The organism is Xylella taiwanensis (assembly GCF_013177435.1).
Lineage (GTDB): Bacteria > Pseudomonadota > Gammaproteobacteria > Xanthomonadales > Xanthomonadaceae > Xylella > Xylella taiwanensis.
The window spans coordinates 1-57,671 of sequence record NZ_CP053627.1 but is presented as its reverse complement, the minus strand read 5'-3'; the positions used below and the strand labels follow the sequence as shown (position 1 = coordinate 57,671).

Here is a 57,671-nt window from a genome sequence, read left to right as displayed (position 1 = left end):
TAGTGCCTGATATCTGCGTCTTAACCATCCGTACCGACACTCATGACAGTGATCGATCAAGCGTCAGTTGATTGGATGAACATCATCACACTTGCAGCGTACTGGATCGCCAACGGGCCCGCGTTCTGGATATTCCAGAAGCCGATGGAATATCACTGAATCCTGTACAAATGAGTGAATCGTCTTTTTAGGTGATGCCCGCCCTAGTGAGCTTTGGCATAGGGTATTTGAAGTCGGTGTTGATGTGTCTGGATTGTTTCCTAGCGATTGTATTGTGTTGCTGCTATTGATCAGTCTCTGACAGAGTGATCCCATGAACACTCTGTAGCGCTGGACACGCATCGCTGACCAGATCATCCAGCCATGCCGGGCTCGCCTCCACCAGCGATAGAACTTCTTGCATACTTAATTTCTACAATAAATGCCACGGCACATAGGTGCTACAGCATCTCGCACATGTAGCCATCACCCTTTCCGTTCACGGTGCCCATCACATGTTGTCAGGGAACGCTTCTGCATTAGCAGCACAATCCCACCCAGATACTCTCTCGCTTTTCCAAGGGTGGTTTCTTCAACAGGCAATGACTCTGTCTTCTGAAGTTTTAGCGGACTGAGGATTTTAATCTGGGCTTAAATGATATCAACGCTTGCAGGCATCTTTCACACCGTGAGTACAGGGAAGCCATGACCCAACAGCGGATCAAATCTGCCTCTGCACGCTGGGCTCGTCACAAAAAACAGTCAATCGCAATATCAATTGGCGTTCAATTAATCACCTTCATATTTAGCAAGTTTCAAATCATAGACGCATATCGTTCCAATGTCTGAGACATCCCCTGATGCAAACTTCAATATAGGTCGACTGCCGATAGCAAACACTTGCAGCGCCACTCAGGAACCTTAGAACACCTCATGATAAACAGCATTTCAAAATGCTTCCGGATCCCTCTTAATATCTCCATTAGGAATAACGGACTGATAGATATTTTGAAAATAGCGGTTGTGTTCGTGGGACGTATGGTAAGCACTGCCTTGCTCTCACAATCCGCATCGCTCACACCCTCTCTCAGCAACCTCTTGTACATCTCTGGTTTGCAGTGCTCGACTCGGCGGAACACTCAACACTAAGACTGCTTCTGTCTTTCAATCTTTCAACTGCTACAAGACACGGTTTTTAAAGGACATAGCACCTTACGACATATTGTGTCATCGATATTCCAGGTTCAATGTGGCCAACCAGCGTAACAGCATCTCAGAGATTCAAGTTCACTCATGGTATGGCCTATCAACATATCCAACGCAATACCTGCATCTGAGGTTTTTCGATCTCCACGGTAACAATGCGATCTCGGCGAACCAATGCAGCGATGTGGCTTCCTCATGACAGGACAAGCGATCTCTGAACGATCGTTACTCCAATGAAAATACACATTCACGGGGCTGCATCATGGCAGTCGCTCTTCCAAATTTCTTTGATATTCACTGATATTGGAAAAACCGATTGTGACGCGAATACATCAAAATGTGCCGCTAGATTGCTGAAGGCTGCCATATGACAGCTTCCTCGAAACCGTGCAATGGGCTGTTCGCGCCAGCCATCCACGACACTGTTTAATGAAGTTATTAGATTACTAATACCGCATGTATATGCGCGCTTCCAACATTGCGGTGCCATCGTGGAGAAACATCTCAATACGTTTCTCTGGATAGGGTCGCAACGGTCCCGAATCACGCCTCGCGCTTGGAATGACGGTCCAGAAACAAGTCCAACACATCATGATCGGCTAAACGATCATGAGTACTCCCAATAGGCGGTTACGATTGACCCTCATCATAAGATCGGATCAGGAGATTCCTGTGTACAAAGGAAAACATGGCGGAACGATGTGTTCAAGTAAATCGAATATTTTCGTCGAGTGACTGTCTGTCATGATACATGTGCAAGCAATGCTTCAGCGTCATGCAACATGCTTTTAAGCTCTTGTATGCAAAATATTTTGAACACATCGCATGTGTAACGCTTTATCTACTTATCACCAGAACTCAGCCTTCTTGTTGCGATCTAAATTCAAAAAATACGATGCAAGCTTAAGCATTCATATCGGATATCGCTGACAACAATGGCTATTCTCACTGTGCATTAATAGTAAAAATCAACGCTCTGAAGGACCGCATCGAATTGGCCTAGTACGATCACGTCCTTAGGCGGCCATCTCTTCATCGGTTGGACCAAATAATTCGTAATGTACCTGTGCCGCAGGCACACCAGCACCGATCAGGTCACGAACAAAAGCACGCAAGAACGGACGCGGGCCGCAAAGATAAAAGTCAGCTCTCTGGAACGGGGTATTGGCTCGCAACCAATCAATCGTGATAAATCCGGGGTTCGCAGCGTCTGCTTCACTACATTGTGCGTAGAAAGTGGCGGCTTGCATATGATCGTGGCGGCTCACTAAAGCGCGAATATGAGCATCCATCGCGTGTGTCGCTCGACTGTGCGTACCGTGGACGTACCATACATGCGCTTCAGGATGTGCTGCAGCGATCCATTCCATCATGCTCACCATTGGCGTCAATCCGACACCGCCGGATAAAAGAACGATGGGCCGTTCAATCACATCGGGGAGGAAAAAATCGCCCACAGGCGGGGTACATTCAATCACCGTCCCTACCTTGGCTTTATCGTGAAGGAAAGCGGATACTCCTACGCCGGCTTCACGTTTGACAGTAATCCGATAGTGATCTTTATTGGGGCCACAGGAGATAGAGTAATTACGCTTCATACCCGGGAATCCTGCTGTATCGAAGCGGACAGTGAGATATTGTCCGGCCTGATGGGGTACAACCGCCCCGCGATCCTCAGGATGCAGGATGAATGAAGTGATCGTTTCACTTTCACGAATACGTTGTGCGATGACGAAACGCCGCCAGTCGATCCACCCACCGCTTTGGGTCGTAATTCCCTCACGAATCACTGCTTCGCGATCTTTTAAAAGATTTGCAATACACCAATACGCTGCTCCCCAGGCATCCAATACTTCCGGCGTCGCAACGTCACCTAATACTTCCTTGATGGCACTTAGTAATGCCGTCGCGACATAGGGATAATGTTCGGGATGAATCGCATAACCCACATGCTTTTGTGCGATTCTCTCAACGGCTGATCCAAGTACCCCAAGGTTATCAATATTGCGAGCGTACGCCAGGATCGCCGCGGCAAGTGCATGGATCTGGGTGCCGTTGTTCTGGTTTTTCTGATTGAAAAGGGCCTCAATGTCCTGGTCTTCAAATAATCGACGATACATCGCTGCAACGATTTCTGTGCCATGTTCGGCCAGTGCCGGCACCGTGGCTTTTATAATGGCGATAGTATGCGGCGACAATGATGTGGACATTGATTGATTCCTGAAATTCAAATGCTTGAATTGCCACATTTTAATATAAATATAGGATCTTCATTCCAAATCCATTGTTGATGTTCTCAATGGGTGACATGCTTTTTTCCAAAGACACTTCAGTGATATACCTGAATGTTGCTTGTCGAGCATCGACTGCACATGATCGTTTTATCTGCAACACGCGCTCAGCGAATATCCCAGCAACTTCAGTGGAGGCAATACAGGCTGATATTTATGACATCATAAAAACTGTATTAAAGATCATGGAATACGAGCACGTGATCCATACACCCCGCAGACAAATAAAGACGTATCTCAAACTTCAAGCGTGGAATGTTTATTTCAACTGGATCAAACAATTAAAGATTCGACCCATTTTTACGATGCCTCTTGAAGAAGGCGATAGCGACTCACGCATGTCTTATTGATCGAAGAATCATCGCACTCCTACGGTTTATTTAATTTTGGAATAAAATTTCTCAGTCAATGGCATCGACCCACTTCACGATGACAGCAATACAGGGATGATCAGTAGCTCCGAGCATGGCATTGCTTTCGAATTGAGTGCATGCATGCCAAACGCTGAAACGTCACCCTCTTGACGGTTCCACCTCAATGTCCACCGATGACGCTCCAATCACCTTCCCCCCAAGGTCACTTGCTGAAAGTGTGGCGCGTTCTTCACTGATCTTGGATGAACTCTGGAGACGCCGAAGGCATTACCATTCCAATCTCTTTCTTCACACCCACACGGATATGCCTTGCTTATCAGTGCCGCCACTTCCAGCATGGCGCTGCTCACCGCGACTCCGGATGTTCGACACTGGGGTACGAAGACCATCCCACCGCCACGGTAGAATCCTTGAGTGAACGTCTCTCATGTGCTCGATCACCTGAACCAGGACCAGCGTGAAGCCGTTTCCGCGGCTCCCGGCCACTACCTTGTCCTCGCCGGTGCCGGGTCAGGGAAAACCCGCGTCCTGACGCATCGCATCGTTTGGCTCAACGAGGTGCATGGAATCCCGACCCACAGCATGATGGCCGTCACGTTCACTAATAAGGCGGCTGGCGAAATACAGCAGCGTGTCGATGTGCAACTGCGCCACGGGAAACGCGGTATGTGGATCGGGACGTTCCATAGCTTGGCGCATCGATTGCTGCGCCTGCATTGGAAAGACGCAAAGCTGCCCGAAGGCTTCCAGGTCATCGACAGCGATGATCAATTGCGCTTGGTCAAGCGGGTCATCCAGTCCTTGGAATTGAATGACACTCTGTTCCCACCTAAGCAGGCGATGTGGTGGATTAATACTCAGAAGGATGAAGGACGCCGTCCTGAACACATCCAACCCGAGTCACATGACAACTGGATTGAGACGCAGCGCCGGATCTATGCCACCTATCAGGAGCGTTGCAACCGTGCCGGTTTAGTTGATTTTGCCGAACTGCTGCTGCGAGCCCATGAGCTGCTGCGCGATACACCGGCACTGCTAGCACACTACCGTGCACGCTTCGGTGAAATTCTGATCGACGAATTCCAGGATACCAACACCATCCAGTACGCGTTTGTGCGGGTGCTGGCCGATGAGACTGGCCACGTGTTCGCCGTCGGCGATGACGACCAGGCCATTTACGGCTGGCGTGGCGCCAAAGTTGAGAATGTGCAGCACTTCCTGAAGGATTTTCCAAGCGTGCAGATCATCCGGCTGGAGCAAAATTACCGCTCCAGTGCCAATATCCTTGGTGCTGCCAACGCCATCATCGCGCATAACCCGGACCGGATTGGGAAGCGGCTGTGGACTGAATCCGGTGATGGTGAATCCATCGACCTGTACGCCGCCTACAACGAGATTGATGAAGCCCGCTACGTGATCGAGCGCGCGCGCCAATGGGTGCGCGACGGCGGCAGCTACGGCGAGATAGCGGTGCTTTACCGTAGTAACGCCCAGTCCCGCGCGTTCGAGGAAGCGCTGCAATCCGAACACATCCCTTACCGTGTGTACGGTGGCATGCGTTTCTTCGAGCGTGCCGAAATCAAGGATGCACTGGCCTACCTGCGCCTGCTTGCCAATCGCAGCGACGACGCGGCATTCGAGCGTGTTGTGAATACCCCCGCACGTGGTATCGGTGAGCGCACCTTGGATGAAGTGCGCCGCCTGGCACGTACTCAAAGTCTCGCGTTATGGGACGCGGCGATGGCATGTACTCAAGCATCCACGCTAAGTACACGGGCACGTAACGCTTTGGCGGGGTTTCTCAATTTAGTGCAGCAACTTGCGCTGGAAACCAGTCAAATGCGTTTAGCCGAACGGATCGACCATATGCTACTGCGTTCGGAGTTACGCGAGCACTGGAGAAAAGAAGGACGTGGTGGTCTGGACTCGGAATCACGTCAAGAAAACTTAGACGAGCTTGTTTCGGTCGCTTCACGCTTTGTACTTCCGGAAAGTGACGCAGAAGAAGTCACCATGACGGAATTGGATGCCTTTCTATCCTATGCGTCGCTGGAGGGTGGTGATGGTCAAGTCCAGGCCGGCGAGGAAGGTGTGCAGTTGATGACCCTGCACTCGGCAAAAGGTTTGGAGTTTCCACTGGTCTTCTTGGTGGGCTTAGAAAATGGGTTATTCCCGAGCGCGCGTTCCCTGGACGAACACGGCCGCCTGGAAGAAGAGCGCCGCCTAGCGTATGTCGGCATCACCCGCGCCCGTCACAAACTCATCCTCAGCTATGCCGAAGCACGCCGAATCCACGGTCAGGATAACTACAACGTGCCTTCGCGCTTTTTGCGCGAGATCCCGCAAGATCTATTGCATGAGGTACGTCCCAGCATCCAGGTTTTGCGCCAGGCTTCATTGGGGGCAGTACATCGTCCGGTCCACAATGAACGCGACACGGCATCGATCAAGCTTGGCGTGAACGTCATGCACCCTACATTTGGCAGCGGCGTGGTTGTTGATTACGAAGGCAGCGGTGCGCACACCCGTGTACAAGTCAAATTCGACACAGTCGGTACAAAATGGCTGGTGATGGCATACGCCAATCTCAGCGTGGTATAGGCCGTCATTACGACCGACCTATGCCTCTTCTGTCTGAAGATTCCTAATACTTCAGCCTTGTCTGCCAACGTCATAGACTTTTTCTTGTAGTCGCCCTGATGAGAGCCACCAAGAAAACGTCGTCATCTGGGATGGCCACCCGCGCCTCCACCAGCAAGGTGCAGTGGAGGTTTGAAATACATGCCAGGCTGCCTCATGCCAACGTGCCCAACATGCATGGCTGCTACCACCCGGCCATAGCCGCTCGACCGAGTGTTGCATTCCACACGCTTGGGGGTCCCCTGTGTGGGGCATGCCCTGGCATTTGACACGATCCCTGTGCCTATCCACGTCTGCAACATTGTCCGCATGCCGGGTGCTTAGAACAGGCAATGCCATTGTCCTAACCAGAAAGCGATCGCAAACAATAGTCCGATCCGCTTCTCCATTACCCCGACGTCGTATTGTGTCGAGAGAGTGCTCCATTCCATGCTCACCCCGTTTTCGAATCGAATGTTCATGGGGTGCATCTTGTTTATCGCCCTTGTTTTTCAGGTCCGCCCGATCGATTGGTTCTTACGCTCGGCCAAATATTTCTCCAAATAATGAATGTTCTGTCGACCGGACTGGAAACCCTTGTCGCACATGATGCGCTGCTGCAATGGGATGTTGGTCTTGATGCCATCCACGACCATCTCGCTCAGTGCCAAGTGCATACGCGCGATCGCCGTCTCACGGTCCGGGCCATGTACGATGAGCTTGCCGATCATCGAGTCATAGTTCGGCGGCACCTTGTAGCCACTGTAGATGTGTGTATCCATGCGCACCCCCGGACCACCGGGTGGATGGAACGCCGTAATCAAGCCCGGATGGGGCAGGAATGTCTCAGAATCTTCAGCATTAATACGGCACTCGATCGCATGGCCATGCAGCACGACATCGCTCTGCTTGATACTCAACGGCTGACCAGCGGCAATACGTAACTGCTCACATACTAAGTCAATGCCAGTGATACATTCAGTCACTGGATGCTCTACCTGGATGCGCGTGTTCATCTCAATGAAGTAAAAGCGGCCATTCTCGAACAGAAACTCAAACGTGCCAGCACCGCGGTAATCGATACGAATACAAGCATCGACACACACCTGACCGATTTCATTGCGCAGCGCTTCGGTGATACCGGGCGCCGGGGCTTCCTCCACCACCTTTTGATGACGGCGTTGCATCGAGCAATCGCGCTCCCCCAAATGGATGGCGTTCCCCTGGCCATCAGCCAACACCTGAATCTCCACATGACGCGGGTTCTCCAGGAACTTTTCCATATAGACTTGGCTGTTACCAAATGCGGCTTTGGCTTCAAACTGAGTGGTCTCGATCGCCGCCTTTAATCCGGCCTCGGTATGTACCACACGCATCCCACGCCCACCGCCGCCGCCAGCGGCCTTGATGATGACCGGATATCCGATCTGACGCGCAATTTTGATGTTAGCGACAATGTCATCACCGAGCGGACCACCCGAACCAGGCACGCACGGCACACCAGCCGCTTGCATCGCGTGGATCGCCTGCACCTTATCGCCCATTAAACGAATCGTATCCGCCCGCGGTCCGATGAAAATGAAACCGGACTGTTCCACGCGCTCAGCAAAATCAGCGTTTTCCGACAAAAAGCCATAGCCCGGATGGATGGCCTGAGCATCCGTGACCTCAGCGGCAGCAATTAGTGCCGGAATATTGAGATAACTCTCCGCGGATGGTGCCGCGCCAATGCACACCGACTCGTCAGCCATCGCAACGTGCTTGAGGTTGCGATCAACGGTCGAGTGCACCGCGACGGTGCGGATACCCAGCGTGTGGCACGCACGTAGGATACGCAACGCGATCTCACCACGGTTGGCAATAACGACTTTGTCTAACATGAGAAAGGTTCCGAAGTACGGCGTCCTTGAGGCAACGGCCAACGCCTGGTGTATGGTTCAGCGGATCACAAACAGCGGTTGGTCAAACTCGACCGGCTGACCGTTTTCGCTAAGAATCGCCACGATCGTGCCGGCGACATCGGCCTCAATCGGGTTAAACATTTTCATTGCCTCGATGATGGCCAAGGTGTCACCTGGTTGGATTGTTTGACCAACACTCACAAACACCGGCTTGTCCGGCGAGGGCGAGGTATAAAACGTGCCGACCATCGGCGCACGCAGCACATGCCCCTCTGGCAGCACACTATTGTCTTTGGTGGTACTGCCGGTAGACACCTCTGTAGGCGGAATCACCGGCAGCGCCGACGCAGCCGGTACATTCGGTACAGCCATCACCCACGGCATCGTTGGTGCCGTCATGGTCATATCGACCTTGGGTGTACGTGCCAGACGCACGCTCTCTTCACCTTCTTTAATCTCGATTTCGGAGAGATTCGATTCTTCGAGCAGGTCGATGAGTTTCTTGATTTTTCGGAGATCCATAATGGCCTCATTGGTGATACGGAGATGGTCCGCGGGGTCTGATTGCCGGCTCAGACTTCAGAATCGAGTCTGGCGATCACTCCCTCCAGGGCGATGCGGTAGCTGTCCACCCCAAAGCCACACACGACACCCAGCGCTTTGTCGGCCAGATAGCTATGATGGCGGAACGGCTCACGTGTATGCGGGTTGGAAAGGTGAATTTCGACAAACGGGATCCCCACCGCAAGCAGCGCATCGCGCAATGCCACTGAGGTATGGGTGAACGCCCCCGGGTTGATCAAGATGAATGCAGTGCCATCCTCGCGGGAGGCATGGATGCGTTCGACCAGTACATGCTCAGCATTCGATTGCAGACTGCTCAAGCGGTGGCCAGCGGTCGCGGCGCGTTCGGCTAAGGCGGCGTCGATCTGAAACAACGTGATGCGGCCGTAGATCTCAGGTTCACGGATACCAAGCAAATTCAAATTGGGACCATGTAACAACAGCAAATGAGCCATGGTATTGGAATCCGGGGGCACTCAATGCCCTAAAAGCCTAAAGGCGGCGAGTCTGCGCGAAGCGAGTGATGGTGTCCAGATGGCAAAGTGATGCATGTTTGAAGTGGATGTCTGAAATACGCTGATAAATCATGTGATGTGGCCTTCGAACGATGCATGGCTCACTGAATCTACAGGACAGGGATGGATCGATGGTATTTATCAAACTTGAATGCTCCTTATGCCCCTCACAGTCATACTAGATATAAGCATCCATTGGTTCAGGGATCTGGTTCAGGCAACCGGATATTACATACAGTTTCCGATCTGCATTGATCATATGGATATCAAAAAACAATTCGATTCATTGCATTGGGTAAGGGGCTGACATCAATACGGATGGATATGCAGGAAGGGGGGCATCGACACGATGACTCTCTGTCTCCAATCTCGGCCTTTCCACCATGTTGTTTCCACCTAGCTCTCCAAGATGAGATTGATCTCTAGCTTCCGGTTGACTTGGAAACATGACGACGCCAAGTGAAAGGGTATTTCACCACACCCACCTTCGATCATCCCCATGTGCAACCGGTCACCACATATCCACTGCGATTGCCGTTTGGTGGGGAATCGCCTCGTTTCGGCCCGAACGAGTCATCGCAGCAAACAGCGAAAACAATCGTAGAACGTTGCGACCATGGGATGGCCCATGTATCGAATGAAATCAGGGTTGCTTGCATCCTGGTCAACAAGCATCCATAGCCTACCGCGACGTCCTTAGAGAAGAGCAGGCGTAAGATGGATGAAGTCATTTTGCAATGCTGACTGCTGCCGGGCGCGCCTGTTCAGCCGGGTGTCAACGCAGCCAACACCCCTCGTGCGGCGTTGAAGCGGTCAGCCGGTTCCGGCAGAGGCAACTTGAGCTTTAATTTGCTTGGGCCATCCATCGTATACAGTTTGGATTGCTTTTGGACGAGCTGGATCACCGCCATCGGATCAATGGCCGGTTTGGCTCCAAATATGATACGACCACCGTTCTCGCCCAATTCCAACTTGGAGATACCCAATGCGGTGGCGCGCAGCTTTAATTCAGCAATTGCAAACAGATGTTTGGCAGCGTCTGGAAGCAGACCAAAGCGGTCAATCATTTCCACATTCAACTCGCGCAGTGCATTGCTGTCACGCGCTGTAGAGATACGTTTGTATAGTGTCAAACGGGTATGCACATCGGGCAGATAATCCTCTGGGATCAAAGTGGGCAGGTGCAAATCAACCTCGGCACCACGTGCTTCCTGACCTGCATCGAAGTCTGGCAGTTTACCTTGCTTGATGCTGCGCACCGCGCGCTCAAGCAGTTCGGTGTATAAGCTGAAACCAACCTCGGCCATCTGGCCGCTTTGATCCTCGCCGAGCAACTCACCAGCGCCACGGATCTCCAGATCATGGGTCGCCAGGGTGAAGCCGGCGCCAAGCTCATCCATTGACGCAATTGCCTCCAGACGTTTCTCTGCATCCGGAGTCATGCTACGCCGGTCAGGAACCACCAGATAAGCATAGGCACGATGGTGAGAGCGGCCGACACGGCCACGCAACTGGTGTAATTGCGCCAGACCAAAGCGGTCGGCACGGTTAATAATGATGGTGTTAGCGTTGGGAATATCGATGCCAGATTCGATAATCGTGGTCGACAGCAGGACATTGAAGTGTTGCTTCTGGAAATCCAGCATGACGCGCTCCAGTTCGCGTTCGGGCATTTGGCCGTGAGCGATGCCGATGCGTGCTTCTGGTACTAATTGAGCCAGATCACGCTGCATCCTGCCGATACTCTCCACATCGTTATGCAGGAAGTACAACTGGCCGCCACGCGCCAGTTCACGCTGGAAGGCTTCGTGCAACAGCGCGTTATCCCATGGAGTGATAAAGGTCTGGACCGCCAACCGGTTTGGCGGTGGTGTGGCGATGATCGACAAATCACGCAACCCCGCCATCGCCATGTTGAGCGTGCGCGGGATGGGTGTAGCCGTCAGCGTCAACAGATGCACATTCGCACGCAGCGCTTTCAACGCCTCCTTCTGACGCACTCCGAAGCGTTGTTCCTCGTCGACAATGACTAAACCCAAATCTTTGAACTTGACGTCCGGTTGCAACAGCCGGTGAGTGCCGACGATGACTTCAATGGTGCCTTGACTGACCTTCTCTAGCTCGGCCTTGATTTCTTTAGTGGTTTTGAAGCGCGAGAGCACTTCGACTCTAATCGGGTAATCGGCAAAGCGGTCGCGGAAATTGCGGTAGTGCTGTTCGGCTAGCAGCGTCGTCGGCACCAGTACCGCCACCTGTTTTCCTCCACTGGCAGCCGCGAATGCAGCCCGCACCGCCACCTCGGTTTTACCGAAGCCAACGTCACCACACACCACCCGGTCCATAGGCTGACTGGATTGCAGATCGCACAGCGTGGTCTCAATCGCGGCAAGTTGGTCGGGAGTCTCTTCGAACGGGAAGCCGGCTGCAAATGGTTCGTACATCGCACGATCGATGTGCAACGCCAAACCTGCACGTGCCTGACGCCGGGCCTGAATCTCCAGCAGCTCGGCAGCCACATCACGTACCTTCTCGGCCGCCTTGCGCTTGGCCTTGCTCCATTGCTCACCACCCAATGAGTGCAGCGGCGCTGTCTCCGGCGAGGCGCCTGCGTAACGGCTGATCAGATGCAACTGGGCAACTGGCACGTATAAACGGTCGCCCTTTGCATACTCGATCTCCAGAAACTCACCAGGCATGCCGTTGATGTCCATAGTGATCAGCTTGCGATAGCGACCAACGCCGTGGTCCTCGTGCACGATGGGGGCACCCTCGGACAGTTCACCCAGGTCGCGGATAATCGCTTCCGGTTCACGCCCAACACGCCGGGTGCGGCGCATTGGATTAACACGCTCTGGGAACAGTTGGCGTTCAGTGAGCACCGCGATGTGCGGCAGGTTGAGTGAAAACCCATCCTCCAATGGCGCCACAGTGATCGCGAACGTTGGCAAGGCCCCGCTCTGCGCAGAAGGGACGGGGAAAGCGGTCACATCACCCGCGACTGGAAAGACCTTATCGCTATCCTGTTTGATTTCACCGAACCGGCTGGCTTCGTCCGGAGATAGAAAAAATGCCCTGAAGTCAGGCAATACGTCGGGCCGTAGATCGGTGGTGGCCAGCAATTCAAGTAACACCTCACGGCGACCAGGCGAGGCAGCAGCAATCAGCACACGGCCCGGGTAACGAGCAAGGAAGGATCTAAGTGTCTGCCCGACTGAGGCATCCTTAGCAGCAACCGGCAGTGGCTGTTCATCCAATGCCTCCGCTTTATCGATATTGGCGTGTCCGGCCGGCCAAACCTCGATACGCGGCAATCGGTTCAAGCGTTCGCGCAATGCATCGGGGGGCTGGTATAGCTCCTCCGGAAGTAACAACGGGCGCTCGATATCGTGGCGACGTTGCTCATAACGCTGCATCGTCTGAGCCCAGAACGCATCAGCAGCGTTGGATACCCCAGGTGCAGTTAACACGAGCACATCCGGGCTCAAATAATCGAAAAGCGTCGCGGTAGCACGTTCCCTCCCACGCTCCGGCTCAAAAAAAAGTGGCAAGTAGTATTCGATCCCAGAGGGGGCTAACCCGGCTTTCAAGTCCTGGTACAGCGCACTGCGGCGGATATCCAGATCGAAACGCTCACGCAATCGCACCAAAACCCGTTCAAGCGCTGCCGGATCCAATGGGACCTCGCGGCCAGGCAGCATATGGACTGCATCGACCTGATGTAACGAACGCTGCGATTCGGAATCGAACGTGCGGATGGAATCAATGTCTTCGTCCAATAGTTCGATCCGCAGCGGCATATCCGCACCCATCGGATAAACATCAAGCAGCCCCCCACGTATCGTAAAATCCCCCGGATCCATCACCTGTGGCACGTTGCGGTAACCGGCCCGCTCCAGCCGCTGCTTCTCAACATCCAGCACCAAGCGTTGCCCCACCTTCAAATCGAAGCTGCCACCTACGATGTAGCGCAACGGTGCCAGTTGCTGCATCAGCGTCTGTACCGGTACGACGACAATACCGCGGGCTAATGCAGGCAGCCGATGTAAAGTAGCCAAACGCTGGCTAATGATGTTTGGATCAGGACTGAACTGGTCGTAGGGAAGCGTCTCCCAGTCAGGGAAACCAATGACCGACAAGGCCGGATGCTGACCCAGCAAGATCTGCAGGTCAGCCTCGATCTGGTGTGCACTGTGATTGTCATGCGCCACCAACAGCAACGGCCCCCTGTGTGCCTCGGCAGCACAGGCGACATGCCAAGCAAGCGCCGTGGGAGAGACGGGGGCACGCCAAAAGGCACGGAGCTGCCCGGCACGGGGCAACGGCGGAGCGAGAAAGGAGGACGGTGACATGTTAAGCGCTGATTTTAGCAGAGCCTGTCACCGTAGTACCTCGTTTGGGCAGTCAGCACCGATCAATCAACCATCCAGTTTTAATGTCATGCGCACCAGATCTGGAGACTCTGGATGAAGCTGGCGCTGGAAGCCGAGTGACTCGGCCAGTTCCAACATCGGCATGTTGCGCTCCAATACGTCACCGTAAAGATGGTCGAGATACTTACCGCGTGCCCACTTCACCAATTTACGCAGTAGCTGTCGGCCCAACCCCTGACCGATGACGAAGCTGCTCACCAGAATGATGTACTCAGCCTGACGTGAACCTGGCACGATCGCCGCACGCGCCAACGCGGCAATCATGGCTTCACCCGGTGGCAGGGGCTCGGCCGCGACCAGCACGATCTCACGTTTAGCATTGGGGTTGGTCAGTTGCTGGAAACGTTCAACTGAACCGGCAGCAGCGGGTGCAAACCGCTCACGGATTTCTTCCGGCCCCATCAACGCGAACACCCCCTGCAAGGGTTCAACATCTTCGGGGCGGACAGGACGCAACAGCAATACATGCCCATTCGGCAGCTTGAAGTTCTCATGCCAGGGCGGCATACGGTTGCGGATGGACATGACGTTATCTTCTTTAAAGTCGGCAGATTCTGGCATTACCGCACCGGTCCGCGGTGAACGGGAACATATCCACATTGCAATCTTGAGCGATTGTTAAAACGCAATATGTATTTTGCGTCACTCATTGATCTGAACAGGGAATACTTCACATGCACGATTCTCTCAATGAAGACAAGACATCATCGATTGATGCATAAGAATTATTTGCAATAGGGATGGCGTGGCCTGTGATGACGTGTGTGATCTGGTGAACCTAAGCGATACAACCATCTGTAAACGCATCGAACACAACAGCTTCTCAACCAGCATTGCATGGCTGTCTGAAAAGAGGATTTCACGCATTCAAACCCTGCAAGAAACATGCTCCCAAGCAAAGATCTGCAATCGATATCGAAAGCAACCAAAGATGAAACTCGCTCGCCTCGCACGATTTAGTTCCTCATGCTTGAGGTGATATTTTTCACATAAAGGCGTTCGTCTGTGTGCGCTACATAACATCAACAAACCACCTGGGCGCTTGAGCTTGACATGACCAAAGCGAATGCATCTTCGCTAAAACAAAACATCACTTGAGGCGATCCGGAACCCGGATGAATCAATGTCAGTAAGGCTTCCGGAATGCATTGATCAATCGAGATGACACATCCATCTGAAAATATAAGGACCGAACCCACCTCGCTTACCTCACGATGTGGCCTTCAAGCATAAAACACCCGAAGCACCTCACCACAACAGCGGCACTCACTCCGGCGCCTTGAGCCACTCCAACCGGGTGCTGGCACCGGGTTCACCAAGTTGGGTTTTCAGCACGGGCAGTGCAGGAGCAAGGAGCTGATCGAATTGCCAGGGCGCGTTGAGCAGCAACATGCCGCTGCCATTCAAGCGCAGCGGTGAATCATCAGGCCACACCAGCAACTCGGCGATCAACGCCGAGCGTACCGGTAGTACCCTCGCCTTCCGGAAGAACGGCTGCAAACGGCGCCGTTGCTTGATGGGGTACCACACTGCACAGGTCGCCTGCGGCCAGCGCGTCAACGTCTCGCGTAATGCATTCAGGACCAACGGATACTCCGCATCCTGCGCCTCGTAGGGCGGATCGATGAATACCAAGCCACGCCCAATGCGCTGTGTTCCTACCTTTGGGGGCAAAAACGCACGCACCGCTGCATAACCATCCCCGGCATACACACGCACCCTAGGATCAGGGGTGAACAATGCATGCAGCGCTGCGGCCTCCTGGGGACGCAGCTCACAAAACACCAGCCGGTCTTGTGCACGGCACGCCTGAGCAGCCAGCAGGGGTGAACCAGGATAGCGCTTGATGTGCAGGGGTGTGCCCGAGGCCAGTCTCTTTGAAACATTGTCCGCCTGCACGGCATGCAGATAGCGCTTGATGACCTCCAAGCGCTGCGGCTGGGTCATCAACCGCATCACTCCGGTCTCGGCCTCCCTAGTGTTGCGACTCTCCTCGGCAGAGAGCAGGTAACGTCCCCGACCAGCATGTGTATCAAGCACAAAGAACGGAGTGTCCTTGCGTGCCAGTCCATCCAGCAGCGCGAGCAAAACAATATGTTTGAAAACGTCGGCGTGGTTACCCGCGTGGAAGGCGTGGCTGTAGTTCATCCGCACAGTGTACGGAGTGCACCAGGTGAACAGCTATATACCTCTCCTATCTGCGCCTGCTACTTGACCGGAAGAATCTTGCTCTGGTTCCGCAAAGAGTCAGATCGAAGATTCGATATTGCTATCGGAAGTACAGCCATTGTTGGTATCAAAAGCAACGTCACTCAAAAAATTCAAGCGGCATCACTGACCACATGGATCCTGCAACAGGCACGGTGTGCGGAACATCATTCAATTCCAAAGCATGCCCCCGCTTGGCCCGAGCGACGGTTCTAACATTCCCGTGGAGCATGTCACCACGTGCCCATCGTTCCAAACCTGGGTTGCAAGCTGCAACGATCGGTACCACAACAAACGAGTGCTCAGCTCAACCCGGCATACCGTCCCTCGGATCGAGAACACCAATACCTCCATGCAACGGATATATCCGACAATGTCCCGCAAGATGTCCGACAGCTTGACACATGGCATCTATACCTTGAGCGCGTTGCACAGAACGATGCACCAATCACGGTTCTTCCAGTGCCTCCACATATCGACAGATGAGCAACACCCCTGTTAACACGCGATAGACTGGATTGACGCTGCATCTTCTTAATACAAGCAGGATGTCAAAGGTATCTGAATGCCACGGCAGCAATGATGGTGGGCGGCAACGCAGCCAGCAATAACCCCAGTGGATGCACAGACGCCTCTTTAAAGTGTCCACGCAAGATAGCAATCCCCGCCGGATTGGGTGCGTTAGCCATGATGGTCAAACCACCGCCTGTGACCGCACCGGCAACCAATGCGTACTTAAACCCATCGGAAAGTCCTTCGACCAAAGAACCGAGATAGGTCAGCGCGGCGTTGTCGGTAAAAGCGGTGAGCATTGCCGCACTCCAAAACACCTGATCACTCGTCATGCGAAGCAACACCGGTTGTAACCACCACTGTTGCTGCCCACCTAATATCACTAACCCTGCCAGGAACAATGCAACCAAAAGCCCTTCACGCAAGATCAAACGATCCTGATGACGCTCATAGGCGTGGGCCACGCCCAAAAAGAGCAGGAACAACCCGATGAACACCGCCGGATGATGGGCAAACCAGACAATGCCGAAGAGAAACAAGAGATGTATACCTTTCAGGATCATCGGCACCGTCTCGCCTGCCGCGTTCCATGTTGTCTCAGGAAGTTGGCGCAACGCTTTGCGAAACAGCAGCGTTGCGCCCAAGGCATTGATGAGGACCGCAAGCACCGCTTTCCATCCGAACGTTGCCATCATGAAACTATTGTCCCATTGCCATGTAGCAGCGACCATCAGTACCGGCGGCGCTGCAAACGCCGTCAAGGTGCCGCCGATAGAAATATTGACGAGCAATACGCCGAGCGTGGCGTATTTCAGGTACGCCGGGATACTGTTCGCAAAGATACGCTCCGAGAGCATCAGTGCAGCAAGCGTCATGGCGGCCGCTTCAGTGATGCACGACCCAAGCAGGGGGATCAGCGTCAGTACGGTGAAATAGAAACCCATACTGCCCGGTAGCGGCATCACCCGGGCCAACAGATGTACTCCAGCCAACGCGGTGTGCAGCATCGGACGAGTGCCGGCAACAACCATGATCGCAAAAACGAACATTGGCTCGGTAAAGTTGCGTGAATCGACATATGCAGTGGCTGCCTTCGCACCGTCAGTGACAAACATCGCCACAACCAACACCAAGGCCCAGAAGCCGAACACGACCTCAACCTCACCAAGCAAATGCCACAACCCGGCATGGGCTGGATGGGTATGGCTCAAATGGTCGAAGTACTGTGTAGCAAACGTGTGCAGAATGGCAACCGCAAATAGAAACGCGCCGATTAGTTGGATCGCTGTAGGTGGCATCACTCCTCCTTAAAGGGTCACAGCGTGTCTCAGAGAACGAAAAAATCCCACACGCGGCCGATTGCAGCAGCACTACTCCTTCAAGAAACGTCCATCGCGTTTTGCACCTTTTAAGTAGACTTTCACCAAGAAACCGAAGGTGTCCCAATACGGATACCGACACATCAACCCCATCGCTACACCGAAGCACAGCACATTAAAGATAATGCAATGCACTACGCGCTTCCTCTTCATGTCGTGTCGACAATCCCTACACATTCCATTGGCGGCGTGTGGGAATTATCTATCTGTGGGACACAGCGTGCTATGCGTGATGCTTGTATTAACGGGCATGCATGACTGACTCGAACAACACGATTTGACAATGCTACGCCTTCGTTGAGCCAACATCGTTCAGAGGTCGTGCTACACACTGCAGGCGAGCGCACAAAAGCGATTGCACTGGATCATGTCTCTTTCAGTCTCGACGCGAACAGGTGCAGGCCGTTTACTGCGCTGGCTGATGCACCACAAAAGGTCAATGCCAGGCTTGACTGCCTGATAGCAATACAGACTCTCCAGAATATCGACTACATGTACACATGCCACTTTCAGCACTGTATCCGTTTAATGCAACTCACCTGCTCAATGGGTTCAATTGCGGTGACCATCGTTGCACCATTGGTTGAAATAGCATCTACTGGCCAAGCCGCTGAACGGAGCCAGCCGCACCTTCGCCGTTGATTCCGACGCAGATGCACTTGGATATGACACGTTGGCCTTATGGGCGGTCACTCACCAGCAACCGATTGATGCTTTCAGGCACACCATCCCCGATGCAGAGCACAGCGATCGTATATGCAAGGCTGGTGTTCAATACACCAGAATAAGCCATTAAACCCGGTACAACATTGCTCCAAGAAGTCATCACTGCTGTGCCATCCATCGCGGAGAACACTGGTACCCAGGCGTTGCCAGTAGATGTATTGAATGCGCACACCACACCGTTCTATCGGAACAATGATTTTCCTAGATCACCGGTGCACCTGATGACTTTGATCTTCGATTCATCCAACGCTTTAAGTGCTTTTTACATTTTCACAGGTTGAGATCCTCCTGCATTGCGCGAACACGTCAGCATGATCGTGATGTTGCTAAGTAGTGCAGTATGTAACAGGGTGCAGGAAGTGTATCCAGCAAGACAAGACGACCTCGGACACCTGTTTGCTACAGCCATCATGACCGACAAGGGTACAGATATCGGTCATTCAACCCTATCCAGGGAGAAGATTGCATCACGGTCGCATCGTCGCTCGGAACGCCGTGGCAGCCGAAAGACTTACCTCACCCGTAGTGTGGTGTCGAGTACATTTGCAATAGTCTCGGGGATGTACATCGAGTGTCCACACGCAACAACTCTGTACGCCAGCAATACTCTCGTATTCGCCTCACTGATTTGTGCCTTTGCAGCATGCGTGAAAATGTAAACACGGCTCAAAACATATTTTGTATATCCCGGCAACGACGGACACCAAGCCCATTGATGTTCGGAGCCCGTCCCACAATGTATTCCTCACCTTTCCACAGACGGTCAAACCAATCGCATCACCCAAGTGAAAAAAGTAAGGAACCAAACTACCGGAAGTGCTTAAACAGCCGAGTGCAGCACGTCAGGAAGATGCGAATTCAGGATACATCCGCAAGGTTCCCGATCCTCCACATTGCCAAATCCACCAATGCGATCCACAAAAAAGAGCACGGCTAACCACGCCGATTTTGATTTGGCCACAAAGCATTGCGGCAACGTATCACAGCAATCACAGCAATGAGCAATGAGCAATGAGCAATGAGCAATGAGCAATGAGCAATGAGCAACGCATGTTATGACCAGTAGTTGAATAGAAGCAGAAAAAAATATAAGAGGCATACGGTGCTGATAACAGCGTTGCAAAATCACTTGGATCCTCATGAACATGGGTCGGACTCAAGTCAGTCAGCGTTTTGAGGTCACTCAACGACGTATTTCCAATGTGATCCACGGCAAGATCAACATATGTGGCCTTGATGCACTGGCACACATGGTGATGACGTCTGGGCGTCACTTTGCAATTGCATGTCCTTGAAGTTGCCTGACCTTCTCTGGATTTATCATTTGATGGATAACAAAAAAGCCTAAATAGAGACCACCATGACTCTGCTTTGATCGACAACGCGCTACGATGTATGGGTGCGGCAATGCGACCGCGAGCAGATAAGGAGTCAAATGTGAGTATCATTAGCGAGTTCAAAGAATTTGTAATGCGTGGCAACGTCATCGATCTCGCCGTAGCTGTGGTAATTGGCGCAGCATTCGGAAAAATCGTTACCTCACTCGTCGAGAAAATTATTTCGCCATTCATCGGACTGCTGGTTGGCGGCATCGACTTCTCCAAACTGTCACTCACTTTGAAAGATGCGACAGTGGATGCAGCAGGTAAGGAGGTGCCAGCCGTCGTGATTGGCTACGGTGACTTCCTCAACACAGTTGTGCAATTCCTGATCATTGCCTTTGCGATCTTCATCGTGGTCAAAATAATTAACCAGGTGACACGCAAGAAACCTGCGTCGCCAGAAACACCCAGCGAAGAGGTGCTGCTGCTACGCGACATTCGCGATTCACTAAAAAAGTAAGTCCGCCCAGATATTGGTAATCAGCGTGTCCGTTATCGTGGTGTCACGGAACGACGCCGTCAGTAAACGGCATGAATGGTTGTAACAAATCACGTTCTGCATAGGGCATATGAACACCAGGTGCCTTCAGGTACCTGGTGTTCCATTGCGTATCTTCCCATGTGGCATTTCTGGGCTAAATACAAGGCACTTGGCTCCAAAAAAATCTGAATTGAACCGGTCAACATTCCTACAAGAGAGCACCTTGGGGAACGTGCAAAAATACCGGGACTGCTGCACGGCGGCTGCGCACCCCACACTCAGTCAGCAGTCCTACTCAGCTCGATCAAAATCGGAGTTCGTGCCCGTTTCTAACTGGGGTTTCGCACACCTGTCAGGTGCGACCAGCCCGTCCAGATCCGTTCGGATCTGAACTAAGGTTGCAACAGCAATAGGTACGCATGCCAATCATTGCGCTTGGCAAGACTTCACCGATGATTTACCTCATGTGCGTCGTCATTTGATGCGATGCGATTCGTACTGCTGATCTCTGCAAGACAGAATCGAGACACACATCAGCCTTTATGCACCATCGCTACTGCCTGCGCTACGTATTCCAATTTATTCTGACTCAATGCAGCCAAGCAGATCCGTCCGTTACTGACCGCATAAATCCCGAACTCGTCGCGCAAACGATCAACCTGGACGTTGCTCAACCCTGAGTACGAAAACATGCCTGCTTGGCGTTGTATGAAATCAAACTCCGGCGTACCCAGTGCAGCCAATTGAGCAACTAAGCCCGCACGCAACCCGTGGACACGTTCGCGCATCTCGGTTAACTCCTGCTCCCACAGTGCCCGAAGTTCGTGACTGGTCAGCACACCGGCAACCAAGTGGGCACCGTGCGCGGGTGGGCTGGAATAAATCGTGCGGATGATGCGTTTTACTTGTGACTGCACCGCTTCGGCTTGATCGGTATTTGAAGCAACGATCGACAGTGCACCAACGCGCTCGCTGTACAACGAGAACGACTTGGAGTATGAGCTCGCAATGACGTAATTGCTGATACCTTCTTCGGCAAGCAGACGTACTGCATAGGCGTCAGCATCAATGCCCTGGTTGAATCCCTGGTAGGCCAGATCGATGCATGGGAGCAGTTGACGTTCCTTGAGCACATCGACAACTTGCTTCCACTGGTCCCGGGTGAGGTCAGCACCGGTTGGGTTATGGCAGCAACCATGAAGTAATACCACCGTCTTTGGTTGCAGTTTCGCCAGATCAGCCAACATCCCCGTGAAGTTCACGTTGTGGCTGACAGTATCGAAATAAGTGTAGTCCTCGATCTTGAAGCCAGCCGCAGAGAACAACGCACGATGGTTCTCCCAACTCGGATTGCTGATAGCAACAGTGGCGTGTGGCAGCACCTTCTTCAACAGTTCAGCGCCCACCCGTAAAGCCCCGGAGCCGCCAACAGTCTGTGAGGTGGCTACACGTCCAGCCGCCAGCAAGGGTGAGTCGACGCCAAACAATAATTGCTGAGTGGCCTGGGTATAGGCTGGCAAACCATCGATCGGCAAGTAACCACGCGGTTTCGGGTTCTTGGCCAGTTGCTGCTCGATCTGCTGGACAGCACGCAACAAAGGGATGCAACCGCTCTCGTCATAATAAATGCCGATACCCAGGTTGACCTTGTTGGTACGGCTGTCGGTGTTATAGGCATCGTTCAGACTCAAAATCGGATCGCCCGGAACCGATTCCACATTTGCAAAGAAGGACACAGGAGTACTCACTGAGAACGAAGGAGAAAATGCTTAGGGCCCCTACGTCGTCACGCAGTGCGCTCAAGCGGTTTCATCGTAGCAAGGCAGCAACGATGGTTGCTATCTGAGAAAGATCACACAAAACCGCGCCCAACCTGGAGTGTGAATTCTTTACCCTGCAAGCAAACTGGTAAAACTGTGTAACTCATGTGCTCTGTCCGTTGTCCCACATCAAAGCAGACACTATCCACATAAACGACCTGGATAACCTCAATCCACCCACTTCACTGCTCAGTTTGCATGTCGACATCCAACCCCACTCAGCACAGCAGACAAGTGTCTAAATGACTAACAGGCTCCCAGCATGCAGTGACGCACGTTAAATTTAAATCTGCACATAACATTTGACTGTCGATCTGCCATTCACCATGTACCCAACCACTGATGTCACCACATGGCCGAATGAGATCAGAGCACGAGGTGCCGGAATATTATAGACAGCTAATGATGCGCACCATGTTCGATCCTGGGTAAAAACAATCCGTAATGACCATGTCGCTGCACCAGCGGCTTGCTTACTTGGAATGATCTCGAACCCTAGCGTTCTACTCTCCCTGGCCGTTCAGCAATCGCGCTGTTGTCGATCCAGCAATTCTGCTGATCAGCGTGGCTCGCAGAAAACAGTATTCGAGTAAACATTCCATGCCGATGACACCATCAATCAGACTTTGATTCAATGCTGTGAGCCATAGATTCCGTGATTGAATTGTGAGTTTTGGCATTGTGGTGTACTTGATGCCTGCTCAATAGGAATGACATTACACATGTCATGATTTCATTCTCGACCAAACCTCTGACATGTATGTCTTTGCAAAACCATGTGCTGGGAAACGGTCCTGAATCCATATCAGCAATGATGCACTTAAATCAGAAACAGACAGACCCAAGGATGCGCAATCACTGACACGCATCAAAGCCATTGCGATCTAAACCGACAACATCGTGTGATTTGATCAGCAGTAGCAGTGAACGGGCGGTTCTCTTTTTTCCTTGTATTGATCGGTGCTGTACCAAAGTTTCATGCTTAAAAATATAAGAAAAAAATCACAGCTTCACCCATTCGAACTACGGCAACCTGCTCAACAGGATCCTGAAAAAGCAACATTTGAGAAACACAAGACGCTGCCCAAGCAGGCTTATTACGCATTTATTTATTGCTACACTCGTCCACATCTTTAAAGAAGTAGCACCAGCAAAACACACGGATGCAACAGAACAGCCACTAGTTCGATATACCTTTCTGGATGCAGTTGAACTCTGATAATGACAATTGGCAGACAATCTGGTGCAACAATAACCTCAGCCAACCTTGTTGGCTTTATGATGCAGGCAAACATTCCACATTGGAGCTGCCATGATGAACCGCGCACCGTTATCTCTGGGAATTCGTGAACGGTTGATCTTCGCACTGGACGTACCCAGTCGGGCGCAAGCATTAGAGTGGATCGACCGACTTGGCGACACCATCTCTTTCTATAAGATCGGCATGGAATTGTTGGCTTCCGGCGAATATTTTCAGGTACTCGATGACTTGGCCTCGCGTGGCAAGCGCGTATTCGTCGATCTGAAATTCTTCGACATTCCGGCTACGGTCGCAGGAGCCATCCGTAGCCTGTCGCAGTGGCCGATCAGCTACTGCACCATCCATGGCTGGCACGTGGCGATGATGCAAGCAGCTGCTGAAGCCAATACGGGCCAGATGCATTTACTAGCAGTCACCGTGCTGACATCAATGGCACGTCCAGATTTGGCGCAGATGGGTATCGACCGCGAACCCGTCGAAGTCGTGATTGAACGTGCATTGGCCGCCCAAATGGCGGGCCTCGACGGTGTGATTGCTTCTGGTCAGGAAGCGGGACCCATCCGCCGCGCCGTTGGCTCTGGATTTTCGATTGTTTGTCCAGGCATTCGCCCAAACCATGTGGCTAATAACGACCAACAACGCACGATGGGCATCAGGGCTGCTTTCGCCAACGGCGCCGATGCGATCGTGGTGGGCCGTCCGATCCGACTAGCAAACGACCCGCCTGTGGCAGCGGAGGAAATTCAGGCAGAGATCAGAGCTGCACTCGTTGAGTCACCGAAATAAAGTTTGGTGCTATGTCATGCGCAAACGTTTTGGAATCCACACATCACCTCTTCGAGAATGACCTCGCTCACTGTATGGTGTACGCAATCGTTCTTGTTCAATAGCGATACGCAATTGTTCAACCGTGCAAATGGCGGCTCAGTACACAGTGACAGAAATCTCCAATCTACGCTTCTACGTCGATCTTTGGAGAGGCCCGATCGATTGACGGTAACAAGCTAGACAACTAGCTTGCAGGAGAGCGAGCACACACCCATCTCTTCCAGACGGATCGCTGCTACACGCAAGGATGCGCTAATACTTATCCAAGGCTGTCTCTTCAACGACGCCATGTTGATTCTGGTTGGTCGTGGAACCAGCACCAAGTGCCTGTTGGTTGATCGCGGTGCACGCTCCTATGTGCTGAATGTAATGCTGTCCAACCGTTCCAAGAATCAGATTGATTCACCAACAACCGTCACCACCTGAAGCGGTACGCTCCCCTGTGCTTAAGAGTGTGAGGGTACCGCAATTATCTCGAGTCTGTGTTCCTTGGGGTGTTGCTGTCAGCGTGAAACTCATTGCCTGCACAGTACTCGTGAAACGGTAAAAATCATTAAGCCTGAGGCTAGGATCACATCCTGGCACGGACTCCGCCGCCTTGGCATACGTCATATTGGTCGTGTAATAGCGCTCCATAAATTGCGCTTGTTGTTGTAAGCACCCTTGGGCAGCCGAGCGACGGGTTCTGAGGATGCTCCCTTGGTAGTTAGCAATGGCGATCCCTGCCAAAACAGCCACTATCACCACCACAATCATCACCTCAATCAAGGTGAAACCGCTTTGCTTCTTATTTTTAATCATGAAGCTCATCTCGTTAGCTGGCATCATTACTCGGACCTCAGGACTTCACGCCATGAGACACGACCCATGTTGTTGTGGCCACCGCTGGAAGGCGGTGTCTTGAGCGACGTGACCGTGCCATCATCAGTCCCCACCTGCATGATGTGCCCGGTAAACACCGGACTATTCGGCGCACTGTCCACACCCACCCCGGATACCGGATTGCCATTGAGCGTACTACCACTGCCCGCACCACCGGTGTTGCCTAAATCGAAAAACCATTGACGCAATCGCCCACCTGTGAACGGATTAATCGCCATCACAAAACCCTTGCCACTGGGCTTGCAGACATTGCTGTTATCCGGGATTCGGGTGGTCCCGATCAGCACCCCTCCACGGAACATGTTGGATACGATCATCCGTTCTCCCTGCTTGCCGGACTGCGGCGAGATCAAATCCATGTACCAGCCATCAGCACCAACATTGCCAGGATCGGCCACCACACGAACGGCATCATGATTGACTTCGCCCTCATCAAGAATCTGCACCTGGCTGAGCGTGCTGCGCCCTTTGATCGTCGTCCCCTGGTCAATCAAGCCATACCAGCTCTGGACCTCCTTGTTACCCAGATCATGCGAAGACAACGCACGGCCCGTCCCAAAGAAGATCCACGTGCGTCCAGTGGATCGCTCGATGGCCCCCAGCGGCGTTGCGGTGATCGGCTGCGCCTTTCCCTGATACTCGGCATTGAACATCGGCTCCGCCTTCCACACGCGATCGGTAAGACTGAAGCGCCACAGCGTGCCCAGCAGGTCCCCGGCATACACGCGATCCGTGATGCCGTTGCCCTGACTGGACCAAGGCAGCACACCCGACAGTCCATTGCTTGAAGCCTTGCTCACAGCTATTTGGGTTGCTTGGCCAGTCAGCAGGTTGATCACGATCAGTTGGGCGTTGTCTGCGGTGCTGTTGGGACCATTGCCAAGCAAAACGGACCATGTCCCATCAGACGTCTGAACAATCATGGGTTTGTTTAGGATATTTCCCAGACCGCTGATGTCCGTAGACGTTTTGTCCCATAGCACACCAATATTGGAAGGGTCGGTCACATCCAAGGCGAACACGCCTGTCCCGCCACGGCCCAGGGTCCCCACCAGCACCGAACGCCACGTCCGTAAAGTCGTGTCGTAAATATCGGCCGCGGTCAGCTCCCCATCAACGTAATACTGGTGTACGTAGTTCTGATCGGTGTACTCAAGCAATCTGGGCATCGCCGCTTGAGGGACAAAGGCAAAGATCTCTGTACCGTTATTGGCATTGAAGGCATGCAGCATGCCGTCATTGGCCCCCACGTAGATCACCGGCACGCGGTTGGCCTGCACGGCGGCGAACGCTGCATAAGCCGACGCCCCGCTGAAGCGCGCCGCTGTGTATAGCCGGGGGTTGGGCGCGCCCACATACAACGGCTGGGAGTTGACAATATCCCCCATGAGGCCGCTGCGTACCCGGAGCTTGCCCGGCCCGCTGCCCTCCTGGCTACGATTACCGCGCAGGTAATCAATCTGCGCGGCACTGGCCGATGCCAGTGGCGTTTGGCTTAGGTTGTTTTTGGTGAAGTCTTTCAGTGTGGCGGCACTAGAAAACTTGATGACGCGCCGGTCCCACGCCGGGAAGTTCGCGTTCGCGCTCCAAAACGGAGTGAGCGCACCGGTCACTTTGTCCACGTGATAGGCGCTCAGATCGCCACGCCAGGTGCCGCTGAAAAACTGTGTCTGGTAGGTGACGGCGCCGGTTTCAAGCCTGGCACCATTACTGGACAATCCGGTGCCTGAGCCCTTTGTCTCGGCCACGATCCGCGAGAATGCTTTGTTCAGGCTGGACACCATCTTTTCTGCGTCAGCAGCAATGTAGAAATTGTCCGCACGCTTGAAGGTACGATTGTTTTTATCGTCAGTGAAGTACTCGCGGCTACTCCACCAGGTAGCCTCTGGCAGAGCTTTGAGCGTCTTATCCGGATCGTAACCGGCAGGCACTTGAAATCCGCCATATTTCGCGGCCAACCAGTATTGGTTAGTTTCTACTGGATTTTTGTAGTCCTCAGCCTCCACCACGTCGACCCAGTAGGTCGTTAAAAACTGATCCCCTTCAAGATCAGGACGCATGTCCTTGGTATGGGCATCGTAAGCCAGCGCTGCAATATAAGCCGAATTTTTATTATGAAAGTTGAAAGTAGATGCCCGGGCCGCCGCCAGCGCATCAGCCCGGCTCCTGCCCTCCATCTGGAAGATCTGCGCCATACGTTTAACCACGTCAACGCTTGTATCGTTTCTGACCAATTGCGGTTTGGCAGGCTCTCCCTCGGTGTTGGTATCACCGGGCAGATTCTTGTCAAAATTGGTGTGAGTGTCACCAATTCCAAGGACAACATTGCTCTGGCAGGCATAACGGATAGGATCATCCCAGGTCGTAATCACCGGGAAGGCATCGGCCTGCTGGTACTTTTCGTTTACCGAACCGGTCAATACTGAATATTCTGGAATATCGCCCAACCCTTTGAAATAGCGAACTACCGTGTAGTAGAGCTCACTGACAGGGTCATACCCTTTTGCGCTCTTACCGGTATTCATCTGAGAAAATCTATTCAAATAGTTGATCACACCGGAATGAGCGATCGTACGGCCCACCCGCTGGGTGGTCGCCGCGGCATCAGCAGGATTGGGATTGGGATAGAAGATGCCGGTCTGCGCATCCCATTCCGCATAGGGATTGGTTTTCTCGCCTTCATTCGGATAGTAGGTCTTGGGTCCGACAAACTTCTGATTGGCACGCAACACGCCTCCGTCCACCACAGTACTGTCATCATTTTTATAACCGAAAATGCTATATCGGATGCGCTTGGAATATTGCTGGATCAGCCCCTCGGGCTTGTAGGAGCCACTGGGATAGGCCACACAGTTGGGCTCCAGGCCGACCAATGGATCACACACCTTGACCCGGACGCTGACTTCGTAAATGCCATTATCATTCCAGTTCAATGCGTGCTTGGAAGGATCGTAAAATTGACCGTCCTTCTCTAAAGGTTCTTGCCACCAATTGGAGAAGGCGGGGGTCGCCTGAGTAAACCGCATTGTGTTGCCGAGGCCATCGATGCGGATACGGAATCTGCCCCACTGCGCAGGCACTGAAGCGGCGAGCAAATTCCGGCCTTCGAGCGTGCGACGCGGGTAATTCACCTGATACGGGCGATCCATGTCTGCTTTTTCCAGAATTGTCTCGTTGGTCGTGTCGCGCACGCGATAACCGCCGGTCAATGCGGAGCGGAACGGATCGATCGTCTGGGTGGCGGCCCAGTTCAGAAAATTCCCGGCCCACGCACCCCGGGAGGTATCGCAACTGTAATCGGCTTTAGGCCTTGGAGACGCAACGGGATAGAAGTAACGCTGGCGCTCATCAGCACTGTAATTGTATTGGTAGCACTTGTTGGAATCGAAGTACCCAACATACCTAACTCCTTGCGTGTAGGTGCTGGCAAGGTTAGCCACACTGACCAACGTGGGATACTCGACAGACGCAACAATGGCAAGATTGCCAGGCACTTCGCTGCCAACATACAACGGGGACTGAGAGATCTCCACTCCCGCCTGCACCGCACCGCTTATACCAGCGAGTGTACCGATAAGTATCGCCATCACCCGATTCAAAGCAGCATTGAGAACAGTCTTTTTCATGTCGATTCTTAATTAAGAAGACCGATTAATTAACGATGACAGCAGTTTGCAGGACAACGAACGCCCGCCCATCTTTTCCAGAGGGATCGCTGCTGCGCGCAAGGATGCGGTAATACTTTTCCGAGGAGGTATCTTCAACAGAACCATATTGATTCTGGCTGGCGCTGGAACCAGCACCAAGTGCCTCTTGGTTGACCCCAGTGCGCTCTCCTATGTACTGGATGTAGTACTGTCCAATCATGCCGGTGACTGCTTGGCTGCGCGTAGTAGCATTGATCCAACAATTTTCGCTACCGCGGCTACACCCGGATGCATTGCCGGTATAAGTATTGTCCGGAATCGCCGGACATATTCGTCCCGCTGGCGTACAGTCGTAGCCAGGTGCTCTGCCATTGGCGCTCTCTGTCCTGATGAACTCCTCAGCGTCGCGAAGCGCTGCTTCTGCGGTTTGAAAACTCAAGCTACGATCACGCAGATTAGCGCTCATGCGCTCTTGAAGTACCGTGGTGCGTAGCACGGCTAAACCAATCAACGTCATCACCAGCAGCAGGAGTAATATGACGATCAGAGAGATGCCGCGCTGCCTGCACGGCCCGACGTTGCTCATGCTCATAAATTTCTGTTCCGCAAGCTGATAACCGATGTGAGCGTGCGCGCTACCACCCTGTTATCGACACCCACTCTGTCGGTCGTTTGGATAGTCAACGCAACCCTAACCGCAATGACATTTTTCCATTCCGATACCTCGGAAGCTTTGACGTATTTTGCGGCACCTCTTAACAGGTAAGTCATTTGCATAGCGCTGATTGATTCAGCGACTTCGCCAGCACTGACCACACCATTGGAACCGAGAATCTCCTGATAGAGTGATGTCCCACCGCGCCCATTGGTTTTGACATACCACTGAACTGCACGCAATTCGGTGATGATCGAATTGGCTTGGTGCTGGTAATTGGGAGGATTCGCATTGCACACGGATGGGAGACGACCAAAGTGAGTGCAGGCATTTAATGGGCCGTTGCCATAATCGACGGTCGCGCCGGCAATGTTACTGGCCTGAAAGATTGAAAGCTGTTGGAGGTCGCACACCATCATGATCCCGTTGGTGCGCAAATTGGGTACTGACTTATCCAGCGTTATTCTGTTGGCCACCGGATCGTGCGCTACGACCGTACCTCCACTCGTACCTGCAGACAAAATGCGGATTGCATCCGTTCCTTGAAGGCCCCCAAGAAGGGTACCGCCATCAACACCGATGAGCGGTACGCTCCAATTACGCGACCACTCTGTGGTGGGATCTCTGACTCTGAGTACATTGGCAACGGGTAAGGTGTTATCACAGGCATTACCACCGGCCTCGCGTAGATCACGCGCCATCAGCTCAAACGCCACGCGCGCCGACTCTTGCAGGCGGCTCATGTTCTCCGTCGTTGTATAAAGCCGACGACTGGATATAAACATTGAAATTGCAGCGAGGACGACCAGTAACCCAAGAAGCAATGTGATCATCAGCTCGATCAGATTGAAACCACGCTGGACACGTTGCAGCGCAAAGCGACGGTTCAAAGTTTGCTCCTCACTTCAAAGATTTGCTTCTGCGTGGAAGATATCAATTGACCGGTTGGGGAACGCCCATTACTCGCACGACTCTCGTCCCACTGCACCTCGATCTTGCATCCATTGGCATCGCAAAGGATTGAACCACAGGTGTGTTCAGAATCGCCGAGCGCCGCCTTGAGGTTACTAATCCAATCACGGCGATCAACATCAACCAGACTGGTTGCTTGCGGCGCAGTACAAATCATTCCATTGGTGTTGTAGCTGCCTTGGATCGCTTCGCTGCGATTGGCACGCATCGCCTCAAGAATCGCGTATGACTGGATCACCGCATGGCTGCGCTGCATGGCACTGTCATTATTGCGTAGGGCCATGACTTGCATTGCTGCGATACCTAACATGCCAACAGCCAGAATGAATACCGAAATCAACACCTCGATCAAACTAACGCCGGCAGTAGCTTTTTTGCTTGCGATGGACATAGCAATGTTTTATTCGTCTCTAGGCTGAGAACATTGGGGTGTAGATCCGGGCGAGACGCGAATTCGGCTGCCGCCATTAATGCTGACAAAACGAAGATTGTTGGCTAGGCTGGCATTGGCCATACATATCGACAATTGCGCCGTGAGCAATGCGCCGTCAGAGTCGCGCGCCAGCCCATCCGGGTTGAACACAATTTGGTCGTTTAAACGGGCGATTGTGGGGCTACTCTGAACAATAACGTTGGTGATGGCATTGTTTACCCTTAGGATCTCTGTGCTCCCATTGGCCACGGTCACCCAGCGTCGCCAAGGGGTGCCGGCAACACAATCACGACCATTGTCACTGCGGCATACGGCAACCGAAGAACCAAGCCGGATTGCTTCTGTCCTGGCCAGTTGTAAAGAAGCAACCAACTCGTTAGCACTACTCGTCAAGCGCTCGCTATTAATCAGATTAATAAAGCTCGGATAAGCAAGGCCTGCAAGAATTGCCAGGATGGCGATTGTTACCATTAACTCGACCACCGTGAAACCATACGCAGGGGCAGGTGGGGTCGACTTCCATTGGCTCATCTTTCGATACATACACCGCGGACGAAAGGTGATTTATATCACAATTATAGGCGAGGTTATGATGCGATATAAATCTCTAAAATTTTATGCGTAATCGCCAGGATCGGAAAAAACGTATTTATACAACGTGCCCAGGATTCAATATCCACCGTCAAGCGATGCCACAGAAGCCGGTGCGTACCGTCCATCGCAAGGGCTTGAAGAAATCGTGGTGATCAACTGCCTTTAAATCCAGACGGCCTGCATTGCCCTGCATGCTCCCTACGTTCTGCTTCACCCTTATCGCTCAGCACTGTAAGTACTATCTTCGCGTATTCGCGTTACGCGAATGTCAACAGAACCTAATGACCAATACCTCATCCAAGTTTCAGATCAACGCTGGATATGCTGCGGCACACGCTGACTCATGCTGTATACGGACCCTCATGTTGAGTCTCTTGGGCGCGTCGCGCCAACCAATTCTGGCTCGAATGATAGACACGCTAGCTCAATGCATTTTCTCGGATCGCTATGAGCAGAAATATATTTAGGAAAATATATTAGCCCTTACCAGAATGAGACCACAGCCTGTGACCAGCGTTTTTCATCTACTTACAGAAAGCAATTAAAACGGCTTCGTCTATTCTCTTCGACCTTTTTGCAAGGTACCTTCGATCATTGAGAGATCGACGTTTCGCCTACTCATACGATGAGTATCCAAGAAATATTGCGGCCACCGTATGTACGGCGTAACAGAGTATAGTGTGAATGACACAAGCATTGTGACAATCCGGCATATATCACCTCCCGTTGCTGCACAGACTTCACTGATGCCGTTCTCACCTCAAACAATGCATGTGCTCCATATAAACATGTTGCATCAGAAGCTGATGTTGTTAGCCGATGTGCAGCATGATGTTATGGTGATGAAAATTCATGCACAGCTGGGTATCACGTGCTCTGCCGAGAATTTGCAGCACGCATTACAACACCCGCTGGTCAGTAAACGCTGCTCAAGTGTGTGATGTTCTTGGTTTATGGAGACATTGAGGACGGTCTTCAGTGAACGACGTTTAGTTCGCATCGACCCATTGATCTTCACCAATACTTTGAAGCCCGTGCTCAAGACAAAAATCTCTCATAGCAACGCCACACACACGGGATACTGCACAACCATGCACACATTCACTACGTCCCAGCCATCGAGATACTCACTCTGTGGGTCCCATGTGCAAACACATCAAGGATCAGCGCTCTGTGGCTGAGCTTCGATCGAACGGACCAAGCAATATGGGCCTTGTCGGAATCTTCACCTATTGCTCAACAAGCCGATTTGCGCATTCGCTTTAGCTAGGCATCCACATAAATTGATATGAAAGCATGCGTCGTTAGTGAAGCTCATTTGAATGTAATGCGAGACAACATCAACACCAGCTGACCACACCTCATCCTTCGCCACATATGACAGAGTCGTTACTGCCGATTGATGAAATCGAATCTCTACGGTTGGGATACGATCAAAACTAGGCTGCTCTTCCAAGGAGAGTCATGCGCCAAGTAGAGAACACTTTGTGCTGATCGCAATTCAACAATATTCTGCCAATGCAATTTCAAAACGTTTCATATAAAGGACACACTAAACTGTCGGTGCCGCTGTATCACTTGACTGTATTGTGTTCATGTGCCTGATCGTGGGCACTGGTTGACCGCCTAAGTGATACGCCCCAAACGTTGTAATTCGAGTTGTCTTGTACATTTGTCACCTGAAATAGAGTTACGAATGAAACAGTGGTGCATGTCGTATGAGCGTGCTATTAATGAAGCGATGAACTTTAATCGCGACAGCTTTTATTTTTGGTACTACGCATTTCCAATGCCATTGGCGGAGGAAGGATTGCGTGCTATCTGAAGGAAACTTCTTCGCATCCTTGAAAGCCGCCAACATATTTTGGCGGCTTTTTTATTGCCCACCCTCACTTGACCTATGCCTAAATTTTTTTCTGAGATTACATCCCATGCCACCATTTACCGATGACCTCCGCATCCGCAAGATTGAACCACTGGCACCTCCTGCACAGCTCCTCTTGCAACTCTCCTGCGATGAACAGGCGTCACTGACTGTAGCAGCCTCACGCACCGCACTGCACGATATCCTGCACGGCCACAACGACCGTTTAGCAGTGGTAATCGGCCCATGCTCAATCCATGACCCAATTGCAGCGATTGATTACGCGCAGCGTCTACGCCCATTGCGCGAGACCTATGGCGACGCACTGGAGATCATCATGCGGGTTTACTTTCAGAAACCGCGCACCACCATTGGTTGGAAGGGCTTGGTCAACGACCCGGATCTGGATGGCAGCTTCCAGATCAATAAAGGTCTGTACATCGCGCGCAACCTGCTGCGCGACATCAATCATCTGGGTTTACCGGCTGGCGTGGAATTTCTAGACACAATTTCGCCACAGTACCTGGCTGATTTAGTGGCTTGGGGCGCCATCGGTGCACGCACCACCGAGAGCCAGATACACCGTGAGATGGCTTCAGGTCTGTCGTGCCCAATTGGCTTTAAAAACAGTACCAGCGGTGATGTGAAGATTGCTGCTGACGCGATCAAGGCCGCTTCGCATCCACACCATTTCCTGTCAGTGACAAAGACGGGTATCGCCGCAGTCGTCGCCACTCAGGGTAATCCCGATTGCCACGTGATCCTGCGTGGAGGCAAGGTCCCAAACTACGACGCGAACAGTGTCGAAGCGGCCAGCCAAACATTGCTTAAATCCAAGCTACCAGTACGTCTGATGGTTGACGCGAGCCATGCTAATAGTGGCAAAAATCCAAACAATCAACCCAAGGTCATTGAGAACATCGTTGAGCAGCTCGAAGCCGGTGAACGCCGCATCGTCGGTGTGATGATCGAAAGCCACATTGTTGGTGGTCGGCAAGACTTGGTACCTGGCAGCACACTCACCTATGGGCAGAGTATTACCGATGGTTGCATCGACTGGGATACCTCAGTGGCAATGCTGGAGCAGCTCGCTCGGGCAGTGCGCATCAGGCAGACCCTACCAAGGCCCGCTACAGCTCACAAAACACCCGAAACCAACGTAACCAGATGAAACCACACACCCAACCAATGATCATCGTGTCACGCGCGTTTCGCTCCAACCATCCTCAACTCGCTTCCCTATTAGACACTTGGCAAGTCAGCTCAACCAGCAATCTCTGAAGGAATCAAGATCACCCACAGCATGACCTCTCATCCAACCACCGATGCCAGCAGGTGATGTGATGGCTCTCCCTCATTGCGGCTTGCTGCAATCAATGTTCTCAAGAGATCCCGATACGCAGTAGATACAGGACACCATGCAACATACTTGTGTCACCCAGTGGAACTCCCTCCCTTGGGCAAAGGGTGCTCCATTGAGTGCACCCTGAAAAACCACGGTACCAATCACAATAAAAACGCATTCTCTCTTGAGAATGAGACAAAAGAGAGATGACGCAATGACTTCGAGACGGAACACTGCAAACCATCGTCAGGAAACAAGTTTCCCCAGATATCCCGAGATTATGCTAAGGTCCCGACACATCATCCCTTTCTTTTTTTATTCAGAACAGATGCAGCGATACTTTCACTTCCCTAACAGAGCGATGTCGCACATTCGTATCGTAACTCTTAAATAAAAAATAATAAGATAAGAAACAAATATCGGCATGGGTAGCCACCAGGACGCCGCATCGCTCAATCAATATCAGATGACTAAAATTACACATCATCACCAGTACACGACGTTAGTAGCACATTCATGACGGATGACACCAGGGCAATAGCACCCCTGGGTAACCACATGAGCCACCAGACCAAAACACGCGTCGAAAATAGTAAAAACTGTTAACTCCGCCTGTTAAAGCAGCCAGTGAAGCAGCAGTCATCCGGGACGATCACCTAGACGCCCCTCAAACACAAAACAAGGGCCTATAGCTCAATTGGTTAGAGCAGCGGACTCATAATCCGTTGGTTGCAGGTTCAAGTCCTGCTGGGCCCACCAAACACTCAACAATGATCGTTTCGATGCAGCAATAGTCTGCAAGTACTGTATTGAAACCCGATGATCACGATCGTCAGGATGCCTTTGTAGCCCTGAAAAACCGTTATCTGTCAGACGGACTCCCAAGCCCTTTTCACTGAAACGAGATACTCCACATCGGGCGTATCACACCAAACACAAGATGACACGTGATCTGTTCGTACAACGCATACCATCCGAACGACTGGCTCTGAAGAAGGCCATGCAATGCCATCTCGCAAAGACAACCTTACCCAAGCGCCCTTGCACCCAGACAGGCGAACACAGCCATCGCTCCGATTAATCCAGATTTTTCGGAAAATATTCACTTGCAACGGTCACCCCTGAACTGACCAGGTCACACTGAAACACAGGCTTTGGCGGGCAAACACTGCGAAGACACTCGGAACAAATCGATGGTGCTACCAAGACCGTGCCCTCTTGAACCCACCTTGCTTAGGTCCTGGTTCACCACGACGCTCAAGAAGCCGAAGTTGCCTCCGATTGACATGCTTGCCTTGAATATCAACCACCCGGGACTAGCACCTAGACGAAACCATCAGCTTGAAACCAAAGGATAAAGAAAACGCTGCTTACCGTCGTGGCCACAGATTCCTTGATTGCACCATGCGCACCACCATCGAGACTGCAATACGCCCATCGCAGATGACTAACACCGCATCCTAACGATACCCATTGCCCCGAGTGTTTGGTGTATTCCATCGAAACCAAAACCACCTTTCCGCACCCGGACGAAACCACAGCCTGATTGCAGCGCCCACCCATCCAGCACTTCTCTTCGCATACCGGATGCATTGCTGCGGCACACCTGGCAAAGACACGCTCTCACCCACAGCCGTACCGCTGGCGAAACATTGAACAGCCTATGAGCTGGTCCACGAGGATTGCTGACTTCACGTCCCGCACATAAAACCGTCAGCCACATCCTGGAAGCAGATCCGAATACCTCCCAAGAGATAGACCATCAGCGAGCACACATCAATGCAACTGTTGAAAGGCTCCACATATCACCACACTGCGGATCGGTTAACAGCACCTGGCACCCGGCAAGCATCGCCGTTACGGTACACACTTGCAGCAACGATCAAACACCCATGCACGTCTCTCGCGAAGACGCAACGATGACACTTGCCATCGCAATGTACTTTGAGAACACCTTGCATTGCATTTGGGATACACGAAAGAAACGACACACCATGCCCTTTGCAAACATCCCCATGGCTGTACGACTCATCTACGCGATCTCTGCACCACGTGCAGATAAAATTTTGATGCCTCCTCTTTACGGAGACTGCGTTTTGACACTGGAGCACAATGCCAAAAATACCCTCAAAACACGCATCACCGACATACTTAGAAAATCCTCTCGCAGCATTGAAATAATGATCGATGCCACCGGAAGTGACAGCACAAAGCCAAAGAGATGATCGAAACCTAAGAGAACGCTATCCCCTGCATCAGCCTTGCACAGCGCATTGCCAAACCACTGGCAGCAACCCAACACAACAACTGCGGCATCCTGAGCAACATCGTCGTAGTCCTTGAAAACATGTGCGCTAACCGTAATCGCTGTCGTCAAAGCAGAACCGCATAGCGGCTTCACAACGCAACGTATCGATGGGCACCTGACCTCAAAGTACCTCGATCAACTCATCCTCACACCGCAAACCAAACTCTACAAAATGAGGCATTTACGCAGCACGACCCCACAACGCCGCCAACCCAGTGGCAGGCATTTCTGTTTGATCATTCGACCATTCAAGCAACAAGCATGCTAAAGCGAGGTACGAGCCGCTCATCGCAATCTTGAGGTTACCCAGCAACGTGTCGACTACCTGGAACTGAGGCACTGCACACTCACCGCCGCTGGTGACATGCTCCTCGTGTGCGACCCTTCCAGTGCTAATGGTACCGAAGCACCAAAGCCCGTCGGAGATGACGCTGGCTGATAGGACGATGCGGCTGGCAGTGCAAGATGGCAACCTCCTGCTCGGTATGTGCCTGGCGGCGCAGGCACGCGACAACGGGCTGCCCCTGGGAGTGGTTTGCACAGATGCGATGCAGGGCCCCTTGTTCTACACACTGTGGCCGGCTTTGCCGACGGAGAGGTTGCCGCCGCGGAAAGCGGAGTTGATCTCCACACGCCCGGTGAGTTCACGCCAATCCTCGCGGAGGCGTATCTCTTCCATGATTTTGTGCTGCATCGGCCAAGCGATCCGGTCGCTGACACCGTGCTGGCACATGAGGTCGAGCGCCGCAACGTTGTTCTTGACCTAGGTCAACAACTAAGCCGACAGCGGCAACTTACTGGACTCGAAGATGGTGCCGTTGATCAAGCTGCACTGCCAATAGCACCATCCGCTGCGCTCAAAGCGGCTACGAGCCGCGCCTCCGCAGACCGAACCAACGTGACATCTCCACGCCTCTCACGGCACTACGCTTCACTTCCGTATCGCTCATAGCACTCATGCAGCGACAGCCCAGGCTGAAACTGCACTTGATTCGTCTTCATGGTGCACCTCTTGGATCGGTACTGCCATGTTCGACGCTCACTGGCTCACCAGATGAGCCTGTTAAGATTGCTCGCTCATCGAGCAAAAGTATTCAGCGACTTGGATGGAGCACGCATTCCAATCAGCGGCGACTAGCAGCGTTTTCTTTATCCTTTGGTTTCAAGCTGATGGTTTCCTCTAGGTGCTAGTCCCGAGGACAGACATTCAAGCCAGGCATGTCAGAGTGCCACAGTGAACAACGACCCAAACAAGGCGAGTTCCAGCCTCCTGCACCACAAGGCCTCACTATTGAGTCAAACCGCACCTGGTGCATAGCGCTCACCCGCTCAACAAAACATCGCAAGCGACATACCGGCCTTTATCTCAGCCATTAAAACTGGCAGCCCCTCACGTCACCAGCCGCTCCAAATCACCAGCAGCGCTTTGTCCTGGTGTCTTCATCAATCCTGTCCGAATCCGAAGCCAATCATCATGACGACCTGAAGATACTTGCAACCAGACAGCCCCTTATCAGCATGTTGGACATAGAAATTGACGGTTGCATCACTTCAACCGGCGTGTGATTTCACCAGCGTGGTGTTCTGCTGGTTTAAACGGCGCACCTGCAATACAACACCGCATGCATCGATCGATAAGCAGCGAAACAAGCACGCTTGATTCCACGTGCCATCCGCACGCTGTGGCTGATACTTCACGCAATATTGGCGACTCAACCAATGCTGTTCTCAGCGTCCTCTAGGAACCTGCTACCCTGCATGAAAACCATGCGCCGCACTGTTTGCAGGATTCACCAGGAACACAGACAAACGCTGCCTGGGCCAATGCGGTCGTTTGATCTATAAATGATGACGCTGCACACGATGACGTATCGGCGTAGCGGGATACTGCAATCACGGTCATTCTCACCGGACTGGATACGCTCAGACCTCATCAGGAACGGCGGCTTTCATCCAGCCAGTCACGCGGACGTAAATAGTCAGCCAAACGTGCTTCGGCACTGCCTGGTATGGGTTGGTAACCATATTCCCAGCGTACCAACGGCGGCAGGCTGATCAAAATGCTTTCCGCACGCCCGCCACTTTGTAGGCCGAATAATGTGCCGCGGTCGAACAACAAATTGAACTCGACGTAGCGGCCACGTCGATAAAGCTGAAACGCACGCTCGCGATCGCCGTAAGGGGTGTCATGACGACGCTCCACAATCGGCAAATAAGCGTCGAGGAAGCCATCACCCACCGCACGCTGGTAAGCAAAGTCGCGCTCAAAATCCTGATCCAGGTCATCAAAGAACAATCCTCCGATGCCGCGCGTTTCATTCCGGTGACGCAGTACGAAGTATTCGTCACACCAGCGTTTATGCATTGCATAGCGTTCCTCGCCAAACGGGGCACATAGGTCATGGGCGACGCTATGCCAGTGCAATACATCTTCGTCGAACGGATAAAACGGGGTGAGGTCAAACCCGCCACCAAACCAAGCCGCAACCTGTTTCCCATCACGTTCGGCACGAAAGTAGCGCACATTGAGATGTGTCGTAGGCACGAAAGGATTGTGTGGATGGAACACCAATGACACACCGCAGGCATGCCAACTGGCACCCGCCAGTTCGGGGCGGTGCACGCTGGCCGATGGTGGTAAGTGAGTACCGGAGACATCGGAGAAGCCAATGCCTGCCTGTTCGAATACAGCACCATCGCGCAGGAGACGGGTGCGTCCACCACCACCCTCAGTACGCTGCCACTGATCTTCTTGGAAATGGGCTTGGCCGTCGATGGTCTCGACCGCCGTGCAAATGCGATCCTGCAGGGTAGTGAGATAATCGCGGACGCGGTCGAAATCGCTCATAGCAGCCTGGATGAAAGAAAAGAAGCCGTCGCGCCACGCGCACAGTGCAGGCAACCTACAACAGCTTGGACAGTGATTATGCCGTCGCACGGGCGATTGCACCCATACTGAATGCTGTCAATGTCACCAGACAGGGATGACGTCACAGTGCATCGACCCTGCTTGACACAAAAGCTCAATGCGACGCAAACCGTCACTGTACTTGTATCGGCTCACAGCACAGGCTCAATGGAACTGCGCGCGTATTTCCGGCGTCTGAAAGCGCCAGATTAACCAGCCGTGCAGTGCCACCATGGCGATTGCGGCAACCCCACCAATGCCCCATACCGCCAGCCGGGCCGTATGCAGCTGTGTGGTGATGTCCGGCGTGGTGATCATCTCCGGTGGCAGCAACATCATCACCCCATCGAATAGTGGTCCAATCAAGGGCAAGGCCGCGAGACTAACAATGGTCACGGCCAGCAGCAGAGCTATGATTCCACGCCGCGCCCATTCACGCTGATGCCACAGTCCCGAACCGACACAGACAAACAGTAATGACAGTGCACCATTGGCCAGCGAAAGTGCCAGGGTATGCCTGAACATCCAAGCAAACTGGGGCGGCATGGGTACCCCCAGTATGCCCTGCAACGTTGCAGGATCACCGTCAGGAACCAGCAAGAGGTGCACGATCGACAGCAGATTCGCCAACATGCTCGGCACACCTAAACCAAGGCACATGAAAGCCATCACTTTGACAAAGGTACGAGCGGACGCAGGAGTGGACATGGGAAGGATCCGACAATAACGCGCGGCGAATATCAAAACACTGATCGGATTGGGTTCATGGCTGCAACTGTGTTTCGAACAGTTTAAGGATGCGCTTGTATTCGTCCACCCAGGCATCGGCGTGGATGAACCCGTGGCGCTCCAGCGGATACGGGACGATCTCCCAGTTGTCTTTTCGCAACTCGATCAGCTTTTGCACCATGTCAACGGAATCCTTGAAAAATACGTTGTCGTCTATCATGCCGTGCACGATCAGCAAATGACCCTGCAAGGCCTCAACGTAATTCATCGGTGAGGAGCGTTGATACGCCTCCGGATCCAGCTCCGGAGTGTTGAGAATGTTGGACGTGTACTCGTGGTTGTATTGCATCCAGTTGCCCACCGGACGCAGTGCCGCGCCCGCTTTGAAGGTACCCGCAGCGCGGAACATCGCCATGTAGGTCATGAAGCCACCGTAAGAACCTCCATAGATGCCAGCGCGACCAAGGTCGCCCTGCTTATGGGCAACTAGCCAGTCCAAGCCGTCCAGATAGTCTTCCAATTCTGGATGGCCCATGTTGCGATAGATCGCGGTGCGCCAATGACGCCCGTAACCAGCCGAAGCACGGTAGTCGAGATCAAGCACGATGTAGCCCTTCTGCACGAGCAGGGTATGGAACATTTGCTCACGAAAGTAAGAGGTATAGCGGGCGGAAACATTCTGCAGATAACCAGCGCCATGGACGAACATGACGATTGGATAGCGCCTGTCTGGCTCCAGCGATGCTGGACCGTAGTACTTGCCCCAAATGACACCGGCGCCATGTTTAGAAGGTATCTGGACGTACTCCGGCTGGATCCACTGCTGTGCTTTGAACGTGGTACTGCGGGTATCGGTGAGCACGCGCGCTTGGCCACCTTTGGTTGATATCAACGCCAGCTGCGGTGGCAAATAGCGACCGGAATAACGCACCAGCAGCTGGCGCCCATCCGGGGAAAGGCTGAAGTCCTCCACGCCTTCCAATGCGGTCAACGTGTCGAGATGACCGCTGCCCAAATCGAGCTTGCATATCTCATAGCCACCGGGCCAGGTTGGATTACATACAAAGTAGACACTGCGCCCATCGACGCTGAGCTGCGGTGCGGACACCTCCCACTGACCAAAGGTGCGCTGTTTGGGGGTCCCTGTGCCTTCGACCGTATAGAGGTGGGAGTAACCAGATTCTTCCGACAGTAGCCACAAGGTACGGTTATCCGGTAACCAACCGAAGTCGTTGAAGTCCCAATTAATCCAAGCACTGTCATGCAGGCGGTGACGTGCATTAAGCGTGGCTTGCTCCAGGTCGACGGCAGCAATCCAACGATCTTTGTTGTCAATGGTGCGAATCTCCACTGCAACGTTGTGGCCGTCCTCACTCCAGCGAATCGCTGGCCCATTGCTATCGGCATCGTTCTCAATCCGCACTGGGCGTTCCCCTCTTAAGGGGGCTTTACCATTCGCTTTGCGCAACGCGGCTAAGGGATCATCGGTTATACCCGGCAGTGACGAGAAACTCAGCTTGTGCGCAGTACCAGCAATCACATTGATTAACCAGAGGGTATGCGGTACCGGCATGTTGCGGCCTACTCGGGTACGTACTTCTTGGAATTCCTCATAACCGGACTCCGTGACGTAACGGGGCATCTTCCCGACCTGTCCCTCGTCAACGTTCTTAGGTTTGGTGACCAACAAAAGATGCCGTCCATCAGGCGACAAGCTGCTATCAACCATCACTACCTCTTCGCCAAGGTAGACAGGGGCTGTGGCGCGGCTTGGATCCGCAGCACGCCATATTTGGTCCTGTTGTTTGAGCGCCTCGTGTTCGGCACGCTCGTTACGTAATGTGGCTAGATGCTTCAGTTGCTGATCGCGAAGCGGATCGCTCTTGGGGGCGGTATCAGGATCAGGCCCGGCGTGAATATCCGTCAGCTGCACCACGCCGCCTTGCGGCATCCAATGATACCAATCGTTGCCAACGTGCCAGATGACACCACCATCGGTAGCAAACTGGGGGCGGCCTTTGTTCTGATTACTGCGGGTCAGCTGGACCAACACACCCTTGCGCAAGTCACGCAAGAAGATATCCCCATGACGCACGAACAGCATACGCCGGCGCTGTCGGTCGTAGACGGGGTTAGGTGCATCCAGATCAGTGAGCAGAGTATCGCTCACAACATGAGCAGCGTTACTGCGTAACGGTTGGCGGTAGATCTCATGCACCGGACTGTTTTCACGCTTGCGTTCGTATTGCACTTCATGGCTATCCCACTTCCACCAAGCAACGTCGACACTGGAACCGATCCAATCAGGGTCAGCCATGATCTGTTCGATCGTCAATGGCGTGGAGGTGGTTTGGGCGGATACGCTGGCAGTCAGTAGACAGATGGACAGGAAAAACAACCGGGACATAGTCAAGGTGGCGATAGCAGAAAAACCGCAAGCGTAGCAGCGTTGGAATCTCGCTGCGGGTTCGTCCTAATCCAGCAGTTCTCATCGTTGCTTAAAAATTAAGCGATGTCGCAAATGTCGATCCTCAACTCACGCACGGACATCACCCCAGTGCACAGGGGACTACAATTCTCGCATGCGAGAATTCGATGCCAATCTGCAGATACTTCTTGTCACTATCTGATCCAATCAAACAACATCCAGATAAATCAAATTTCACACCAGGCACTGTTGTCATGCTGGGTGTCATGGGTGCACTGCGAATCACCTTGCTGGATATCGTTATGCCTGATCCAATAAAGCACTACACAAAGTTGCAGCGGCTTGAACCAGATGGAGCGGTATAGTGGATCTTGTCCGTTTGTTCTTGCGATTGAATGATGTATTTCAGGGAATCAATGACATCTGACAATAGGAATGACAAGCTGCCCTTGATCCTCAGATATTCAGGGTTGACATCATCCAACGCACTAAACGATGTCACTTCTATTCCGGAAGGCATTGTGTATGTCAGGCCATCGATCAATGCATTCATTATGGATGCTGGGTTTACGTTAGACACTGCCACCAATACGTCGACGACATAACAAGCGGTTCCTTCTACAAGGATCACTCCCACGTGAGGAACCACGTGTATGGGCACTCCAATGCATTTACTTATACCGCTTCATTGGAAAAGTCATCGACGTGTTTGAGATCACTAGCTGGGCCATCCGTCATGCGGGAAGAGTAGTAACTGTATCTATTCCAGATCGGTATAGAAGATGCAGATGCTGACGGAACATCATTGATATTTATTCATCGGACGAGTAGCAGATGCTCATTTCGTGGCAAGTACGCTTTGCTTAAGATATTAAAAAAAACGCCACATCAAGTGGCGTTTTTGTGGTGATATCCTGCGGGATTGGATAGGCCATGCGCTGCAAAGGCTATTTACTCTGTCTGCTTACGAAACCCAATCTTCTTCATGTCGGCGTTTTTAGCAGCCGCCAGCACTTTGGCGATCACTTCGTATTCTGAGTCTGGATTAGCATCAATCTGCAGTTGCGGCTGGTTGGTTGGATCTTTCTGGACTTCCTCCTCCATACGCTGTTGCAACTGGCTAACCGCAATAAGAGTGTTGTTCCAATAGACTTGGTTGCTGGCATCGATCTTCAATTCAATCGGCGGCGGCGGTTCATGATCCACCGGTGGCGGATTCAGCACGTTCTGCGGTAAATCCACGGCAATCGGATAAGTCATGATCGGCGCAGTGACGATAAAGATAATTAACAACACCAGCATCACATCCACAAGAGGAGTGACATTGATATCGGCCATCGGGCCACGGTTGCTACCACTACTGAATGCCATGGCCTACTGCCCCTTTTCTTTGGTTGCAATGAAACCAATGTCCAGAATACCTTGCCCTTGGGCGACCTTGATGATCTCGTTGATCTTGCCCATCTTAGTGGTGCGATCACCACGCAAGTTGAGAGGCGGCTGTGGGGTTTTTTGCGCAGCGACCGAAAAACGCGATTCCAATTCCTTGTCGGTGATTGGCTCGTCGTTCCAGTAAAGCGTCCCATCCTCCTTCACAGCCAAGGTGATCGGACTAGAGCGTTTTTCTTCATTGTCCTTCTTGACCAGATTAGCCTGAGGCAGTTCCACCTTAATCTTGTGAGACATCAGCGGCGCCGTAATGATGAAGATGATCAGGAGCACCAACATCACATCCACAAGTGGCGTGACGTTGATATCAGACATCGGACCACTACTGTTTCCATTACTAAAGGCCATAACGGACTCCGTCTAATAGTATTGCGATGATTGCTTGAAATCAGGTGACAGGATCAGCGTACCCGTGAGCCCGTAGCAAAGAAGTCATGCAAGTCATGTGCAAACGTATCGAATTTAGCAATCGTAGAATTATTGATCTTCGAGAAGAAGTTAAAAGCAAATACAGCCGGGATCGCAACGAATAATCCAATGGCGGTCATAATGAGTGCCTCGCCTACCGGGCCGGCGACAGCATCAATCGATGCCGAACCAGTAGCGCCGATGGTGATCAACGCATTGTAGATACCCCACACGGTACCCAGCAAACCTACGAATGGGGCGGTTGCACCCACGGTCGCCAGCAGAGTCATCCCTGATTGCAGCCTGCTACTTTCACGAGTGACGGCTTGGCGTAACGCACGATCGACGAACTCCGAAAGACTCAGCCTTTCCCCTAGGCCCGCAGCATTACCACCTTCTGTTCGCTGATGATGGGCCGCTGCTTGAGCAGCATCCAAAGCAATTTTGGAAAACGGTTCGGAAGCTGATTGTTTTTCCATCGCACGGATTGCATCTTGGGCATTTTTAGCCTTCCAGAACGCGTTAATGACCAAATAGCCTCCGCTCTTCAAGCGCACAGCACGTAAGATGTTAATCACTGTCCAGTACCACGAAAGAGCGGACATGGTGATCAGAATAATCAAGACAGCCCAGGAAACTGCAAATTCGGCCGGTGACGCAGTCATTTCGCCAATGAGGTGCCAAACGCCCATTTTTGAAAGGGCATTCGACGGATTAGAACCCCCTGCTGTGGCGACGATGAAAAGATTCTGCAACATGACACTTACCTTTTAATGTTGTTGATAGGGAAGCACAGATAACCGGGACTGGGCAGTCCAGTCCACAGCATTAGGCCTATAGTGCAAAATTGACCGGTACGCGGACACGACCAGGCGATTTCTTTCCATTGATCACGGAAGGATTAAAGTTCCATTTGGTGGCGGCCTCCATTGCAGCACGATCAAGATCCCGATTTCGGCTAGATTTCTCGACAGACACGTTAGTGACGTTTCCGTTAGCATCCACGTCAATGATTAAAACGACCTCACCTGTGATACCAGCACGCAAAGCAGCTGGTGGGTACTTTGGTGGGTTCATTTTCTTTGACGAGATATCCACGCTGGCACCAATGTCGCTCGGGGGAGCCAGCTGTGGAGGCGGCGCAGGTGGTATGACAACGTCGTTTGGACGAGGTTCGGGAACATCAACGACTGGCGCTTGTGGCGGCGGTGGCACCGGCGAAGGACGCGGTGGTGCCAGATTCTTGACCGGCAAAGGTGGCTTGTCCTGCGGCGGCGGTGGGGGCGGGGGGGGGGGAGGCACATCCACGATTGTTACCGCCGTGACGCGCTGCTTCTCGGGCGGTGCCTTGGGTGCCACTGCAGGAATCAGTAACAGCATCAAAGCAGCAAGATGTAAGGCGATTACAAAGGCAATACCAACGATACGAGGCCAATTTAAAGCATCGCTCGCATCTTCTTGGTCATGCCTATGGACAATAAGTTGTTCCGTCATGTGCCAATGGGCTCTATACAGTGGAGGCACGGACCGCTAAAGCGATCCATGAATCAAGCAGTGATTGACACCGCAGCAGTTTCTAAGCTTATACCAATAGGCGCGCTTACCACCATGTATTTTTAACTTTTCCCATAGCACGAGAGAGAACAACATTATGCCAAACCACGGAAGTTGCCGGATTTAGAGCAAGACTCTGGAACAGACAGCAACAAGCTAGATTATATGGTCAGATCTAAACACTGAACAGGATAACCTGCAGCAACGCTATATGCTTTGGCACACTGAACCTTTAACAGGTGTTTAAGTTACCGCCTGATATTGCCGTAGCGATGGTGAATTAATGGGATCACACCATTGCAATCGCAATACCTGAGCATTTTAAATGTTACGGTTGCGTTCAACAAAAACCCGAAAAACCGTAAGTAAAGTACCTGTAGCCAGGTTAAAGGCATTCACGACTAGGACTCAAGCTGATAAAGCCCATCTGCGATAACCATTAGTTAGAATGACGCTCCTAAGCGACTACAACATCTGTTGGAAAGCATGGCCCGCTTTGGTTACTGGATGTTGATAATTTTCTTGGCTTCTTCTTGCTTTTTTATCCCCTTGACCAATGCTTGCTGAGCGGCCTGTTTCGCTTCAGCAGTGCGGCCATGTTGGAACAAGACTTTAGCTAAGTTGAGATATGTCTCACCATCTTTAGATAATGGAGCAGCTTTCTGCCAATTCTGGATCGCTTGCGTGATCTGATCTGTATAGTAATAAGACTGCGCCAACGCAAGATAGGTTTGATAGTCTGGTTTTAAGATCCCTTTGTGGATTCCCTCGTTAATGACAGCGATAACATCCTTTTCTTTGTTGTCCGTATTGGCGTAAATCGAGTACAACTGTTTGTATTCGCGTTCTTCGGTAAGCTTACCCGTGGTGCGCAACTGTTCCAGTACGGCTGCCGCTTTGTCCATTTGATCGGCTTGCATGTATATGCTTGCCAAATTGATCTTGACCTTCTTATCGTTCGGTGCTTTAGCGGCCAGTGTCTCAGCCATGGCGATGGCTTCACCTGTCTGTCCGGCCTCCGAATAGGTAGCTATTAACAACTGTTCCCAGCTCGCTTTCGGTTCAGGAGAAGTGGCAATTGCCTGTTTAATAAATGGGATCGCTTCGCGGTACTTCTCTGCCTGATACAAGGCTTGACCCTTGAGAATCAGGTCCTCAGGACGCTTTGATTGGGTTTCAACCAAGTACTTATCAAGTGTTGCCAAGCCCTCAGAATATTTTCCTTCCTGCAGTTGTAACTGGGCAAGTAGTAGCAGCGACTGGTAGTGGTTGTTATTGTCCAAACCATTAAAAGCGATCGCTTGCTTCAAGTAATGCTGTGCAGCGACTAAATCTTCAACCTTATAGGCAGTCTGCGCAGCAAGTTGCGCGGCTAACGATTTATCAGCCTCATTAGCATTACTGTTGGCCAAAATCTCATCAGCCTGTGCACGTACCGCAACATCATCTTGGCCCTTGTTGTAGGCATCTACTAGTTTCTGTAGGTAACCCGCCAATCTAGATGAAGTTTTAATCTTGGGTTCCTGACGCGTGGCCTGGGGATAGAGGTTCTCAGGGTTACCCTTCTTATCAACATAATGGCTCAAAGACGTATTGTTGGACTGCACCGTTGCATGCACAGCGATTGCGTTCCCCAGGAACATAGGAATAAACAAGGACAACAGGTCTTTCTTGTAGTTCAGCCGTTTCACTCTAACCTCATTAGTCTGTGTAATAGAAAAAATTTATATGCCAATATTCAGATGCTCAATCTGTTTGAAATCGAACATTGGTTTTTTATGCTGTAGGACTGCAATGCGGCACACGTCCAGACTCACGCGCTTGCGCATACACCGATGCTAATATTGTGCTCTGCTGCTCCAATTGACGGATACGATTGGTCGGATCTGGGTGAGTAGACAACCACTGTGGGGCTCTCTGACCTGCAATAGCCAACATGTTCTTCCAAAGATGGACTGCTTCGACTGGATCAAAGCCAGCCTGCGCCATGAGACGCTGACCAACAACATCGGCCTCACGCTCCTGAGTACGCGAGCCTGGCAACAGAAACGCAGCTTGTGCAGTCAAGCCACCAATCTGGTTAACCGCAGTGGCAGCGCTGTCTCCGTAAGCAGTACCTGCCAGTACACCAAGTAGCCCTAAGCCGGCCTGAGTACCCAGCTGCCAAGTAATACGCTCCTCATGATGACGGGAGACAACGTGGCCAATTTCGTGCCCCAACACTGCCGCCAGTTGTTCTTGATTTTTCGCCGCACGGAAGATTCCAGTATTGACCCCAACCTTACCACCCGGTAGCGCAAAGGCATTCGGTTCATCATTAATAAATAATGCAGTCTCCCACTTTGTTTGTCGCCACTGCAACGGCAGTTCTGCGACCAAAGCATCAACCACGCAACGTACGTAAGCATTCTGACGTACATTGCCACTGATTTTTTCCTTGGCCTTCGTCTGGGAAAACGCCTGCTCACCGAGCTGATCGAGCTGGCGTTGCGAGACACCACCGAAAACTTGATGTCGACCAGTTGGAGAGATATCAGTCGAACAAGCACAAAGTAACAGTGCCGTTATCAAGCAAAACACTAGTTTTTTCATCGATTGCCGACTCCTACAAGAGTTGCAAGCATTTGTTAAATAAGTTTAATTTTGAGTAAGAATTATTGAATTCCCCAAAAATACAATCCAATGAGTGCACAAATATTGTTAAAGCCATGGGTTACGATCGAAGCCCACAAACTGCCAGTGCGCCAGTACACCCAGCCAAAAGCCGCACCCAAGATCATATAAACCAACCACAGGTAAAGAACCGCCAGCCAGCTATTGCTACTCAACCCTGGAATTTCGTGCAAAAAGGCAAACGCTAAACTACTTAAAGTGATGCCTAATACTGGCCGATCGGCAACCAAGAAACGACTCAACAACACACGCCGAAACAATAATTCCTCATAGGCTGGCACCAACAATACGACGAACAACACAACGAATAACGGCCAGCGCACTAAACCTTCTTGTATCAATGCTTGGTTACTAGGCACGATCCGAATGCCCAATTGTTCAGCTAGCACTCCAGACAGAACACTGAACAGAAACGTTAAGAGAGCAACACCGATAATCCAATTCCAAGTAAACGTTCGGCACAACGCCAAGCGTGCATGATAACGTTCATCAACAGTGGCGGGGCAGCGCCAAAAATACAACAACAACGCCGTACCCCCAATGGCGATCAGCGCCACCAACATTTGTACCAACACATCAGGCTGGCCAATCAAAACAGAAATTGATTGCGAGTCCAGCTTCTGGGTTTGCTGTTGTACGTGCATTGTAAGCATCACGCCGCGGTATGTAGCCCACAGCAACATCACAGCAGTGCTGATCAACACTATCGTGACGAAACTCAGCAGTACATCAATACCAAAAGGGATCAGTACAGCTGACAAACGCGTGATACGGTGAGTCGACGTAGTTGCTGGAGAAAACAGATTAGACATAGCATCGTTTTCTGATAGAACAGCAACAGCTATCCGTGCGTAATAACATTAAATATCCAAATGGGTGACTTTCAATGCATTGTCCTCAATAAAGTCACGGCGTGGCTCAACAACATCGCCCATCAGGGTGCTGAAGATTTGGTCGGCAGCTATAGCATCTTCAATGCAGACTTGCAAAAGACGGCGGGTATCCGGATTCACCGTAGTATCCCATAGCTGCTCTGGATTCATTTCACCCAGACCCTTAAAGCGCTGGATTTGGCGACCTTTCTTCGCCTCCTCAAGCAACCAGGCTTGAGCATCACCAAAACACTCAATTGATTGCGATTTGTTACCACGAACGATTTTGGCGCCGTTGCGAATTAATCCGTGCAGCAACTTGGCAGCCTCGTACAATGGACGTAACTCGCCAGTCTCTAACACGGACAATTGCAACACTTGGATCAGCTCCTCACCCATGTGATAGCGAGTTGCCAATAATGCTGCAGAGTGTTGTTCATCAGCAGCCTGCATTTTCAGAATGTAACGCGGAGTACCCAAGCTGGCCCGGTTCAAGCGTGCCATAAGAAACCGCAGATGGTCGTCGTTAGTGTAGGACTGAAAATAAGTCGAATCCAAGGGGACAAATTCAAGCAACGCTTCCAGTAGGCGGGAGTCATAACGATGCGAATGACGAGCGATAGTATCTTTAGCGGCAATGTATGTAATCAGCAATTTCTCCAACGCCACACCCTCAATTGGTGGTTCGCCTTCAGCAGGGAATAACTGCGCTCCATCAATCGCACTATTCGCCAAATAAACATTCAGTGCGATATCGTCCTTTAAATAGAGCTCACTCTTACCTTGTTTTAGTTTGTACAAGGGTGGTAAGCCAATGTAGACATGACCACGTTCAATCAGTTCTGGCATTTGCCGGTAAAAAAAGGTCAGCAATAAAGTACGAATATGCGAACCATCCACATCAGCATCGGTCATGATAATGATACGATGATAACGCAGCTTATCTGGGTTGTATTCGTCCTTACCAATGCCTGTTCCAAGGGCTGTGATCAGTGTGCCGACCTCGGCACTCGCTAGCATACGGTCAAAACGTACACGTTCAACGTTAAGAATCTTACCTCGGAGCGGTAATACTGCTTGATTTTTACGGTTGCGCCCCTGCTTGGCAGAACCACCAGCAGAATCGCCTTCAACAATAAACAGCTCTGACATCGCAGGGTCTTTCTCTTGGCAATCAGCCAATTTGCCTGGCAAACCGGCGATATCAAGCGCACCCTTACGACGAGTTAGGTCACGCGCTTTACGAGCAGCCTCGCGAGCACGAGCAGCATCGACAATCTTTCCAGTAATGGCACGTGCTTCGTTAGGATTCTCTTGTAAGAATTCCTCCAAACGCAGGCCGAAGGTGGCTTCCACTGCCGGCTTGACGTCGGAGCTCACCAACTTCTCCTTAGTTTGGGAAGAAAAACTAGGATCAGGGACTTTTACCGATAACACCGCAATCATCCCTTCACGCATGTCATCACCAGACAAAGTAATCTTGGCTTGTCTAGCAATCCCGTTGTGCTCGATATAATTACCCAACGTACGAGTCAACGCAGCACGGAAGCCAGCGAGGTGAGTACCACCATCTTTTTGCGGGATGTTATTTGTAAAACAATACATCGTTTCTTGATACGCATCCGTCCATTGCAAAGCCACATCCACAGCAATACCGTTGTGTTCACCTGTGACTGAAATTACGTTCGGATGCAACGGAGTCTTCAATTGAGCCAAATGTTCAACAAAGCTACGAATACCACCCTCATAGTGGAAATCGTCACGCCGACCCTCACCACGTTCATCAATCAAGCTAATCTTGACCCCAGAATTGAGAAACGATAACTCACGCAGACGTCTTGCAAGATTCTCGTAATGGAACTCCACATCACTGAAAATCTCTTTTGCCGGCTTAAAACGCAGCGTAGTACCACGTTTGGCTGATACCTCTAGTTGTTTGAGAGGATATCGCGGCTCGCCCAAAGCATATTCCTGTTGGTAGTGGTAACCATCACGCCAAATATCCAGCCATAATCGTTCGGAGAGGGCGTTGACCACTGACACCCCCACCCCATGCAAACCACCAGAAACCTTATAACTATTGTCATCAAACTTACCACCGGCATGTAAAACCGTCAGAATCACCTCAGCGGCTGAAACACCCTCTTCTTTATGAATATCTACTGGAATACCTCGTCCGTTATCCGAAATCGAAACTGATCCGTCAACATGAATCTTGACTAGAATGTTATCGGCATGACCAGCCAATGCCTCATCCACCGAGTTATCGACAACTTCAAATACCATGTGGTGCAAACCAGTACCGTCATGGACATCTCCGATATACATCCCAGGACGCTTGCGAACAGCATCCAGTCCACGCAGTACTGTAATTTTACTTGAGTCATATGCACTGCCATTACTAAGCAGCGGGGCATTCTGTTTTTCAGTCATGCGTTTTTCATTGGCTCCATGTCAATTATGGCAAACTTCAGGTGTACTAAACTGCTAAAAAAGAGAAGAAGATAACCTTGAAATTATAAATTCTTCGTGGAATTTCAGGGAGTACAACACAAAGAATATTGATTCAATTCAAGAAAAATAACACCTTAACATCCTCAAGAACAATCCCGAAAAACTCAAACCATTATTCTAATATCCACTTATGACGGTTTACTCTCAATTTGCATCCCACATCCCAAACTGGAGAAATTTATCTACCCATCTCTTCCAAGCTGAGAAAAAAGCCCTTTAACTAAAGAAAATGTTTAACTTAACCTTATCAATGTTGTGTAATCGACAAACCAACTTCAACATATAACACCACAACAATAATTAGGTTAGATATTGACACGCAGCGCATGCATTAGATCAACCAAAATCGCAACGTATTTAGATAGAAAGAATCCATTAACTCTGGCGAATATATGCACAAAAAAATTCGCCTTAATATCAATATTTCTTTTAAAAAGCCCTTAAAACTATCAAACAGTTGTCACCCAATCCCCCAAAAAATCGCCTCAGAATCTCCGCGTGACGACGCCGTGTTCCACGTGAAACATCGCACTCCCTGGAAAATCCAGTTTAAATCCTTGCGGAACTTCATTCCCCGTGATTAATACCTGCGCTGGGATTTCAGCTAATATCTCCAACACGCGCCCCTGATGTTGATGATCTAACTCTGAAGCCAAATCATCTAAAGCAATAACAGGCCATTCACCACGTTGATCAAAAAAATCCTGCGCCTGAGCTAGTAAGCACATCAAAGTTAGAAGTTTTCCTTGTCCACGAGACAAAACATCAACTCCAGGAATACTGACAAACAATGGAGTCCAATCCGCACGATGTGGCCCTAATGAAGTATAACCATACTGACAGTCACGTTCACGCGCCATAAACAAGGCATCAATCAAAGGTAATTCATGGCGACGCCACCCATGATTAAAGCTGAAATTATGTATTTTTAGATCAGGCACTACTCGTAAAATCAAAGGGGTTACTCGTTCCTTTAATCTCTCTAAATATTGAAGACGGCGAAAAGTCAATTGTTCACCGACTTCACTCATTTTTTGATCCCAAGCATCTAACATCGCTGGTTCTATTTTCTGCTTGAGTAAAGAATTACGCTGTTTAAGGACATGCGTATAACAACGCCATAACTCTAAAAAATCGGGTTCCACGTGGAACAATCCCCAGTCCAAGAACCGACGGCGTAAGTCAGCATTACCGTTAATCAACGGGTAACTACTTGCTTCAAAAGTAATCACTGCCAATGCAGCACATAAAGTAGCCAAGTGCATTATCTTTTGGCCATCTAAACGTCCTGTCCATTCTTGTCCATAGTGACACAAACCTGCACGACGCCGACGCGCATTAATTGCGACCGTCTCTTGCCACTCCATAAAAATTTCTAGATTTTCAGAGCCATGTCGGATCAAACCATCACGAACTCTGCCACGGAAGCTACGCCCGTAACCCATTAAATGTACAGCTTCAAGCACACTGGTCTTACCTGAACCATTCTTACCAATAAAAAGATTCAATCCAGGTAACGGAAATAAATCAATCGCATTAAAACAGCGAAAATGACGTAATACAATATGAGTGATGTGCATCAGATTCACTGACACAATAGTATGCCCAACGAAACAACGCAGAGTGGGCAATATGATCAGGATATTAAGAATATGAAAATAATGATACTTAGAAAAAGTAAAAGAAAACCCATCAGCATCAATTAATAAATATTATTCACAAAGGACTAAAGAGCAAATCACATTAATATCATAAAATACCCCCCCCCCCTCAAAAATATTTAAGATTTCTTGGGCAAATTTTTGAAAGGTCCAAACAATTAACAAAAAAAGCTTAAATAAAACCTTTCAAGATAATTTCACCTTTACGCTACCCTGCAAAATCAATAAAAAACATGAATTCCATGAGAATCTGATTTAACAAATAGACTTAATTTGCAATTGATTGACGATTATCAAGATAAAACTACATGAAGTGATCAATAACCTGCATATCCACGTTTTGGACCTCGAATTTTACTTCATACTACATGGTTACAAACTATAAGCTCTATTTGAGTAATACTCTGAAGGAGAACTCAATAAAAAATGAAGATCTATATAAAAAGTTCGTATCAATCTTTCATCATTTTCAGTGAATAATAAATACATATGAAATTAATGATTCAAATCAAGATATTTATTATCCATTTAACTTAAAATTCAATATCTCGACAAAAAGTGCCCGACACTTATCAGGCGTACTTATATTCAATTTCAAAAAAATCACAATCGTAATGGCATCACTACTTGAAGTGACTTTTCACTTTTAACTTCATGAATTAAAGCAGAAGAGCTTGAGTCACGTAGTTTAATAATAACAAATTCATCACGCAATGCTGACAAAGCATCCAATAAATAGTTTACATTAAAACCAATTGCTAAGCCATCGACAGTAGTTTGGGCCTCAATTTCTTCTTGTGCCTCTTCTTGCTCTGGATTATGTGCATTAATTTTTAACTGCCCTGGTGAAACTTCAATACGCACACCACGATATTTTTCATTAGATAAAATTGCCGCACGTTGAAGAGCTGCACGTAAAACTTCACGATCAACTTTTACCTCACGATCAGCACCGATTGGTATTACACCTTCATAATCTGGAAAACGACCATCAATTAATTTTGAAGTAAACGTTACGTCAAAACATTTTACTCGAAGATGATTACGAGCAATTTCTAATTCAATTTGGCGATCGCCACCCTCCAACAAACGTTGTAATTCAATTACACCTTTACGCGGCAGAATAATCTGGCGTTTAAAATGTTTACCTTCTTTACCTTGTTCCAGTTCAGTTTCACACAGCGCTAAACGATGACCGTCAGTAGCTACACAACGTAATGCAGTATCACGTAAATCAAACAATAAACCATTTAAGTAATAGCGTACATCTTGTTGAGCCATGGCAAAAGCAGTACGTTCAATCAATTCCTTCAATAAAACTTCAGCAATAATAATATGTTCCGTTGCTTCTACTTTATCTATAAAAGGAAAGTCATTAGCTGGCAGGGTAGTCAACGTAAACCGACTCCGACCCGCTTGTAAACTAATCTTGTTGTCCGATTGAGATACAGTTACTTCACTACCTTCTGGTAAAGCTCGAACAATATCAAAAAGTTTACGCGCTGGGATAGTAATTTCCCCCTTCTCTGCATCTTCAATTATTATTCGTGAAATCATTTCAACTTCAAGATCGGTGCCAGTTAACGATAATTTATCTTCATCCACTTGTATTAGAAGATTAGCCAAAATAGAACGTGTTTGACGTCGTTCTACCACGTTTACAACGTGAGTTAATGGTTTTAGGAAAGTTTCGCGCTGTAATGTAAAACGCATCTGATTCCGTGCCTCTATGCTTTTTAGTAAATATATAAGCTATGTGGTGGTGGTGTTAGACTTTTGTGTGGGAAACGTATCTAACGTGTTGTTTAGTTTGTTCTTTTTCTCCGTCATAAATTCTTGGTCATCATGTTTAGATGATTTGGAGAATTTGTGGATAAATTTCTATATACAATCTATATCTTCTTTTATCCACAAGCTTTTACATCTCTTAAGAAAGACCATTCATTTTTGTAAATGGTGATCAAATATAGGGTTGAAAGCGCATTTATTCACTAAACTTACGTATAAGTTTGTCCCAGTCATCTCGTAATTTAGTTTCAGTTTCCATCAATAACTTGATTTGACGGCAAGCATGTAAAACCGTTGTATGGTCTCTACCAGCAAAAGCATCTCCAATTTCAGGTAAGCTATGTTCAGTCAGCTCTTTTGCTAATGCCATTGCCACCTGTCTTGGGCGTGCTAATGAACGAGTACGACGTTTTGAAAGTAAATCTTTGATCTGTAAACCATAATAGTCAGCTACGGTCTTTTGAATATTAGGGATTCCAATTGTTTGCTGCTGTGCACGTAATAAATCTCTCAAAGTTTCTTGTGAGAATTCAATAGTTACAGCACGCCCTGTAAAGTTTGCACGTGCCACCAAGGTATTTAATGCACCTTCTAAATCACGGACATTACTATGCATTTTTTTTGCAATTAAGAATGCAACTTCATCTGGGATTGTAGCACCACGTTCGCGTGCTTTAGCCAATACAATTGCTGCTCGAGTTTCAAAGTCAGGAGGATCAATAGCTACGGAAAGCCCCCAAGCTAAACGCGATTTCAATCGTGGCTCTAAACCATTTACTTCTCTGGGATAACGATCACACGTTAGGATAATTTGTTGTTTTCCGTCGAACAAGGCATTAAAAGTATGGAAGAATTCTTCTTGGGTACGATCTTTGCCAGCGAAGAATTGGATATCATCAATCAGCAGTGCGTCAATTTGGTGGAACTGACGTTTAAACTGGTCCATACTTTTATCCTGTAGAGCTCTTATCATGGCGCTAAAAAACTGTTCAGAACGGAGATACATTACTTTAGAAATCGGATTTATCTGCCTCATTACATTACCTGCAGCAAACATCAAGTGAGTTTTACCCAAACCAGTGCCGCCATAGAGTAATAATGGATTGTGAGTACGGTCTCCCGGCTTTTGTGCAGCTTGCCAAGCCGCAGCGCGAGCGAGTTGATTGCTTCGACCTTCAACAAAATTGTCAAAATTATAATGTGTGTCCAGGTTCCCATTAAATGGTACTGTCGAAGAGACACGGTCTGTAGTTTCTACGGGTAGTTCTGTTGTTTTAGGCCGTGAACCAATCGCCAGCACTACCTCACCAATGCCTGCAAAATAAGATAACAATTCGCGAAGACGTGCTAGGTATCGTTCTTGTACTAGTTCAATAACAAAAGGGTTGGGTGCGTAAAGGACCACACTGTCGCCACGTTGGTCAGCCTGTAAAGGTCTCAACCAAGTATGAACGTCTTCTGGTGGGAATTCAGTTTCAAGACGCTCCAGGCAACGGGACCAAGCTTCCAT

The 57,671-nt window shown here is 50.7% G+C and carries 42 protein-coding genes and 1 tRNA gene; 9 read left to right on the top strand and 34 right to left on the bottom strand.

Going from position 1 to position 57,671, the window contains the following annotated elements; genetic code table 11:
- Positions 1-2,201: 2,201 nt before the first annotated feature.
- Complete coding sequence (gene hmpA / locus PLS229_RS00215; RefSeq protein ID WP_038272293.1) at positions 2,202-3,395, bottom strand: NO-inducible flavohemoprotein; 1,194 nt, start codon at positions 3,393-3,395, stop codon at positions 2,202-2,204.
- A gap of 89 nt (positions 3,396-3,484) precedes the next feature.
- Between hmpA and PLS229_RS00210 the strand changes: the two genes are divergently transcribed.
- A complete protein-coding gene (locus PLS229_RS00210) occupies positions 3,485-3,826 on the top strand; it encodes a hypothetical protein (protein ID WP_152536651.1) in 342 nt (113 codons plus the stop codon).
- Positions 3,827-4,264: 438 nt separating this feature from the next.
- Positions 4,265-6,451: a DNA helicase II gene (gene uvrD, locus PLS229_RS00205; RefSeq protein WP_038272290.1), complete on the top strand. Its 2,187-nt coding sequence runs from the start codon at positions 4,265-4,267 to the stop codon at positions 6,449-6,451.
- Between the two features lie 530 nt (positions 6,452-6,981).
- On the opposite strand, the gene accC is transcribed toward uvrD, so the two are convergent.
- The 9 genes from accC to PLS229_RS00155 all read right to left on the bottom strand — a co-directional run bounded on the left by accC (position 6,982) and on the right by PLS229_RS00155 (position 18,877).
- A complete protein-coding gene (accC, locus tag PLS229_RS00200; protein ID WP_038272288.1) occupies positions 6,982-8,349 on the bottom strand; it encodes an acetyl-CoA carboxylase biotin carboxylase subunit in 1,368 nt (455 codons plus the stop codon).
- Positions 8,350-8,406: 57 nt separating this feature from the next.
- Positions 8,407-8,892: an acetyl-CoA carboxylase biotin carboxyl carrier protein gene (gene accB, locus PLS229_RS00195; protein WP_038272286.1), complete on the bottom strand. Its 486-nt coding sequence runs from the start codon at positions 8,890-8,892 to the stop codon at positions 8,407-8,409.
- 50 nt (positions 8,893-8,942) lie between these two features.
- Positions 8,943-9,389 carry a type II 3-dehydroquinate dehydratase gene (aroQ, locus tag PLS229_RS00190; RefSeq protein WP_038272284.1) on the bottom strand — a complete coding sequence of 149 codons (447 nt, stop codon included), beginning with the start codon at positions 9,387-9,389 and terminating at the stop codon, positions 8,943-8,945.
- Positions 9,390-10,213: 824 nt separating this feature from the next.
- Positions 10,214-13,798, bottom strand: coding sequence for a transcription-repair coupling factor (gene mfd / locus PLS229_RS00185; RefSeq protein ID WP_038272281.1), 3,585 nt, complete (start codon positions 13,796-13,798; stop codon positions 10,214-10,216).
- 66 nt (positions 13,799-13,864) lie between these two features.
- Positions 13,865-14,404 carry a GNAT family N-acetyltransferase gene (locus PLS229_RS00180; protein ID WP_038272316.1) on the bottom strand — a complete coding sequence of 180 codons (540 nt, stop codon included), beginning with the start codon at positions 14,402-14,404 and terminating at the stop codon, positions 13,865-13,867.
- 741 nt (positions 14,405-15,145) lie between these two features.
- Positions 15,146-16,027, bottom strand: coding sequence for a 23S rRNA (adenine(2030)-N(6))-methyltransferase RlmJ (locus PLS229_RS00175; RefSeq protein ID WP_038272279.1), 882 nt, complete (start codon positions 16,025-16,027; stop codon positions 15,146-15,148).
- Between the two features lie 611 nt (positions 16,028-16,638).
- Entirely contained in the window at positions 16,639-17,898 is a 1,260-nt protein-coding gene (locus PLS229_RS00170) for a putative Na+/H+ antiporter (protein WP_038272277.1), read from the bottom strand.
- A gap of 72 nt (positions 17,899-17,970) precedes the next feature.
- Entirely contained in the window at positions 17,971-18,114 is a 144-nt protein-coding gene (locus tag PLS229_RS00165; RefSeq protein ID WP_160165214.1) for a hypothetical protein, read from the bottom strand.
- 544 nt (positions 18,115-18,658) lie between these two features.
- Positions 18,659-18,877, bottom strand: coding sequence for a hypothetical protein (locus tag PLS229_RS00155; RefSeq protein WP_152536650.1), 219 nt, complete (start codon positions 18,875-18,877; stop codon positions 18,659-18,661).
- A gap of 967 nt (positions 18,878-19,844) precedes the next feature.
- Between PLS229_RS00155 and PLS229_RS00150 the strand changes: the two genes are divergently transcribed.
- Positions 19,845-20,000, top strand: a complete 156-nt coding sequence (locus tag PLS229_RS00150; protein WP_160165212.1) for a hypothetical protein — start codon at positions 19,845-19,847, stop codon at positions 19,998-20,000.
- Between the two features lie 142 nt (positions 20,001-20,142).
- Complete coding sequence (mscL, locus tag PLS229_RS00145; protein ID WP_038272276.1) at positions 20,143-20,547, top strand: large-conductance mechanosensitive channel protein MscL; 405 nt, start codon at positions 20,143-20,145, stop codon at positions 20,545-20,547.
- A 554-nt stretch (positions 20,548-21,101) separates the two neighbouring features.
- Here mscL and PLS229_RS00140 read toward each other — a convergent pair.
- Positions 21,102-22,304 (bottom strand): amino acid aminotransferase, encoded by a 1,203-nt coding sequence (locus tag PLS229_RS00140; protein ID WP_038272274.1) that lies wholly within the window; start codon positions 22,302-22,304, stop codon positions 21,102-21,104.
- Between the two features lie 1,399 nt (positions 22,305-23,703).
- On the opposite strand from PLS229_RS00140, the gene pyrF reads away from it, so the two are divergent.
- Entirely contained in the window at positions 23,704-24,435 is a 732-nt protein-coding gene (gene pyrF / locus PLS229_RS00135) for an orotidine-5'-phosphate decarboxylase (RefSeq protein WP_038272273.1), read from the top strand.
- A gap of 444 nt (positions 24,436-24,879) precedes the next feature.
- Here pyrF and PLS229_RS00130 read toward each other — a convergent pair whose 3' ends face one another.
- The 6 genes from PLS229_RS00130 to PLS229_RS00105 are packed head-to-tail and all read right to left on the bottom strand — an operon-like array spanning position 24,880 to position 31,597.
- A complete protein-coding gene (locus PLS229_RS00130; protein ID WP_425511073.1) occupies positions 24,880-25,305 on the bottom strand; it encodes a type IV pilin protein in 426 nt (141 codons plus the stop codon).
- Positions 25,305-28,985, bottom strand: a complete 3,681-nt coding sequence (locus tag PLS229_RS00125; RefSeq protein ID WP_114867048.1) for a pilus assembly protein — start codon at positions 28,983-28,985, stop codon at positions 25,305-25,307. The genes PLS229_RS00130 and PLS229_RS00125 overlap by 1 nt, the downstream gene beginning before the upstream one ends.
- A gap of 25 nt (positions 28,986-29,010) precedes the next feature.
- Positions 29,011-29,598: a pilus assembly PilX family protein gene (locus PLS229_RS00120; RefSeq protein WP_038269588.1), complete on the bottom strand. Its 588-nt coding sequence runs from the start codon at positions 29,596-29,598 to the stop codon at positions 29,011-29,013.
- The gene (locus PLS229_RS00115) at positions 29,595-30,551 is read right to left on the bottom strand and encodes a PilW family protein (RefSeq protein ID WP_038269591.1); all 957 of its coding nucleotides are present in this window, start codon (positions 30,549-30,551) and stop codon (positions 29,595-29,597) included. The genes PLS229_RS00120 and PLS229_RS00115 overlap by 4 nt, the downstream gene beginning before the upstream one ends.
- On the bottom strand, positions 30,548-31,024 hold the full coding sequence (pilV, locus tag PLS229_RS00110) for a type IV pilus modification protein PilV (RefSeq protein ID WP_038269593.1): 477 nt from the start codon (positions 31,022-31,024) through the stop codon (positions 30,548-30,550). Before pilV ends, PLS229_RS00115 begins: the two co-directional genes overlap by 4 nt.
- A 9-nt stretch (positions 31,025-31,033) precedes the next feature.
- A complete protein-coding gene (locus tag PLS229_RS00105; protein WP_038269594.1) occupies positions 31,034-31,597 on the bottom strand; it encodes a GspH/FimT family pseudopilin in 564 nt (187 codons plus the stop codon).
- A 1,759-nt stretch (positions 31,598-33,356) separates the two neighbouring features.
- Between PLS229_RS00105 and PLS229_RS12370 the strand changes: the two genes are divergently transcribed.
- The 4 genes from PLS229_RS12370 to PLS229_RS11840 all read left to right on the top strand — a co-directional run bounded on the left by PLS229_RS12370 (position 33,357) and on the right by PLS229_RS11840 (position 37,094).
- A complete protein-coding gene (locus PLS229_RS12370; RefSeq protein ID WP_267903164.1) occupies positions 33,357-33,485 on the top strand; it encodes a hypothetical protein in 129 nt (42 codons plus the stop codon).
- Positions 33,486-33,591: 106 nt separating this feature from the next.
- The gene (locus PLS229_RS00100) at positions 33,592-34,695 is read left to right on the top strand and encodes a 3-deoxy-7-phosphoheptulonate synthase (RefSeq protein ID WP_038269598.1); all 1,104 of its coding nucleotides are present in this window, start codon (positions 33,592-33,594) and stop codon (positions 34,693-34,695) included.
- 856 nt (positions 34,696-35,551) lie between these two features.
- A tRNA-Ile gene (locus PLS229_RS00095) sits at positions 35,552-35,628 on the top strand.
- A 1,133-nt stretch (positions 35,629-36,761) separates the two neighbouring features.
- Positions 36,762-37,094, top strand: a complete 333-nt coding sequence (locus PLS229_RS11840; protein ID WP_038269601.1) for a hypothetical protein — start codon at positions 36,762-36,764, stop codon at positions 37,092-37,094.
- 264 nt (positions 37,095-37,358) lie between these two features.
- Here PLS229_RS11840 and PLS229_RS00085 read toward each other — a convergent pair whose 3' ends face one another.
- From PLS229_RS00085 to dnaA, 17 genes are all read right to left on the bottom strand, one after another.
- Positions 37,359-37,718: a hypothetical protein gene (locus PLS229_RS00085; protein ID WP_152536554.1), complete on the bottom strand. Its 360-nt coding sequence runs from the start codon at positions 37,716-37,718 to the stop codon at positions 37,359-37,361.
- Positions 37,719-37,742: 24 nt separating this feature from the next.
- Entirely contained in the window at positions 37,743-37,910 is a 168-nt protein-coding gene (locus PLS229_RS00080; RefSeq protein ID WP_160165102.1) for a hypothetical protein, read from the bottom strand.
- 1,200 nt (positions 37,911-39,110) lie between these two features.
- On the bottom strand, positions 39,111-40,025 hold the full coding sequence (gene hemF, locus PLS229_RS00075; protein ID WP_038269604.1) for an oxygen-dependent coproporphyrinogen oxidase: 915 nt from the start codon (positions 40,023-40,025) through the stop codon (positions 39,111-39,113).
- Between the two features lie 225 nt (positions 40,026-40,250).
- Positions 40,251-40,793 carry a hypothetical protein gene (locus tag PLS229_RS00070; RefSeq protein WP_038269606.1) on the bottom strand — a complete coding sequence of 181 codons (543 nt, stop codon included), beginning with the start codon at positions 40,791-40,793 and terminating at the stop codon, positions 40,251-40,253.
- A gap of 55 nt (positions 40,794-40,848) precedes the next feature.
- The gene (locus tag PLS229_RS00065) at positions 40,849-43,221 is read right to left on the bottom strand and encodes a S9 family peptidase (RefSeq protein ID WP_038269608.1); all 2,373 of its coding nucleotides are present in this window, start codon (positions 43,219-43,221) and stop codon (positions 40,849-40,851) included.
- Between the two features lie 343 nt (positions 43,222-43,564).
- Entirely contained in the window at positions 43,565-43,795 is a 231-nt protein-coding gene (locus PLS229_RS00060; protein WP_038269609.1) for a hypothetical protein, read from the bottom strand.
- A 398-nt stretch (positions 43,796-44,193) separates the two neighbouring features.
- Positions 44,194-44,613, bottom strand: coding sequence for an ExbD/TolR family protein (locus PLS229_RS00055; RefSeq protein ID WP_038269611.1), 420 nt, complete (start codon positions 44,611-44,613; stop codon positions 44,194-44,196).
- A gap of 3 nt (positions 44,614-44,616) precedes the next feature.
- Entirely contained in the window at positions 44,617-45,039 is a 423-nt protein-coding gene (locus PLS229_RS00050) for an ExbD/TolR family protein (protein ID WP_038269613.1), read from the bottom strand.
- A gap of 53 nt (positions 45,040-45,092) precedes the next feature.
- A complete protein-coding gene (gene exbB, locus PLS229_RS00045) occupies positions 45,093-45,857 on the bottom strand; it encodes a TonB-system energizer ExbB (protein ID WP_038269615.1) in 765 nt (254 codons plus the stop codon).
- A 76-nt stretch (positions 45,858-45,933) separates the two neighbouring features.
- Positions 45,934-46,593, bottom strand: a complete 660-nt coding sequence (locus tag PLS229_RS00040) for an energy transducer TonB (RefSeq protein WP_171898037.1) — start codon at positions 46,591-46,593, stop codon at positions 45,934-45,936.
- A 560-nt stretch (positions 46,594-47,153) separates the two neighbouring features.
- Positions 47,154-48,344: a tetratricopeptide repeat protein gene (locus PLS229_RS00035; RefSeq protein WP_038269617.1), complete on the bottom strand. Its 1,191-nt coding sequence runs from the start codon at positions 48,342-48,344 to the stop codon at positions 47,154-47,156.
- 85 nt (positions 48,345-48,429) lie between these two features.
- Positions 48,430-49,245 (bottom strand): M48 family metallopeptidase, encoded by an 816-nt coding sequence (locus tag PLS229_RS00030; RefSeq protein WP_038269619.1) that lies wholly within the window; start codon positions 49,243-49,245, stop codon positions 48,430-48,432.
- A gap of 62 nt (positions 49,246-49,307) precedes the next feature.
- Positions 49,308-50,138: a CPBP family intramembrane glutamic endopeptidase gene (locus tag PLS229_RS00025; RefSeq protein WP_081755380.1), complete on the bottom strand. Its 831-nt coding sequence runs from the start codon at positions 50,136-50,138 to the stop codon at positions 49,308-49,310.
- A 48-nt stretch (positions 50,139-50,186) separates the two neighbouring features.
- Positions 50,187-52,631 (bottom strand): DNA topoisomerase (ATP-hydrolyzing) subunit B, encoded by a 2,445-nt coding sequence (gene gyrB, locus PLS229_RS00020; protein WP_038269621.1) that lies wholly within the window; start codon positions 52,629-52,631, stop codon positions 50,187-50,189.
- 566 nt (positions 52,632-53,197) lie between these two features.
- Positions 53,198-54,292 carry a DNA replication/repair protein RecF gene (recF, locus tag PLS229_RS00015; RefSeq protein ID WP_038269623.1) on the bottom strand — a complete coding sequence of 365 codons (1,095 nt, stop codon included), beginning with the start codon at positions 54,290-54,292 and terminating at the stop codon, positions 53,198-53,200.
- A gap of 684 nt (positions 54,293-54,976) precedes the next feature.
- Positions 54,977-56,086: a DNA polymerase III subunit beta gene (dnaN, locus tag PLS229_RS00010; RefSeq protein ID WP_038269626.1), complete on the bottom strand. Its 1,110-nt coding sequence runs from the start codon at positions 56,084-56,086 to the stop codon at positions 54,977-54,979.
- A gap of 271 nt (positions 56,087-56,357) precedes the next feature.
- Positions 56,358-57,671, bottom strand: a complete 1,314-nt coding sequence (dnaA, locus tag PLS229_RS00005) for a chromosomal replication initiator protein DnaA (RefSeq protein WP_038269883.1) — start codon at positions 57,669-57,671, stop codon at positions 56,358-56,360.

What these genes read in the sequence shown, in the direction of transcription:
- hmpA (WP_038272293.1), bottom strand. Translation starts at nt 3,395, where the DNA reads ATGTCCACATCATTGTCGCCGCATACTATCGCCATTATAAAAGCCACG.
- PLS229_RS00055 (WP_038269611.1), bottom strand. Translation starts at nt 44,613, where the DNA reads ATGGCATTCAGTAGTGGTAGCAACCGTGGCCCGATGGCCGATATCAAT.
- mfd (WP_038272281.1), bottom strand. Translation starts at nt 13,798, where the DNA reads ATGTCACCGTCCTCCTTTCTCGCTCCGCCGTTGCCCCGTGCCGGGCAG.
- PLS229_RS00105 (WP_038269594.1), bottom strand. Translation starts at nt 31,597, where the DNA reads ATGAGCCAATGGAAGTCGACCCCACCTGCCCCTGCGTATGGTTTCACG.
- PLS229_RS00175 (WP_038272279.1), bottom strand. Translation starts at nt 16,027, where the DNA reads ATGAACTACAGCCACGCCTTCCACGCGGGTAACCACGCCGACGTTTTC.
- PLS229_RS00065 (WP_038269608.1), bottom strand. Translation starts at nt 43,221, where the DNA reads ATGTCCCGGTTGTTTTTCCTGTCCATCTGTCTACTGACTGCCAGCGTA.
- pyrF (WP_038272273.1), top strand. Translation starts at nt 23,704, where the DNA reads ATGAACCGCGCACCGTTATCTCTGGGAATTCGTGAACGGTTGATCTTC.
- PLS229_RS00080 (WP_160165102.1), bottom strand. Translation starts at nt 37,910, where the DNA reads ATGTGCCAGCACGGTGTCAGCGACCGGATCGCTTGGCCGATGCAGCAC.
- PLS229_RS12370 (WP_267903164.1), top strand. Translation starts at nt 33,357, where the DNA reads ATGAAACAGTGGTGCATGTCGTATGAGCGTGCTATTAATGAAGCGATG.
- PLS229_RS00030 (WP_038269619.1), bottom strand. Translation starts at nt 49,245, where the DNA reads ATGAAAAAACTAGTGTTTTGCTTGATAACGGCACTGTTACTTTGTGCT.
- PLS229_RS00060 (WP_038269609.1), bottom strand. Translation starts at nt 43,795, where the DNA reads ATGAATGCATTGATCGATGGCCTGACATACACAATGCCTTCCGGAATA.
- recF (WP_038269623.1), bottom strand. Translation starts at nt 54,292, where the DNA reads ATGCACATCACTCATATTGTATTACGTCATTTTCGCTGTTTTAATGCG.
- PLS229_RS00050 (WP_038269613.1), bottom strand. Translation starts at nt 45,039, where the DNA reads ATGGCCTTTAGTAATGGAAACAGTAGTGGTCCGATGTCTGATATCAAC.
- exbB (WP_038269615.1), bottom strand. Translation starts at nt 45,857, where the DNA reads ATGTTGCAGAATCTTTTCATCGTCGCCACAGCAGGGGGTTCTAATCCG.
- gyrB (WP_038269621.1), bottom strand. Translation starts at nt 52,631, where the DNA reads ATGACTGAAAAACAGAATGCCCCGCTGCTTAGTAATGGCAGTGCATAT.
- PLS229_RS00130 (WP_425511073.1), bottom strand. Translation starts at nt 25,305, where the DNA reads ATGATGCCAGCTAACGAGATGAGCTTCATGATTAAAAATAAGAAGCAA.
- PLS229_RS00120 (WP_038269588.1), bottom strand. Translation starts at nt 29,598, where the DNA reads ATGAGCATGAGCAACGTCGGGCCGTGCAGGCAGCGCGGCATCTCTCTG.
- aroQ (WP_038272284.1), bottom strand. Translation starts at nt 9,389, where the DNA reads ATGGCTCATTTGCTGTTGTTACATGGTCCCAATTTGAATTTGCTTGGT.
- PLS229_RS00125 (WP_114867048.1), bottom strand. Translation starts at nt 28,985, where the DNA reads ATGAAAAAGACTGTTCTCAATGCTGCTTTGAATCGGGTGATGGCGATA.
- accB (WP_038272286.1), bottom strand. Translation starts at nt 8,892, where the DNA reads ATGGATCTCCGAAAAATCAAGAAACTCATCGACCTGCTCGAAGAATCG.
- accC (WP_038272288.1), bottom strand. Translation starts at nt 8,349, where the DNA reads ATGTTAGACAAAGTCGTTATTGCCAACCGTGGTGAGATCGCGTTGCGT.
- pilV (WP_038269593.1), bottom strand. Translation starts at nt 31,024, where the DNA reads ATGTCCATCGCAAGCAAAAAAGCTACTGCCGGCGTTAGTTTGATCGAG.
- PLS229_RS00100 (WP_038269598.1), top strand. Translation starts at nt 33,592, where the DNA reads ATGCCACCATTTACCGATGACCTCCGCATCCGCAAGATTGAACCACTG.
- PLS229_RS00170 (WP_038272277.1), bottom strand. Translation starts at nt 17,898, where the DNA reads ATGCCACCTACAGCGATCCAACTAATCGGCGCGTTTCTATTTGCGGTT.
- PLS229_RS00180 (WP_038272316.1), bottom strand. Translation starts at nt 14,404, where the DNA reads ATGTCCATCCGCAACCGTATGCCGCCCTGGCATGAGAACTTCAAGCTG.
- PLS229_RS00040 (WP_171898037.1), bottom strand. Translation starts at nt 46,593, where the DNA reads ATGACGGAACAACTTATTGTCCATAGGCATGACCAAGAAGATGCGAGC.
- PLS229_RS11840 (WP_038269601.1), top strand. Translation starts at nt 36,762, where the DNA reads ATGCACGTCTCTCGCGAAGACGCAACGATGACACTTGCCATCGCAATG.
- PLS229_RS00025 (WP_081755380.1), bottom strand. Translation starts at nt 50,138, where the DNA reads ATGTCTAATCTGTTTTCTCCAGCAACTACGTCGACTCACCGTATCACG.
- PLS229_RS00210 (WP_152536651.1), top strand. Translation starts at nt 3,485, where the DNA reads ATGGGTGACATGCTTTTTTCCAAAGACACTTCAGTGATATACCTGAAT.
- dnaN (WP_038269626.1), bottom strand. Translation starts at nt 56,086, where the DNA reads ATGCGTTTTACATTACAGCGCGAAACTTTCCTAAAACCATTAACTCAC.
- PLS229_RS00070 (WP_038269606.1), bottom strand. Translation starts at nt 40,793, where the DNA reads ATGTCCACTCCTGCGTCCGCTCGTACCTTTGTCAAAGTGATGGCTTTC.
- dnaA (WP_038269883.1), bottom strand. Translation starts at nt 57,671, where the DNA reads ATGGAAGCTTGGTCCCGTTGCCTGGAGCGTCTTGAAACTGAATTCCCA.
- PLS229_RS00150 (WP_160165212.1), top strand. Translation starts at nt 19,845, where the DNA reads ATGAACATGGGTCGGACTCAAGTCAGTCAGCGTTTTGAGGTCACTCAA.
- hemF (WP_038269604.1), bottom strand. Translation starts at nt 40,025, where the DNA reads ATGAGCGATTTCGACCGCGTCCGCGATTATCTCACTACCCTGCAGGAT.